Genomic DNA, 54,688 nt, shown 5'->3' on the forward strand with positions numbered 1-54,688 from the left:
GATGACATACGCACCTCCCCGATCCGACCGTAACCACTGAATCCCACGCCCCGGAAGACCACAAAACCGCTGTGGCGGGCCCTCCCACGTGGAGCGTGCCTCTGCACGCTGGGTATCACTCCGACGGGATTTTGGTTCGCTGAGCGCGTGGCATTCAGAATGGTGATGTCGCGCTGAGAAAATAATGATGCTAGCTTCAGGACGGTTCATACGTCATGAGCCGATGCTCTCGAATGCGATGAACTCCGCGTGAGTACCCTGAGACACCGCGAGTGAATCCAGACTTGGGGTGATTTTCCGGTTCAGTTCGAGCGCTGGCTATTTGGGTGCAACGCGCCTGCCTGCCTTGCCCCCGCAACTGTGGGCACCGAGCGCACAACCAGGCCTTTTGGATCGATTATCCGGTCGCGGCTCGGCACGCCGATCGCCGGTGCACAGTCGTCACCCTGGACGGTCGGACAATGCCGCGAAGCGCTGCAGACGTGTGCAACATTTGGGCATCGCCGTACCAAATATGACGCTCGTCACAACGATTCGGTTTTCCTGGGGCCGTCGGATATGAATAGGCCCTGCTATCAACATCAACCCTTTGATTCGGCTGGGGGACAAGGCGTTCCATCGGGTCGGGGGTTCGGGAGGAAACCGATATGTTTCGTAAGACTGTCGTGCGCGTAGGCCGCAACGTGCTGACCGCAGCAGTGTTGCCCTTCGCTGTCGTGGCTACCGTCGCCAGCGCGGGCACCTCGTCTGCGACCGACTTTGCCGCAGAGCAGGCCCGTTTGGCCGGAGGCCTGGTGGCCTCGTCCAGCGACCAGGGCGTCAACTACAAGACAACGACGGCGCCGGATCTGAAGACCATCACCACCACGCTGGACAACGGCAAGTTCACCCTGACCGCTGATTCGACCGCGGTGAAGGTGGAATCGGCCACCGGCACGAAGGTCAGCGAGTTCCCGATGTCGCTGAAGACGGTCGCGGGCAACACCATTGCGCTGGCTCCGCAGGTATCCCTGGACGGGAAGACCCTCACCCTCAGCCCGCAGGTGAGCCCTGAGGTCGCCGCTGAGGCGAAGACGGTCGCCGCTGACGTCAAGCCCGTCGCCGCCGCCGATCTCAAGCCCATCGCGACCAACCCGGACGCGCAGAACCACGACCCGGTTGCCAACGGCCTCGCGGCAGGTGCCACGGTCGGCCTCGCCATTGCTGCCGTCCTGTGCATCCCCGCGATTCTGGTCTTCATCGTCGGCTACTTCGCCTGCCTCATCGCGAGCGGAATCAGCTACGTCGTGTTCGCCGCCGTGATCGGCGCCATCCTCGGCGCGGTCGCCCCGCAGATCATCCCGCAGATGCTCCCCTGATGATCACCTGACCGGTCGACGCATCGGTCGAAATACGCCCGCCCCCACTACTTTCGGTGGGGGCGGGCGTATTTCGTCTGCACGGTGGTCAGTGGGGGGTGCGGGCCAGGAGGCGTTGGAGGATGACGACGGTGAGGAGGAAGGCGCCGCTTACTACGGATTGGAAATTGCTGTCCAGGGTGCCTATTCCGTTGATGATGTTCTGAATGACGTTGCGCAGTAGGACGCCGAACAGGGTGCCGAGTACGGTGCCGACGCCACCGGTGAGAAGCGTGCCGCCGATTACCACGGCGGCGATCGCGTCCAGTTCGGTGCCGACGCCGAGAACGGTGACGCCGGATTGCAGGTAGGCGGCGGTCATGGCGCCCGCGAAACCGGCGAGCAGGCCGCTGAGGGTGTAGACGATGATTTTCGTGCGGGCGACGGGGACGCCCATCAGAATCGCCGAGGACTCCGAGCCGCCGGTGGCGAACAATGCTTGACCGAATCCGGTGCGGCGCAACATGACAGCGCCGACGATGAAGAGGATCACGGTGAGGTAGACCGGATAACCGATGCCGAGCAGGGTGCCGCGGCCGATCTCCAGGAACGGCTGACCGCTCTCGATCTTGTAGGTGGTGGCGCCCTCGTCGGTGATGGCCAGCAGCAGCCCTCTGGCGAACAGCAAGGTCGCCAGGGTGACGATGAACGGCGCCATGCCGGTCCGCGCGACCAGGATGCCGTTGAGCGCACCGATGGCACCGCACACGAGCAGCGGTATTGCCAGCGCCGCAACGAAACCCCATTGCGAACCGTACGCGGCGAGCACACCGCCGAGCGCGTACACCGACCCGGCGGACAGGTCGATGCCGCCGGAGATGATCACGAAGGTCATGCCGAGCGCGATCACCGCGAGGAACGAACTCTGCAACGCGAGATCGCGCATGTTGCCGACGGTGCCGAAGCTCGGCACCAGCACGAATGCTGTCACGCTCACCGCGACGAAAACCGCGGCAGCAGGCTGTTTTTGGAGGGCGTCCAGGAACCTGCGCGCACCCTTGGCCGCGCCGGAGCGGGGCGCAGGCGCCCCGCGCTCGATCTCTGCCGGTTCGGTGGTGGTGCTCATCGCGTACCGCGCTCCCGTGTGACATACACGGCCACGACGATGATGGCCGCCTGGACCATCTGCGCGGCCGAATCCGGCAGATCGTGTTTGATCAGGGTGGCCCGCACCAGCTGCATGAGCAGCGCACCTGCCACGGTGCCGACGACGCGAACCTTCCCTCCGGTCAACGGCGTCCCGCCGACGACCACCGCGGTGATGGCCGAAAGTTCCATCAGCAGACCGATATCCGCGGGATCGCTGGCCCGCAGCCTGGCGGTGGCCAGCACGCCTGCCAGCGCCGCGAACACCCCGCAGAGGGCGTAGACGGTGATGAGCACGCGCCGAACAGGCAGCCCGGCCAGCGCACTCGCCGGCCGATTGCCGCCGATCGCCACCAGTTGCCGCCCGAAGGTGGTGCGCCGGACCAGCACTCCGGTGAGCACCGCGAGCACTGCCGCGATGAGCACACTGATCGGCAGGCCGAACAGCTCGTCCGAGCCGAGTGCGAGAAACGCCGGGTTCTGGATGTCGACGAGCTGCCCGTCCGCGATCACCAGGGCAAGCCCGCGCCCGCCGACCAGCACGGCCAGCGTCGCCACGATCGGTTGAATGCCGATGCGTGCCACCATGATTCCGTTGAATACCCCGACGAAGAGCCCGACCGCCAGCGCCGCGATCACCGCGATCATCGGCCCATAGCCCAGATAGAGCGGAACGACGGCGGCGGCCAGTGCCATCGCCGCACCGACCGACAGGTCGATGCCCTCGGTCCCGATCACCAGCGCCATCCCGAGCGCAACGATGATCACCGGCGCCGCCTGCAGCAGTTGCGTGCGAAAGTTGGCCAGCGACAAGAAGTTCGATGTGGCAACAACGTTGAACAGCAACAGCCCGCCGATCGCGGCGTACACGCCGTACTCCTGCAGCCATACGGTGGTCCGGCGCCGGGTCACGGTCCGCATCTGGTCAGTCATCGGGCGTCCCTTCGGCGAGTGCGGCGAGTACCTCGCTCTCGGTGACGTGGTCGGCGGCCAGTTCGCCGACCACCGCGCCGTCACGCAGGATGAGCAGACGGTCGGCGCCGTCGATCAATTCGTCCATGTCGGAGGAGATGAGCACGACGGCGAGGCCTGCGTCGGCGAGCTCGTCGATCAGTTCCTGCACTTCGGCTTTGGCGCCGACGTCGATCCCGCGCGTCGGCTCGTCCAGCAGCAACACCTTGGGGTTCAGGCACAGCCAGCGGGCGAGCATCACCTTCTGCTGGTTGCCGCCGGACAGCTCGGATACTTTCTGCTCCGGACTGGACACCTTGATCCGCAATCGGGTGATGAAGGTGCGCACGATCTGGTCCTGCTGTGCCCGGCTCACCATCCCGTACCGAGACAGTCGTGGCAGCGCGGCCAGCACGATGTTCTCCCGAACCGACAGCTCGGGGATGATCCCGTCCGCTCGGCGATCCTCGGCGAGCATGGCGATCCCGGCCGCGATCGCGGCGGCCGTGCTGCCGGACCGGACGGTCTTGCCGCCGACGACGACGGTGCCGCGATCCAACGGCAGCGCACCGAAGATCGCCCGCGCGGTCTCGCTGCGCCCAGAGCCCAACAGCCCGGCCAGGCCGACGATTTCGCCTGCCCGTGCGGTGACCGAGACGCCCGCGATCCGATGCTTGCTGACGAGATCGTCGGCGCGCAACACCTGCTCGGCCGCGGCGTGCTGATCCTCGCTGAAGCTGGTGGCGCCGTGCGCCTTGACCTCTCCGACATCGCGGCCGAGCATCATGGCGATCAGCGGGAGCCTGCCGAGTTCGGCGAGCGGGCCGCTGTGCACCAGCTTGCCGTCGCGTAACACGCTGACGCGGTCGCAGATTCGATAGAGCTCGTCGAGCCGGTGGCTGACGTAGATGACGGCGATGCCGCGCTCGTGCAGCCGCTCGATCACCGCGAACAGCGTTTCGACCTCGCGCGGTTCCAACGACGAGGTCGGCTCGTCCATGATCACCACCTGGGCCTCGATCGAGACGGCCCGCGCCAGCGCAACCATCTGCTGCGCGCCGACGCCGAGGCTGTGCAGCGGCCTGCGCACATCGGCCTCGACCCCGTAACCGGCGAGCAGCTCGGCGGCCCGCCGACACATCACCCGTTTGTCGATGAGCCCCCACCGATTTCGCGGCTCACGACCGAGGAAGACGTTGTGCGCGATGCTCATCATCGGGATGAGATCGACCTCTTGGTAGATGGTGGAGATCCCCGCCTGTTGGGCGCGCAACGGTGTCGCGAAGACGGCAGGCGCGCCGCGATAGCGCAGCTCGCCGCCGTCGAGCTGATAGACGCCGGTCAAAACCTTGATGAGCGTGGACTTTCCGGCGCCGTTCTCGCCGACCACGGCATGGACCTCGCCGGCGCGCAGGGTGAACGAGACACCGTCGAGCGCCATGGTGCCGCCGAAACTCTTGTGCGCGTCGATGATTTCGAGGACCGGCTCGGTCATCGAGTGATCCTGCTCGACACCGCGCCTGCTCGATCAATACGCATTGGCGACTTTCGACTGGGCATTGGTCTCGTCGTATTCGTCGTCGGAGATGATCACGGTGGCGGGAATCGGCTGGCCGTCCTGGAACTGCTGCAAGGTGCCGAAGGCCAACGAGCCGAAGCGCGGATTCGATTCGATGACCGCGTTGTACTGCCCGTCGACGATGAGCTTGACCGCGTTGCGGGTGCCGTCCACCGACACGATCTTGATGTCTTTGCCCGGCTGCTTACCAGCACCCTTGATCGCGTTGACCGCGCCGATGCCCATCTCGTCGTTCTCCGCGTAGACCGCGGTGATGTCCGGATGGCTCTGCAGCAGCTGTTCCATCACCGCCTGCCCCTTGGACCGGTCGAAGTCGCCGGTCTGCTCGGCGACCACGCTCAACCCGGGTGCGCCCGCCAGCTTGTCCTTGAAACCCTTTGTGCGGTCGGTGGTCACGTTGTTGCCGGACGACCCGAGCAGGATCGCGACCTTGCCGGTGCCGCCGGTCACCCGGATCATCTGATCGGCCGCGCGAGCGCCCTGCTGTACGAAATCGGATCCGATGAAGGTCAGGTAGTCGGTGCACGGCAGCGAGGTGACCTTGCGGTCGACGGTGACGACCGGAACCTTCTTGGCCTTGGCCGCATCCAAAGCCGGTTGCAGCCCATCGGAATTCAGCGGCGCAACGATCAATGCCTGTGCGCCCTGGTCGAGCATCGACTTGATGTCACTGATCTGCTTGTTGAGATCGCTCTGTGCGTTGGTGACCAGCAGGTTGCCCGACGGGATGCCGAGCTTGGCCGCCTGATCCTTGATCGAACCGGTTTCGGTGATCCGGAACGGGTTGGCCTCCTTCTCCGATTGGGAGAAGCCGATTTTCGCCGTCTTCAGGTCGATCTTCGGATACCCGGTCTGCGCGAGCGAGCAGGTCGACTGACCGCTCGGCTGCACGGCCGCCGCCGATGCCGCGGGCCCTGCCCCGCTCGGCTTCGCGGTTTCGGTCTCGGACTTCGAACACCCGCAGAGCACGAGCGCGCAGACGGCGGTGAGCGCGACGCCACCGGACAGGGATGGGTTCACAGGCATGGGTAACTCCTTCGACAGGCCGCCTGCGCGGCACGGGCAGCAACGCCGAGTCGATCTCTGCTCCGGCGCACAGGGGGCGCTTGATACTTACTTACAACGTTGGAACAACGTTGTAAGTAGATTGGGAAAATCGTTCGAATTTGGTTTCCCCGAACGCAATAGCCCAGAGGAGCAGAACGGTGGCCGCCACACTCAAGGACGTCGCAGCACTGGCGGGTGTCTCCATCAAGACCGTGTCGAACGTGGTCAACGGCTATGACTTCGTCAAACCGGAGAATCGGCGCAGGGTGCTCGCCGCGCTGGAAGCGACCGGTTATCGGCCGCATCGCGGCGCCCGCAATCTGCGGCGCGGCCGCACCGGATTCATCGCGCTGATGCTGCCCGAGCTGAGCATCCCGTACTTCGCCGAACTGTCCGGCCTGGTCATCACCGCCGCGCAGCGCCTGGACTGGGACGTCCTGATCGAGCAGACACAGGGCGCGCGAGACCAGGAACGCGCCGCGCTCGCGTCAATGGGCCCATACATGATCGACGGGGCGATCGTGAGCCCGCAGGCGCTCGAGCAAGCGGATTTCGCCGAGCTGTCCCCCGGCGTGCCACTGGTCATGCTCGGCGAGCACGACATCGAGGTGGCCATCGATCACGTGGCGATCGACAACGTGCGCGCGGCCCGCACCGCGGTCGGGCATCTGCTCGAGATCGGCAGGCGGCGCATCGCGGCGATCGGCGACAATCCGCGTCGCGGCACCGCGGCCTTGCGGCGCACCGGTTATCGGGAAGCGCTTGCCGCAGCGGGCCTCCCGGAACGCGGCGAGCTGATCGTGACGGCGTTGGAGTACCACCGGCGCGAAGGCGCACAGGCGATGCGGCAGCTCCTCGCGCTGCCGCAACCGCCGGACGCGGTCTTCTGTTTCAACGACCTGCTCGCCATCGGCGCGATCCGGACCTGCGCCGAGCAGGGGGTCCGGGTTCCCGAGGACGTGGCCATCGTCGGGTTCGACAACACCGAGGAGAGCGCGTTCAGCGTCCCGTCGCTGACCACCATCACCCCCGACAAAGCCGCCATCGCCAGGACCGCCGTCGACCTGCTGCACCGCCGCGGCACCGAAACCTTTGCGGCACAAGATATCGAGATCCCGTTCACGCTGGAGATCCGCGAAAGTACCGTCGGCCGCGGGGTTTGACCACCTTCGTCCGATCCGGCCCTCCCGACGTCTTCTATCTGTAACATGAAGACACACAATACTTTTCGTGATGTGGTCGCGCTGATGCGTGCGTCGTCTCGACGACGCACGCCACGTTGATTGCCTTCCGAAGGATGGTCAAATGTACTCTGCGGCTGCGCTACTCATCTCCGGACTCCTTGCGGCAACGCCGATTTCGGTGGATCAGACCGGCGCGGTCTGGCTGCACGACGACAGTTACGTATCCAAAGGTGTTGCGCATTCCTATGTCGACGTGCAATGTCCACGCGGGCAACGGGGGTGGACCTTGACCGTCCGCCTCACTGCGGTCGCGACCGGCCGGCCCACCGCGACCGGCTCGACGACCACGAACGTCACCTGCGACGGCGAGGACCGATGGCGCCAGCATCCCGTCGACGTCCGCCCCGACGCCGCGCCGTTCTTCGCAGGCCACGACGCGCGAAACGAGGGTGTCGCCGAACTCCGTGACCCCACTGGCACTCTCGCCGGTGCGGTCACGCGGCGGATGCACTTCTATCCATGGGACTAGGTCGGCAGACACTGGTTTTCGGGTCATGCCGGGCGCAGCGGGGACGGGCTAGGCTTCGCGCGACTCAGAGCTCGCTCCCCCGCTGCGGACGGAAGACTCGATGCGACACAGCACATCGTTGATTCGGATACCGATCATCGGAACGCTGATTGCCTGCGCGTTGGTGGCATCTGGTGCAACAGCCACCGCACAAGACAATCTCGGCGCCCAACTGGGATACACCACCACGCTCTGCTACGACCCGCTCACGTTCGCGACCATCACCGGCACCGCATCGAACCGCCCGGACGTCGGCGGCCCCGGCGGCGCCTACGTCAGCTACAACATCCAGCACTACCTGTTCGTCTACCCGCCGTGCGCCGTCACCGTCACCGCACACTGGCGCAACCTCGACACCGGCGCGGCCGGGTCGGTCGACATTCCGCTCAGCGGCGGGTGGGGCTTCGCGCTCCCGCTCAATCCGGGAGCATCCGGAAAGGCGGACATCGTCACCGGCCGTGGGCGGATCAGCATCAGCACCACGACCGACCGACCGCATCAGCCCACACCCACCGTCGAATTCACCGTCCGCTAGGAGGTGACAGCGGCCGCGGCGTCCACGATGCCGCGGCCGTAGAGCGGGGTGTAGACCCCGCGGCCCAGCAGTGGTGTCCGCGCGGTCGAGAGGATCGCGTTGTAGATGCTCGCCCGGTTCCGCCCCTGAGCAGCCAGCAGTGCCGCGACTCCGGCGACGTAGGGGCTCGACATCGATGACCCGGCGAGCGTGCCGTAATCCTGCTGGCCGCAGGTGCCCGCACCCGTCGGAAGCAGGGACCACACGTCGTCGTCGCAGTTGACCAGTGCCGCGCCGCCAGGAGCCGCGACCACCTTCAGGTCCGGCTTGAGGCCGAGTTCGGAGTACCAGGTCTTCAGCTGGTTGCGGTCGGTGGCGACCACGCAGATCACGTCGCGCGTGAATGCCGGATCCCGGCACAGCGGAGTCGCGGTGTTGCCTGCCGCGGCGATGACCGCGACGCCGTGGTTGAGCGCGTACCCGATCGCGTCCGAGAGGCGTGTTTCGAGCCCGAGCAGCGCCAGCAGCTGCTCATGGGGCAGACCGGCGAAGCTCATGTTGATGACGTTGGCGCCGTGGTCGGTAGCCCACCGGACACCGTCGGCCATGTCCTCGTAGAAGCCGATCGTCTCCAGCACCTTCACCGGCATGATCTTCGCGTCGGGTGCGGTGCCTGCGATGCCGATCCCGTTGTTGGTCGCCGCGGCCGCGATCCCCGCGACGTGTGTCCCGTGCACGTCGGCCGCGTCGCCGATGCCGTCGGTGCCCTTCCAGTCGCCGTCGCCGCACGGGCGTTGCCCTGCGGGGCAGTTGACGAAGGTGGCGCCGGGGACGAGCTTGCCCTGTAGGTCAGGGTGATGCAGGTCTACGCCGCTGTCGACCACCGCGATCACGACCCCGGCGCCGGTGCTCGACGCCCATGCCTGCGGGGCATTGATCTGCGTGAGGCCCCACTGCTTACCGAACAACGGGTCGTTGGGGGCCGCGTTCGACGGGGCCGCCAGGGCGACCACCGTGGCGGCAACTGTGCTGACGGCGAGCAACGCCGTCACATAGGTTCGCGTGCGCATGATTCGCATCGATTACTCCAAGATTTTCGGCAGCATCGCCCTGACTGGGCGTTGTGCCAGATTTATCCGGTAGCGACCAATTATGTTACTGGACAATTGCTCAGTAATTGATATTTGATCAGCGCGAGTCATGAGCAGCAATTTGTACTTTACTCAGCAGATTGCTACGACTATCTAATTGCAGAGACGAGCACATTTCGGCGGCCGTCCGCTACGAATTAATGAAGGCGGGACCGTGCCCGGAACACCTGGGCCGAGGTAGTGCGTCGGGCTCTGCGCGCCGATACTGCGGCACCGGGTCGGCGTGTCGTCATAGGCCTTGGCGGATTCCTTGATCAAGCCGATTACGCGCGCCGAGTCGCGGCGACCAGCGCATCGTGGAGGGCGGCGGCGCCGGGCGGGTGATCCTTCCAGTGCGCGGCGATGTGGCCGTCGGGGCGGACGAGCAATGCGCCGTGCGGGCCGAGATCGTAGGAGTCGAGGCACTCGTGGGGCAGGGGCTCGATATGCAGCGGCCATGCGGCGGTGCGCGGTTCGCGCCACGAGGTCGGCTCCGGGGTGAGGAGGGTGAACCATTCGCCGAGAGCGTCGAGAGTGGAGCGTCCGGCGGTGAGCCACTGGTGCGGCATGCGGTGGCCGGGCTGCGGGGTCGGGCGGTAATCCGTTCCGGCGTCCGGCAATTCGGAATGACCCCGCACCCCATCGCTACGCAATCCAGCCCCGTCGCCGGCGTCGTACGCGACGCCGAGCACCAGGCCGAGCTGGGCGAAATACGCCTCAGTCCAAGGCAGTTCGACCTCGGACTGCACCGAGCCCGCTTGTAGCTGCTCGCGGCGCTTGTGCTGCACCTGGATCATCAGTTGGGTGTTGGCCACCGCTTGGCCGAGCGTTCGGTGCGCGACGGGCTGTCGTTCCGTCGCGTAGCTCGCCAAAAGGCTTGGCGCGGCCCATCCTTGGCACACGCCAGCCAGTTTCCAGCACAGGTTGTGCACATCCCCGATGCCCGCGTTCATGCCGAGACCACCAACAATCGGCATACCGTGCGCCGCGTCGCCTGCCAGCACGATCCTGCCGTCGACGAAGTGATCGGCGACGAACGCGTTCAGCACCCAATGCTGCACCCGGAGCACGTCCAGGAGAACGTCGCCGCCGAGGGCACGTTGGACGACGGTGCGCCAATCTGTCTGTGCGGCATCCTCGGGCGTCGGCCCGAACCAGGCCCAGCCGCCCTCGGGATAGAGCGGAATCACGGTGCCGTAGGCGGTGAAGTAGACCCCGGCAGGTTGGTCGTCGGACCAGCGGCGCAGGTCGGCGTCGAACACGACGGTGGTGGTGTCGCCCAGCGCCCCCGGCCCGGTGGCGCCGATGCCGAGCTGTTGTCGGACAGTGGAATTCGCGCCATCGGCCGCGAGCAGATAGCGGGCCCGAACGTGGGTCCGCGCACCACTCGCGTGGTCGACGAGCACGCCGACGACCTGCTCGTCCTCCGTGCGCACCTCGCAGAGCTCGACGCCGAACCGCACCGGCGCGGACCCCGCGGCGAGCAGCACGGGTTCCAGCCGATCCTGCGAGGTGACCGCGCCGATCACCGGGCTCTCCGATATCGGCGCGTTGATCCCGACCATCCCCGCGCTGACGAAGTCGCTGCCAATGAAGGTGTCGCGGAAGCGAATACGACCATATTCGGGCGGGAACGCGCCTGCCACAATCGTGTCCGCCACCCCGAGTTGGCGAAAGATCTCCATCGACCGCACGTTCACCAGCCGAGACCGCGGAAACGGCGACAATTCGCGCCGCTTCTCCACCAGCAGCACCCGTACACCCCAGCGTTCCAGCAGCGCCCGCGCGGTGAGCCCGACCGGCCCACCACCGACGATCACTACATCCACCTCGGCGTCCGCGACGACCATGTCGAGCTCCTCCTGCTCACCCGAGTCCGGGCACGCCGGGGCTGAGTCCTCGGCTGCCCTCAACTCTCCGGGATGGCCGTCTCACCGGTCTTTCAGCAGCGTTTCACAGGCCCCGAACGAGCCCGTTGGCCCAGCCTGCGGTGAAGCAAGCTGGACCAACGGGTCCTTACTGCGCTATCCGGTCGCCTCCGCGTAGCGCAGGGTTATCGCCGGCCCCCTTGTCCGAAGGGCCAATTCGCCCATTCCTCGGACTGGGGTGCCTCGAGGCCGCGGTCCTTGTTGTCACCGATGCCACCCGGGTACAGGTATTCGTCGGCGGGGCGCTTCTTTCCGTTGAGCCAGGCGTCGAAGAACCCGTCCAGCTTCTTGGAAGTACGCGACTGGACGAACTGACGGAACTCGGGGATGGACGCGTTGCCATTCTTGTGGCTCTGCGCGAAATCGCGGACAGCGGCGAAGAATACGGCGTCGCCGACGGTGCGGCGCAGCGCGTGCAGGAACAGCGGGCCGCGCGAGTACACCGTGGTGAACTCCTTGCCTACCCCGGGATCGTAGAGCGGTGTTGCCCAAATGCCGCGCTGGTCAGCGGTACTGAGCGCCTTGAGGTAGATCTTGTCGGGGTCCTGCTTGCCGATCCGTTCCGGATACATGATGTCGGCGGTGTAGCTGGCGAAGCACTCGTTGAGGCAGACGTCCTTCCACTGCTTGACCGACACCGAGTCACCCCACCACTGGTGCGCGTTCTCGTGGATCACCGTGTTCAGGTCCACCCACGGCGCGTAGATCGGCCGCGTCTGGGTCTCGAGCGAGAACTGGAGGTCGGTGTCGACGTAGATGCCGCCGCCGGATTCGAACGGGTACTTGCCGTACAGCTGCTCTTCGAAGTCGAGGACCTTGGGAACCTGCTTCTCGAGCGACTGCTTCTGGACGGCGTTCGGCGCGAAGAAGCTCTCCAAAGGTGTTCCGTCGGCACGCTTCTGGCTCAGCTTGGTGAACTTCTCGATCGCGATCGTCGCCAGGTAGCCGACGATCGGGTCCTTGGCCTCCCAGGCGACGGTGTGCTTGCCGTTGGCCGCGGGGGTGTCGGAGACCTGCTTTCCGTTCGACGCGACGCCCCACGCCTTGGGCACGGTGGCGCGCAGGGACATGGTCGCCTTGTCGAGCGGCGTGTCGTTGAGCGGGAACCACGTTGTCGCCGAATGGGGTTCACCCGCGGCGAAGGCACCACCGGACGGCGAATACGTCCAGCCGTTGCCCTTGGTGTCGGCCGCGACGCCGGAGTAGTCGACGGTCACCGCGAACGGCTGCCCCTTGGGCAAGGCGGCCGAGGGCGTGACGACCAGCTCGTGCTCGCCGGTGCGCTGGAAGCGGGCCGTTTGACCGTTGACGGCAACGGATTTGACCGCGGGACCCGCGTAGTCGAGATTGAACGACGACAGATTCTGGGTGGCCCTGGCCGCGACCGTGGTCTTGCCGGTCAGGCGGTGGCTCGGCGGGTCGTAGTCGATGGCGATGTCGTAGTGCAGCGCGTCGTAACCCCCGTTGCCATCCTTGGGGTAGTAGGGGTCGCCGAGCCCGTCCGAGCCAGGATCCGCGGCAGCCGCGCCGTTCGCCGCATCCGGTGGCGGCGCACCCTCGCCGGGCGCCGCGGCGGCGATCGAGCTTCCGCCGACGATGAGCCCGAGCGCAATCAAGAAGGAGGACAAGCGTATCGGCCGCTGCCGCGATTTCGACGTGACACAGAACGGATCACGATGATCTGACGAACTCTGAAATTGCATGATAGACAACCTCTTTTGGTTGAAGATTTCGAAACAACACCCGAGGGTGTCAACAAATTTCATCCGATCGAATCTGAAATCAACAGCAGAGCAAGGTAACTTGATGCGGACCGCGCGGTGCAGCAATCATCCCATCGGCGTCTTTCGCGGTACGGAAATAAGATTAACAGAAGTTAAACGGAAGTTTAACAGTCAGAATCGCCTGCGTATCAAGGGTTTTGCTGGATTATGTAAACAATTGCCGCGAATGCACCGTGGAGCGGTATTTATGGACAGCCACGAAAGGCGCGCCAGAGCTACTGCACCCATGCATTTCCGGCATTTGACCTGGCCTTTTTACGCCGCTCCACACGAGCCGTCACCGAACTGAGATCTTCTCTCAAAAGACCAGGCGGTGAGCGAAAGTTATTGCCGCACAACATCGTTAGTTAACGAAACAAGAACATCTGATACCGCGTAGGTCAATACGCCTCGCTCGTCGACCCTGCGTACTTCCAATCGAATACATGTATCCCAGAAAAAGACAGAAATCATACGGCGCCGCCCTCGCGATACTCGCGATCAGCACAATGGTTTTCGCCGCAAGTCCCGGCGCATTCGCGCAGCCGCAGACGCCAGGATCCGACCTGTCCGCCGTGCCGAAAGAGGTGACGAAAGATCCCCAAGGCACCGTGCGGCAGGTAGTGCCCAAGGAGCCGATTCCCGTCCCCGTAGGCACACCCGCCGAAGCACCGAAGGCGGCCCAGGCCCACGCGGGCGGCGTCGCAAAGTCGTTCAACGGCAATAAAGTCGGCGACCTGGTGGTCGACAGCACCTTCGCAGTCGGCAACGGAACGACGGTGCGCCTGCGCCAGGAAATCGACTCCGTCCCGGTTTTCGCCGCCGCGGTATCGCAGTCGCTGGCCGCGGACGGATCGCTGCTCGCCGCGACCGGATCGCTCTCGCAGCGCTCGCAGGGCAAGTACCCGTCGACGAAACCCTCGGAGGCCGTTGGCAAGACGGCCATCGCGAAGCTTGCGGGCCAGGCCAAGCTCCCGGCCGACAAATTCACCATCGCCCGGGTCACGCCCTACTGGTACGACGCGCAGCTGGCGTCGGTTCCCGACGCCAAGAGCGTGGCGGTCCCGGCGTTCAAGGTCGATGTCCACGGCGACGGCGACAAGAACAAGCCGGGTCGCTGGGTCGTGTTCGTCGACGCCACCGACACCGGCAAGGTGCTCGACAGCTGGGACGACAGCAAGCACGTCAATCGTGTTGTCTGCGATGCCAAGAGCGAGCGGGTCGACATCGAGAGCCCCGACGACCCGACCGTCTGCGGCAGCAGCAGCGGCTTCGCCGCCACGAGGAAGGAAGGCCAAGGCCCGGTCGGAATTGCCGACGTCGACAACATCTTCGACTACTTCGGGACGACCGAAGGGTTCTACGCGAAGTACACCCAGCTGCGGAACCTGACCGATCTCATCGGCTCCGACACCAGGGACGGCAACGGAAAAGCATTGCGCGGCACCGTGCGCATCTGCACGACCGACGAGTGCCCCTACGCCAACGCGTTCTGGACCGGCGATCACATGGCCTTCGGCAGCGGCCTCGCCACCGAGGACATCACCGGCCACGAACTCAGCCACGGCGTCACCGAGCACACCAGCGGGTTGGTCTACCGCAATGAGCCCGGCGCGATCAACGAGTCGATGTCGGACATCTTCGGCGAGCTGGTCTTCCTCACCAACACCTCGAACCCGTGCAACATCCCCGCCAACCGGTGGCAGATCGGTGCCTGCAGCTCGCTCGGCGTGATCCGCGATATGCAGAACCCGAAGGCGCACCGGCAGCCCGACACCTACAAGGGACCGAACTGGTACACCGGCAGCAATCAGTCGGTGCTGGTGCACACCAACAGCGGGGTCGGCAACAAGGCCGCGCAGTTGATGGTGGACGGCGGCAGCCTCAACGGCCAGGCCGTCACCGCGATCGGCCTGCCGAAGACCGCGGCGCTGTACTGGACCACCCAGACGGTGCTGACGGCCAACTCCACCTACGGATCGTTGGCCAGCGCCCTGGTGACAGCGTGCAACACCAACGTCCGCAACGGAGTCGCGGGGACAACGGCCGCCGATTGTGTCCAGGTGGACAACGCGATCAAGGCCGTCAAGCTGCCGCGCTTGAACCAGAGCACCTAGTAGTCCTGAGCCGAAACCGAATGTCTCACCGCGCTTTCCGGGCGCGGTGAGACATTCGGTGCGTCTGAACCAACTCCTACACTGCTCACGCTGCGGGAACTGGCCTGCGGTAATACCCGGCGGATGAACTACTCCACAGGTTCCAGGTACACCGGGAGCTGGCGGTGACCGTTGGAGACGAAACTACCCACCGGCGCCAATTCCGCTGGGTCGACGGCGAATTGCATCTTCGGGAAGCGCTCGAAGATCGCGGGCAGCGCGATCGCCGCCTCCAGCCGGGCCAGCGGTGCGCCGATGCAGTGATGGGCGCCGTGGCCGAAGGACAGGTGGTCCTTGTTGCTGCGGTGCACATCGAAGTCGTCGGCGGTGGCGCCGTGCACCTTCGGGTCACGACCCGCGGCCGCGTACGAGGCAAGAATGGCTTCGCCCTTGGGGATTCGCCAGCCATCCAGCTCGATATCCTCGACGGCGTAGCGCAGCGGCAGGTGCGCGACCGGCGCCTCCACCCGCAGCGTCTCCTCGACCAGGTCGGACCACGGCACCCGGCCCTCGACGACATCGGCGCGCTGCTCCTGGTGCGTCAGCAGCGCGAAGATCGCCTGATCGAGCAGGTTGACGGTGGTCTCGTGCCCGGCGTTGATGACGAGCATCAGGGTGTCGACGAGTTCCTTCTCGGACAACTGCGAGCCGTCTTCGTCGCGGGTGGCGATCAGGACGCTCGTGACGTCGTCGCCTGGCGAGTCTCTCCGATAGGCGACGAGTTCGCTGACCAGCCGATACATGTCGAGGTAGTTGGCCTGGGCTTGTTCCGGCGTGAACGAGGTGTCGAAGAACCCGTCGACACACTTGTGCAGTCCGGGACCGAGATGATCGGGCACGCCCATCATCTCGGTGATCACCTGGATCGGCACCGGATACGCGAATCGTGCACGCAGGTCTACCGATTCACCGCGCGGAGTGGCGGCCAACGCGGTCAGCAGGCCGTCGGTGATCGCCTCGATGCGCGGCCGCAACTCGGTCGTCCGACGGTGGGTGAACGCGGGCGACACCAGCTTGCGCAGCCGCCGGTGCTCCGTGCCGTAGGCGGTGAACATGTTGTCCACCGCCACCCACGGATGTAACGGCCACGCCTCGGTGATCTCGCCGTTGATGAACGAAGACCAATGCTGCCGAGCGTCTTTCGAGACGCGCGGGTCGGCGAGGAGGCCCTTGAGCACCGTGGCGTCGGTCACCGACCAGGCAGGTACGCCGCCGGGCAGCGCGACAAGGGCGACGGGTCCGCGCGCCCGGATCCGTGCGTTCTCGCCCTGGATATCGGCACCGGTCAGGTCGAGGACTATCGGTTCATGCTCCATCAGACGCTCCTTACAGCAAGTTCAACGGCGGAGATTTGGGGAAGACGACCGGCAGCGACGCGATGGCACGGTGGAACGGCCCTGGCCGCCAGGTCAATTCGCCTGCGGGCATGGCGAGCTGCATCTCGGGCAGCGCGTCGAGCAGCTGATCGATGGCGTCCTGCACGATCAGGTACGCGACCGACTTGGCCGGGCAGGCGTGCGGGCCTGCGCTCCACGCCAGGTGCGAGCGGTTGCCAGTGCGGTCACCGCCGCGGATCTCCGGGTCGTTGTTGCAGCCGGCCAGGCTGATGAGCACCGGCTGGTGCGCGGGCAGCCAGTTGTTGTCGATCAGAATCGGCTGGCGCGGATAGGACGTGCAGAAGTTCGCCATGGGCGGGTCGTTGAACAGCACTTCGTCGAGCGCATCCCTGGTCGACAGGCTGCCGCCGAGCACATCGCCGCCGAAGCGATCGTCGGTGACCATCAGCAGCAGGGTGTTGATGATCAGGTTCTGCTGCGGTTCGATGCCCGCGCCGTAGAAGCTGATCAGCTGCGAGAGCATTTCCACGTCGTCGAGGTTCGCCGGGTGGTGCGCCAGGCGCGATGTCACGTCGTCGCCGGGTTCCGCGCGCCGCAACGCGATCAACTCCAGCAGCGCCTCGCTCAGCATCTGCATGCCCTCGGCCGCGTTGACCGTGTCGAACAGCGCGGCCATGCCCGTCGCCACCCGCTGCCCCAATTCGGCTGAGCAGCCCACCATTTGGTTGAGCACCTCGAAGACGAGCGGAAACGCGTACTGGGTGACCAGATCTGCGGATCCGGTGGCGCAGAAGGTGTTGATCAGCGGGATCGCGATCTGCTCGACCGTGGAATGCAGGGCGTGCAGGTCGATTCCATCGATGGCGGCGGTGTAGGCCTGTCTATACCGCGCGTGCGCGGCGCCGCTGTTGCGCAGCGCGTTCGGATACCACTCCATCATCGGCTTGATGGGCGAATCCTCGGGCACACTCTGCTGCCAGGTCCGGGGATCGGCCGGAAAGTGTTCGGGGTCATTGAGAATGCGCAGCGCGGTCTGGTAGCCGACCACCAGGGTGGCAGGCACGCCGGGGGCCAACTCGATCGGCACCAGCGAGCCGTAGCGGCGCCGCATGTCGGCGTACGCGCGATGCGGGTCGGCGGCGAACTCCTCGGTGTGCAGGAGTACCCGGGGACCGTCGGTGTCGACGGGTGATCCGTGTGCCACGGGGCAGACCCCTGACGTGCGGCTTTCGGGCGCGGGCGCGGGGAACTGTGAGGTGGTCAAAGGCATGGCTCCAGAGGTCGTCGGCGCGGGACACGTGCCTCGGTCACGTGCGTCTCGAGAGGTCGGAGGTGTATCAGGTTCCATCCGACCATAGGGGACCTCACGGTAGAGCTGCACGTCGAGGACCGGAACATGCTGCGGGGACCCCGGATACACCGGTGATATGTCACAGATCATGCAGGCCAGCCGATTTCGACGAATGCACTGCGTAACCCCCCGGCCGGACCAACCTGTCACCCCGCTTCGGCGACCCGATCACGGTAGCAGCGTTGCGGCAGAATCTCATTCGATGCGGCAACATGTTGCAGGTCAGCGCTGGCGCGGACGGCCAGGTTGCCGGCCACCGACAAACCGGTTGGGCTGCTGGGGAATACCGCGACCGATCAGCTCCGGACGGTGGCAGCACTCCAGTGCGGATCACGACCGGTGATCCCCACGATCCGGTCGATCAGGCTCTCCCCCGATACCTCGACCGCCGGACCCCACAGCTCAGGGACGGGCGCATTCGGCACGAACACGGCGACGTGCTCGAGGCACGCGCGCAACGTCTCGTCGGGAAGCGCAAAGGATTGACCGGTGGCTCGCGCGAGATCCCAGCCGTGCACGACCAATTCGGTGAGCACGATCTTGCCCCACACCTCGTTCGCCAGGTCCGGACCATCGGGCGCCGCGGTACTGCCCTGCCAGACGGCCGGGTCGTCCCACACCGTGCCGAGCTCGGACAGCCGCTCTGCGATGTTGCGGCGCGGGTCGGGCCCTTCGACGGGCTCGGGGGTGGCGTCCAGCTCCTTGCGTGCGAGCGCGACGAACCCCCGCGCAACCACATCGACATGATCGATGAGCAGCGCGACGCTGTACTCACTGCAAGGGGTCGGGTTGGTCAGCTGATCGTTGGCAGTGCCGACCAGCAGGCCGATCATCGTGTCGCAGGCAGGCTTCAAGTCGATCATGGCGATCCTTCCTCGGGCAGCACTCTGAGCAGTGGCACCTGCCCTTACCGAGGTAGACGCTCCAGGGGAGCGAAACTCATCGCTACCCCGCCGACGGCCGCTAATTGACCTGGTAGAGCCAGGTTTGCGGGTTCACGAGGTCACCGGTGGCAGTCCACCGATAAGTACGGGCCAGACCGGGACCGTCGTATCCCCGCAGGTATTCGACCAAGCTCGCGCGAGTAGTCCGGCCTGCGGCAATGCCCTTCAGGAGGATCGTCGTGAGGTCATAGGCTTCCACCGCACCGGGGCCAGGGGCTTGTCCGGTGCGCGTTCGATAGTCGTTGGCGAACTGGCTGACGACGGGTCCGCACGAGCAGGACACGATCGCGCCGGCGGACGAATTGCCTGCCTGGGCAATGAAGTCGGGGGTGAGGGTGGTTTCCGCCGAGACGAAACGCGCGCCGACTCCGGCACGCCTCAGCTGCTCGAGCACTGCGGCTCCCTCTTCGTAGAAGCCGGAGAAGAACACCGCGTCCGGGTCGGCGGCCGTGACCTTGGCGACCACGGTGGCGAAGTCGCGATCGCCCTTCTCGATATCCACCGCCGCACAGCGCGGATCGGTCACGGAACCCAGTGCGGCGACGACGTTTCCGGCGACGCTCTTGCCGTAGCCGCTCCGGTCCTGCACCACACAAACCTTGCCGAAGGTGCCTGCCAGATACTTCCCCAACGCGGTGCCCTGCACGTCATCGGCGGCCAAACCGCGGAAGAAGGCGCGCCAACCATTGCCGGACAGGGTGGGATCGGTCGCCGACGGCGTGAGGAAGGGCAGCCCTGCGCCATCGAGAACCGTTCCGACAGCCTGGATTTCGGCGGAGAACACCGGCCCGATCAGCGCGACGATCGATGGGTCGTTCGCGATCTGGGTGGCAACGTTCGCGGCAGTCGACGGATCGATGTCGAACTTCTTCAGCGCGACAGGGCAGCCCGGGTTCGCCTTGGTGAACTCGTCGACGGCCAGCTGCACGCCGCCGCCGACCCCGGCTTCCGGACCAGCTGTCGTCGCGATGGTGACGGGTGTGCACGTCGCTTTGCCGTCGCCCGTGGAGGTCGCTGCGGTACTCGATCTGGAGATCTCTTTGCCCTGGGCGTCGAGCTGGACCAGCGGCGCCAAGGCCTTTGGCGCACTCGCCGTTCCTGGCGCGATGGCGCCGGACCAGACGATGGTTCGTGATGCGTCGGTCCGCGGCTTGTCCGGGTCCGATTGCCCGACGACCCAGACGACTCCCGCCACCAGCGCGACGACGACCAGTGCGGCCACCCCGACGCCGAGATAGCGCGCAGTCGGGCGTCGCGCCACCAGCGTCGCTTTCGCGGGCTGGCTCGTGCCAGCCGTCGGCGTGCGCGGCGGCGTCCACGACTGTGGCACCGTCGGTGCGGAAACAGGATGCGCCACAGAGTCTTCCGCCAGACTGCGGGTGATCGCGACGGAATCAGTGTTGGACGCCAACGCTTCCCGTGCCGCGGTGGCGAATTCGGTACAGGACGCGAACCGTTCAGCGGGACGCTTGGCCAGCGCCTTCGCCAGCACTGCATCCAACGCGGCAGGCAGACCTGTCCTGCGGTCACGGGCCGAGGGCGGCGGCTGCTGCAGATGCCCGGCGATCGTGGCGGCCGGGCTGTCCGACTCGAACGGCGCCGTCCCCGTCAACAGCCAGAACAGGCTGCACGCCAACGCATATTGATCGGTTCGATGGTCGACCGTCGTCGCCGACAGCTGCTCGGGCGCCGCGTAGGCCAGCGTCGCGGTGAAGGTGCCGGTCCTGGTCAGTTGCCTGGACTCATCGCGAAGGCGCGCGATCCCGAAGTCCGTCAACAGGACCCGCTCCCCCTGCCCCGCCGTCGCGTGCGCGAGCAAGATGTTCGCCGGCTTCACATCGCGGTGCAGCACCCCGACGGCGTGCGCGTAATCCAGCGCCTTCGCCGTCTCCGCGATGATCTCCACCGCCCGTTCCGGCGCCAGCGACCGCGGCTCGAGCGCACCGGCGTCGACACCGTCGACGTACTGCATCGAGATCCAGCGCACGTCTTCGTCGACGCCCCGGTCGTACACCGCGACGATGTTCGGATGGTCCAACCGCGCGACCAGTTCCGCTTCGCGCTCGAAGCGCGCCTGCATCTCCTTGTCGGCGTGCAGGTTCGTGCTGAGCAACTTCAACGCGATCCGCCGTGGCAGCCGCGGGTGCCGCGCCAGATACACCGACCCCATACCGCCGCGACCCAGCCTGCGCTCGATCACGTATCCGGCGAAAACCTCACCAGCGCGCAGCATCCCGTCCTCTCAGCGGCCCCGACCCGTACCCACCCTCGGCACGACCTGCCGACCCGAGCCGAACTATTGGGTCGTCACCGGCCACGACATGGACCGGCCGCCCACCCGCTCATCGTAGCCAGGGAACGTGTCGGCACCAGGGACATAGCCGGCACACCCAAAACGTGGTCGCGACGACCCCGGTCCTTCGATACGGTGCAACCGACGACCATGGCGCGGCAAGGTCGGCGCGAAGGGCTGGATGAGCGTGCGCGCCGCGCTGACGGTGCTGGCGTCGGGGCGGAGCCTGAGCGCGATGCTGCGCGCCTCGGTGGCGTTCACCGGAGATGTGGACACGGTGGCGACGATCGCGTTCGCCGCGGCGGCACGGTGACCGGAGATCGAACAGGATCTGCCCGCCGCGCTGGTGAATGGGCTGGAGAACGGCGCGTTCGGCCGCGACTACCTGCGAGACCTCGACGCGCAATTGCTCGCTGCGCTGTGAGCAGCGGCGGGAATTCCGTTGACCGGCAGGCGCGCGGTCCAGCAGGCTCGGTCTCGTGCAGGAGAATACGGAGCCGGTCACGCTCGAGTCGTTGACGGAAGACAACCTTCCGTTGCTGCTCAACGCTGCGGTTCGCGACGCCGATCCGCTGGAGGTCATGCCTCCGGTGGACGGCGAGCCAGGCTGGAACGCTGAACGCAGGCAGGCATTTCTCGAATTCCATCGCGGGCGGTCACTGCGGGCGGACCAGCCGGTGGAGTACACCTATGTGATCGCGGTGGGCGGCCGGGTCGTCGGAGCCGCGCGGCTGCAACCGGTCGAGGATGGTGTCGAAGCGGGCGTCTGGATCGGGCGCTCCGATCGTGGGCACGGTGTCGGCCGCGCCGTCGCCGAGCAACTACGCGCGCTCGCGGTCCAGGTCGGTGCCCGCCGCATCGTGGCCGTCACCACGGTCGACAACCCGGCGGCACGCCAACTACTCGACACCGCGGCCTCGACCGTCAGCGGCGATACTGTCACCGCCACCCTCGACCTCGGGTAGCGCCGCATCCGAAAACCCTGTGGCAGAGTGGGATCGATGGCTGGCATCGATTGGCAACACAACACCTTCTACCACCGGTTTCTGCTGCGCCAACTGCCGAACCCGTGCGCACGAGTCCTCGACGTCGGCTGCGGCGCAGGTGCGTTCGCGACCGAACTGGCCGACCACGCGGACCACGTCGACGCCATCGACCGCTCCCCCGTCATGATCGACGCGGCCGAACAGCGGTCCCCGAGCAACGTCACCTACCTCCTCGGCGACATCCTGGACCAGCCGCTGCCCGACGAGACCTACGACGCGATCGTCTCAATCAGCACCCTGCACCATCTGCCGCTCGACGAGGTCCTGCCGATCCTTGCCAAGGCATTGCGCCCCGGCGGCGTCCTCGCCGCCGTCGCCCTGCCCCGCACCGACCTCCCGCGCGAACTGCCTATCGAACTGCTGGCGGCCCTTGGCCACCGAGCCTTCGGCGCGGTGTTCGCGGTTCTTCGCGCGGCAGGCCGCGGCAACTGGCACGCCCGCGAATCGAACGACGCCGACATGCCGGTGGTCCTCGACCCACCGCTGACCACCCACCAGGTTCGTCAACAGGTGACCGCGCTGCTCCCCGGCGCACGGGTGCGCCGCCTGGTCTATTGGCGCTATTCCCTGGTGTGGCACAAGCCGATCGGCTGAACGATCATCCGGCGCTCATTCGAGGTGGATGACCGTGATCCGTTGTTCCGGTATTACTTCAGTACCTGTGCAACCTCGTGCACAGCGGCGCTGAGCAAGTCGGCATAGTTGTCGAGATCAGGGAGTGTCCCGCTGTCGGCGTGCAGGGAGAGGGTCACGGTCTCGCCGAGACCGTGGATCCCATGGGTCAGGCGCATCACCGAGCCGATGGCGGGGAAGCCGCCGGTGAAGCGGACTCGACCGCCACCGAAGGTGAGGTCTGCTCGGCCGCGGTCGACGCTGGAGACGACGGTGTGACCTGCGATGGAGTCCGGAACCGCGTCGAGGGGGTAGTTGGCGACGTCACGGTGGAGCAGCGGCGCGGGGACGACCGCGGTGACTCGATCCTGGGCCGCAAGCAGGGGGTGCCTGGCTCGGCGTTTGCGGTCGGCCAAGGTTGCGGCGATCGTGTCGGCGCGCCGGCGAAGGTCGGGCTCATCGATGCACAGGTCGACGCTGAGGCTGCGGTAGTTGTTGCGGGCCCCGGAGATTGCGGCATCCGGTAGGGCCATGGGGACCTGGGCACCGAGCCGGTCCACTTGATCGCCGCAATGTTCCAGGTAGCGAGTGAGGGCAACCGACACCGCAGTCAGCACGACGACGGTGACGGTGTGGCCGGGTGCGCGCAGAGATGCCGAGTCGCACACGATCATCCGCACCTGATGGGCCAAAGTTTGCGCTGCCTCAGCACCATTCACCCGGCTCGGCGGAAATCCGGGGCCCGGCGGCGGCAGTTGTCCGGCGGCGGTCAGCTTGGTGAGCTGTTGCTGGGCACGGAAGGCCTGGTAGCCGCGAACAGCGGTCCTGGCCAATCGAATCGGCAGCTGCGGCACGGCGAGCGCGGCAGCCACCGGAACCGTTGGCACCACTCGTCGCAGCGCTGTCGCGTTGACCGGCGACACGTCTGCCAGTCGCCGCACCACCGCATCCGCTGGCCGCACCAGCGCAGACAATCTGCGCACACCAGGAATTCGTTCGATCGGCGAGGCGCCCGAGCCGGCGTCGAACCCCGGATCATCAGCGGCGAACAGCGCCCGCGCGATCTCAGCGGCACGACGCCCATCGGCCAGCGCGTGCGACATCTGCAGAACAGCAACCAGCGTGGGTGTCACCTCCGCGTCGAGCGCGGCCGATCGACCCGGCACAGGCACCTCGCCGACACCGCGGAGGACGGTCAATCGCCAAGCTCGGGCCGAGGCGTCCAGCACCGTGCCGACCAGTTCACCGAGGGCCGACTGCACGTGCGCCCAATCCGGTTCCGGCAATACGTGTTCGACGAACTGATCAGCCGCGAAATCGCACGGCACCCAGGACGGGTAGTCGAGATCGCCAGGCACGTCCTGTGCCCGGACCCGCAGATCGGCGATCCGCGCGCTGCGTTCGGCGACGAACGCGCGCAGCTCCTCGGTCGGGCGGCCGGTGTCGGCGAAGCAGTACACGAGGAACAGGTCGTTGCGCGTCCGCCTCGACAGCCAGTACATCGTCGCGTCCTGCGGCGCCATCCGCCTCACGAACCGACAGTATCGAACCCCGCCGCGGCACCCAGGCCCCGGATCACTCCCGGGCCGCCGGGCTACCCGGTCCATCCCGCGGGAGGCTGTATATATACAGAGCAGTGAGCGTCTGAATGATCTTGATCCGCAAGGGCATACGCGAAAAACCATCGATTCCGCGCCCGGCTCCTGCTACCGTCTGTAGTAGAACACATACCACTCTCCAGGGGCGGAGTGTCGGCCATGGCAACACAACTCGGTCGCAAGGTCAGCGCGCAGGCGAATTCCGCCGACGAGCGATATCAGGCCGCGAGATTCCTCAAGCGGTCGATCAACAAGGTGTTCCCGACCCACTGGTCGTTCCTGCTCGGTGAGATCGCGCTCTACAGCTTCATCATCCTGCTGCTCTCCGGCGTGTACCTGACCCTGTTCTTCGATCCATCGATGACCGAGGTCGTGTACAACGGCTCCTACCAGCCGCTGCGTGGCGTCACCATGTCGCGCGCCTACGAGACCGCGCTGAACATCACCTTCGAGGTGCGCGGTGGTCTCTTCGTGCGGCAGGTACACCATTGGGCCGCACTGCTTTTCGCGGCATCGATCATCGTGCACCTGTTCCGGGTCTTCTTCACCGGCGCATTCCGCAAACCACGCGAGGCGAACTGGGTGATCGGCGCGCTGCTGCTCATCCTGGCGATGTTCGAGGGCTACTTCGGCTACTCGCTGCCCGATGATCTGCTCTCCGGCACCGGCCTGCGGGCGGCGTTCTCGTCCATCACCCTCGGCATCCCGATCATCGGCACCTGGATGCACTGGTTGATGTTCGGCGGCGACTACCCGGGCACCATCATCATCCCGCGCCTGTTCATCGCGCACGTGCTGTTGCTCCCCGGCATCATGCTCGCGCTGATCGCCGCGCACATCGCGCTCGTCTGGTACCAGAAGCACACCCAGTTCCCCGGGCCCGGCCGCACCGAGAAGAACGTGATCGGCGCCCGCATCGTCCCGGTGTTCTCGCTGGATCAGGGCGCGTTCTTCGCGTTCACCCTCGGCATCGTCGCGATCATGGGTGGCATCCTCCAGATCAACCCGATCTGGAACATGGGCCCGTACAACCCCTCTCAGGTGTCGGCGGGTTCGCAGCCGGACTTCTACATGATGTGGACCGACGGCATGATGCGCCTCATCCCGCCGTGGGAGCTGTATCTGGGCCGCTATACGGTGCCTGCGCCGGTGTGGGGTGCGCTGATCATGGGCTTGGTCTTCACCATGCTGATCATGTATCCGTGGATCGAGAAGCGGTTGACCGGCGACAACACCGCCAGGCACAACCTGCTGCAGCGGCCGCGTGACGTGCCGGTGCGCACCGCGATCGGCGCGATGGCGATCGCGTTCTACGTGGTGCTCACCCTGTCGTGTGTGAACGACATCCTTGCCTACAAGTTCGACATCTCGCTCAACGCGACCACCTGGATCGGGCGGATCGGCATCCTGGTACTCCCACCGTTCGCCTACTTCGCCGCCTATCGGATCTGCCTCGGCTTGCAGCGCAGCGACCGGGCGGTGCTTGAGCACGGCGTCGAGACGGGCGTGATCCGGCGACTGCCGCACGGCGAGTACATCGAACTGCATCAGCCGCTCGGCCCGGTCGACGACCACGGCCATCCGATCCCGTTGTCGTATCAGGGCGCTCCGGTGCCGAAGAAGATGAGCAAGCTCGGCCTGGCCGGCAAGCCGGGAACCGGCAGCTTCTTCTTCGCCGATCCGTGGCAGGAGTCCGAGCACAATCTCGCCGACGACCATGCCGAAGAGCGCAGGCAGCTCGCGGTGCTGCGCGATTACCAGGAACGGGACAGCGGCAGCGGAAATGGCTCCCATGGCAACGGCTCGAGCCGATAGCTGGACCCGTCCGTTCGCCTACTAAAAGTGAAACGCATGTATTCGGACGCCAGGCCCCCGCGCCCGGTGCCCGAATATTGCGAAGGCCCCGAGTCCATACCGACCCGGGGCCCGTGCTAACTGGTTCGGGCGATCTGATGCTGTCAGGATCGTCCGAACTCCCCCTGCGCCACTCCGGTTAGGAATGCGTCCCAGTGACCCGGCGCAAAGGCCAGCACCGGACCATATCCGTTGTCCTTGGTGTCACGGACCGCAACATTGCCGTCGACTAGAAAGGCGACTTCCACACAGTTCCCATCAGGGCCGCTGTAGGTACTCTTACGCCACACAGCCTCCGTCAAATCAACCTCCACGGCACTAGCTCCTTCGCTGCGTCGAGAACGAGTTTTCTTCTGACATCGTCCTAACTAGCACCGGCACCCGGCAGGAACGCCGAATCCCCTGTGCGCCTAGCGGAAGCGCGCAACTCCACGGTGCGTCGTTATCGCACTGTACGTCGGGGTGAATACACCCCACGAGGTTGCCCCCGCGCGGTAAACACTAGCAGGTCTATCGAAAGTTTGCCCGCCTCCGGCTTATTTGGAAATACGAACTGCCAAGTTTGCGAAGAAGAAATGTTGCGGGAACATTGCCAGCATGCGGAAACCATTCTCATTATGGCAGTACCGCAAACATTTCGGCCGATGTGATTGCTCTGTGATCCGTCCATTTTTCATTCATCGGACACTGTCTCATCGACGCCATCTCGAAGGCCGGGGCATGATGGGAGCATGGTTGACCGCGATCGCGACGACGCAGGTCGCGCCCGAAACTCTCGTCCGCGCGACCGACTCGGGCGGCCGCTGCCGCCGGGCAGTGCCGGAGTTGCCCGAATTCCCGATGATCTAGATCTGCCGCCACAGCAAACGCTCACCTTCGCTCAGCAACTGCTGGACGACGGATTAGCATTCAACGCGCACGAGGTATTAGAGGCCGCGTGGAAGAACGGACCGTTCGCCGAGCGGATGCTGTGGCAAGCGCTTGCTCAGCTCGCTGTCGGTGTCACACACATCCAACGTGGCAATCCGACCGGCGCGCGCACCCTACTCACCCGTGCGGTCACCCGGCTGCGCACGTTCCAGCCGGACGAGGACGGGGTCATGCCCTACGGCATCGACCGCACCGGCTTGATCGCACACGCCGAAACACTGCTCGCCGCGCTCGACGCCGAGACGCCGATCCCCGCCGCCGAGCTGACGCCGCGCCTGCGCGGCTGACCTTTACGATGGCCATCGTGCGCCTGTCATCGCGCCCGAGCCGGGCCCGTACCGAACTGGACGCGGGCCGGTACGCACCGACCCCGTCCGGCGACCTGCACCTGGGGAACCTGCGCACCGCACTGCTCGCCTGGGCGTTCGCTCGCTCTACCGGACGGCGCTTCCTGCTCAGGATGGAAGACCTCGACCCAGCGCGGACCGGCGCCGAGGCGCGCCAGCTCGCGGACCTGGCCGCGATCGGGCTCGATTGGGACGGCCCGGTGGTCCGGCAATCCGAGCGACTGCCGCACTACCAGGCTGCGATCGACCGGCTCACGGCCGCCGGGCACACCTACGAATGTTTCTGCACGCGTAAGGAAATCCAACAGGCGGCCACGGCGCCACACGCCCCGATGGGTGCCTATCCCGGCACCTGCCGCACGCTGACCGAATCAGACCGCGCCGCCTTGCGCGCACAAGGACGCCAGGCCGCACTGCGCTTACGTTCGACGGCAACCGAATTCGTGATCTTCGACTATTTGCACGGGTATTACCGTGGCCAGGTGGACGATTTGGTGTTGCGACGCGGCGACGGCATCCCCGCCTACAACCTCGCGGTGGTGGTCGACGACGCGGCACAGGGCATCGATCAGGTGGTCCGCGCCGACGATCTGCTCCCGTCCACGCCACGCCAGGCCTACCTCGCGACCTTGCTCGACCTACCGGTGCCGCGCTACGCCCACGTTCCGCTCGTGCTCAATGCCGAAGGGCAGCGGCTCGCCAAGCGCGATGGCGCGGTGACCATGGCCGACCAACTGGCGCTCGGCAGCACGCCCGAGCAGATCGTTGCCCTGCTCGCCGACTCGCTCGGCTACACCGCGACCACGGCGGCAGAGCTGCTCGACAGCTTCGACCCGGCACATCTGCCACACGAACCGTGGATACTCGACGGGAATGGGTTGTTGCAACGCAGTCGATGTCCGTAACGTACGCATTCGTCCAACTACTGATCACTCGACGAGGACAAACAACTATGACAAGCGGTGGGTACGACCCCAACCAGTATCCGCAGGGCGGGCAGCCGTATGGGCAGCCGTACCCGCAGGGCGGCCAACAATTCCCGCAAGGCGGCGGCCAGCAGCCGTATCCGCAGGGCGGCCAACAGTTCCCCCAGGGCGGCCAGCAATACGGCCAGCAACCGCCCCAGTACGGTCAGCAGCCGCAATACGGTCAGCAGCCGCCTCAGTACGGCCAGCAGCCCCAGTACGGCCAGCCGCAGGATCCGTACGGCCAGTACCCGCAGCAGCAGCCGGGTGGCTTCAACAACTACGGCGGGCAGCCGGGTGACCTGGCTACCCGGTTCGGCGCCCGTGTTCTCGACGGCCTGATCTGCGGCATCGTCGGCATTCCCGTCTACTTCGTGCTGTCGCTCGCCCTGAAGGGCATCGTGGGCACCATCTTGAGCATGGCGGTGCTGTACGCGCTGTACACCGCCTACTTCGTCCTGATGGAGACCTCGCAGGGGACGACCTTCGGCAAGAAGATCGTCGGCCTCAAGGTGCTCGCGCCCGGCGGCGCGGCGAAGATCGACCCGGTGACGTCGCTCAAGCGCAACATCTTCGTCGCCGTGAACATCGTCTACTGCCTCGGCAACCTGGCCGGGCTCGGTTTGGCGATCTACGTCGCGGTCACCATTTCGCAGGACCCGAACAAGCAGGGCTGGCACGACAAGTTCGCCGGCGGCACCCAGGTCGTCAAGGCCTGACAACTTACAGAACCACTGCCAAGGCAGGGGCGCACCCGAACCGGGTGCGCCCCTGCCTTTTTGTGCGTTCAGCGCACTCCGGATCTGCCACTGACTGCCAAAGTCCTTGCTCTGCTTGCTATCTCGGAGCCCGGGAGCACACGCTTGATGGAATCGAGGTCGTGCCCACCATTCGGTGAGCCGAGGTTCAATTCACCTGCCGGAAGCGGCAGATCCGGGGAATGCGAGCACCACTGTGAAGATCGTCAAACGTGCCATAGCAATTTCTGTACTGATGGCTTCCGCCTTCGGGATGAGTACCGTGCTGCCCGCCGGCGTGGCGGCGGCGGATCCGACCCAAAGCGATTGCGGAAACATCACCTGCACTGTTCGGCTGGATCGCGCGCAAACACGGAACGCCAGAGACAGGAGCTGGCTGGTCGGCGCAGGATCGGGCTTGATCTGTGTGGGTCTCGGCGGCGCAGGCCGAACGGTCTGCGCTGGCGTCATCGCCCTTGTCGCGACCGATATCGCCGTCAACGCGGGTCGGTACTACGAAGACGGAAACTGCATCGGCATCAGACTTCTCCAACATACGAACCTCACCTATGCGGGCACCACTGAGGTAACCCGAGGCACATACAACTGCGCGTGAGTCGATGGCACGAAACAGGGGCGCACCGTTATCGGGTGCGCCCCTGACGTTTTGCCGAGGCCGTGAACCAGGCAGCGACTATGCGCCGGAAACTCCGGCGATGATGACGACGACGAACCACAGGACGGTGAGAACGATCGCGCCAACACCGATCCAGATGCCGGCCAGCGCCATGCCGCGGCCGTCCTGACCAGTCTGCTTGACCTGATTCAAGCCGATGACACCGAGGATGATCCCGACGATCGATCCGATGCCACAGGTGACGAAGCCGGCCAGCGAGGCGATCAGCGCACCGATCGCCATGCCGTTGGTGCCCTGCTGCGGCGCCATCCCATACGGCTGATAGGCGGGCTGATATCCGTAGGGCTGCGGCTGCCCGTAGGGCGCGGCAGACTGTTGATAGCCCTGGTACTGGGGCTGTTGCTGCGGTTGCGGCGGCGGTGTCATCGGCTGGGCGGGCTGCTGTGGATATTGCGGTGCCGACGGATATCCCGATGGCTGTTCAGCATTCGGGTACTGCGGAACAGAACTCTGCGCGCCGGAACCCTGCGCGCCGGAGTCCGGCGACACGCCTTGTCCGCCGTACTGCTTCCACCATTCGTCGGAATCGCCGGGATTCGTCATTGCTACAGGGTATTCCACAACCTGGTTGGATGAAGCGCGTGAGTCAGCTCAATGAAACCGAAGCCCAGGAACCTGGGCGCCCCGCGCCGAAGCATGCGGCATTCGCCCAGGTGGCGCGGGGGTACTACACACCGATCGTGGCGTTGTTCACCGCAACGCTCATCATCTCTAACATCTGTGCCACCAAGGGCGTCCAGTTCTTCACCGATCAGTCCGTCAAGCTCGGACCGATCGAGCTGCTGCCGATCAGCACCGACGGCGCCTGGTTCCTCTTTCCCCTCGCCTACATCATCGGCGACGTGCTGAGCGAGATCTACGGCTTCCGGCTCGCGCGCAGGGCCATCTACTACGGGTTCGGCATCCTGCTGCTCATGGTGGTCTGCTTCAAGATCGCGATCGAGCTGCCCGCCGCGACCTTCTACGAGAACCAGGAAGCGTTCCGCACCGTCATCGGCACAACGCCGCAGCTCGTCGCCGCAGGCCTGGCCGGCTATTTCGTCGGCGAGATGCTCAACTCGGCGACGCTGGTGCTGATCAAGGAACGCACCAAGGAAAAACACCTGTGGGCGCGGCTGATCGGCTCCACCGTGGTCGGCGAGTTCGGCGACACACTGATCTTCTGTTCGATCGCGGCCACCGCCATCGGCATCGACTCCTGGGGCCAGTTCGTGAACTACGTGGTCGTCGGCTTCCTCTGGAAGACGCTCGCGGAGATCATCGTGCTGCCGATCACCTACCGAGTCATCGCCTGGCTCAAGAAGAACGAGCCGAGCTACGCGCCGAGCCAGGTTCCCGCACTACAGAGCTGACCACACACTCCGACGACCGGCGGCACTGTGGAGTTCGGGCCGCCGGTCTACGGCGTCGGGATGCGGCCCTTCCACCGGCCGAGTGTCTCGGCCTTGTGCTCGTCGAAGTAGCCGCCCTCGATGCTCGCCCGGATGCGGTCGACGAGCCGAATCGTGTAGCGCTCGTTGTGGATTGTGCACAGCGTCGCGGCCAGGATCTCCTTGGCCTTGAACAGGTGATGCAGATAGGCCCTGGTGTAGTTGGCGCAGGTATAGCAGTCGCAGGTGTCGTCGATCGGGGTGAAGTCGCGCCGGAATCGGCTGGTGTTGATATTGAATCGGCCCTCCGCGACATAGATGGCCGCGTTGCGGGCGACCCGCGACGGGTTCACGCAATCGAACGTGTCCGCGCCGTTCTCCACCGCGGTGAAGATGTCCTCCGGCTCGCTGATGCCGAGCATGTGCCTCGGCTTTTCCTCGGGCAGCTCGTCACAGCACCAGCCGACGATGGTGCCGAGGTTATGCTTCTCCAGCGCACCGCCGATGCCGTACCCGTCGAAACTCGTTCCCTCGCTGCCACGCAACGACTCCAGCCCGCGACAAGCCTGGCGGCGCAGGTCTTCGTACTGCGCACCCTGGATCACCCCGAACAGCGCCTGATACGGGCGGTGGGTGCGGGCCGCGGTGAGCCGCTCGTGCTCGTCGAGGCAGCGCTGCGCCCATTCGTGCGTGCGCTGCAGCGACTTCTCCTGGTAGCCACGAGTATTGAGCAGGGTGGTGAGCTCGTCGAAGGCGAACATGATGTCGGCGCCGAGCCGATGCTGGATGCCCATCGACACCTCTGGGGTGAATCGGTGCTTGGACCCGTCCAGGTGCGAGCGGAAGGTGACGCCGTCGTCGTCGACGGTGGCCAGCCGCTCCTTACCCTTCGCGATCACGTCGTCGCTGCGGACGTCGACCGCCTCCATCGCAAGCACCTTCTTGAACCCGACCCCCAGCGACATCACCTGAAAGCCGCCACTGTCGGTGAACGTCGGCCCCGGCCAGTTCATGAACTTGCTGAGCCCGCCCGCCTCGTCCACGATGTCGGACCCAGGCTGCAGATACAGGTGATACGCATTGGCCAGCAGCGCCTGCGCCCCGATCTCCCGCATCGTCTCCGGCAACACCGCCTTCACCGTCGCCTTGGTCCCCACCGGAATGAACGCAGGCGTGGCGATCGACCCGTGCGGCGTGCTGATCACACCGGACCGCCCGTGCCGCCCCTCCAGGCGGTTACCAACAGTGAACGAAAAGGTAGCGGGATCAGACACCCGAACATCCTCCCAGGCTGCACCCCCCACCCCACCAGCCCACCCTCCCGCCCGTCCACCATCTACACCGCGTCGGCGGATCCACAGAGGCTCTATACGGTTCACAGGGCCCAGAACCTCTGTGAACCGTACGGAAGGTCTGTGGATCGTCGGCCACTCTCGGCATCCCCGGTGGACGGTAGCGAGAATGAGACTTATTTGACCTTGAAAGCTCTCGAAACGGGACCACAGCCAAGTAACCCGGCTGGGACTGGACGACGCGTGAGCGACTGCGGAGGTCAGCCGGGTACGGCAGACGACGCCACCACGCTACTCCAGTGCAAACCCTTGGCTGCCGTACTCGTCAGGAGACCGTATACCCGAAGGAGCTCTGCCTTCGCCAAGCCCAAAGCGGCACGACCACAACCCAACCCGACCCGTGGGGCGCGGCCTCGGACGAGCGCGGCCTCGGACAGGCGCGGCCTCAGACGGGCGCGGCCTCGGACAGGCGCGGCCTCGGACGGGCGCGGCTTTGGGCGGGCGCGGCTTTGGAGGGCTGGTGCGGGTTTCGTAGAGCGTGTTGCGTTGGGGTGGTGGTTTATCCGCAGGTTGAACGGTCTCCTGGCGAGCAGGACAGTCTCGGGGTTTGCACTGGATAGCGTGGTGGCGTCGTGTGCCGTACCCGGCTGACCTCCGCAGTCGCTCACGCGTTCTCTTGTCCCCGACCGGGTTGCTTGGCTGTGGTCCGGTCCAAAGATCTTTTCGGGGAAGTGATCTCGAGGGAGGTTGACGGGAGTCCAATGGTGGGCGTCTCGGCGTGTACTGCCGCCATATGACTCCCGTCAACGGCGGTGAGCAACCATTTCACTCCCGTCAACGCGGGCGGCAACCACTTCACTCACGCCGATGAAGCCCAGCAACCATTTCACTCACGCCAATGGGCTCGGGCAACCACTTCTCTCACGCCGATCCGAGGCTCGCCACCTCAGAGGGGTTCCCGCACGAAAGTTGGTGCAGCCATGTCCCGTTCACGCGGATAGCGGTTCACGAACGGGACATGACCGAGCCCTTTACGGCGTGTCGCCTCCACCAGGTCCCACTCGCGGAAGCACGCGACCCCGAGTGGGACATCACCGATGGAGCGGCGAGGACTGGCTCCGATCTGGCTCGCTCCGGAGGCAGCGTGGACCTACGCGTCCGCGGCGGCTGCGGCGAATTGGGCGTTGTAGAGGCGGTAGTAGGCGCCGCGCTCCTCTAGCAGTCGGGTGTGGGTGCCGTGTTCGACGATGCGGCCCTGCTCCATGACGACGATCAGGTCGGCGTCGCGGATGGTGGACAGGCGGTGGGCGATGACGAAGCTGGTGCGGTCGCGGCGCAGGGCCGCGGTGGCGTGCTGCACCAGCAGTTCGGTGCGGGTGTCGACCGAGCTGGTCGCCTCGTCCAGGATCAGGATGGACGGCTTCGCCAGGAAGGCCCGCGCGATGGTGATGAGTTGCTTCTCGCCCGCGCTGACACCTGAGCCTTCCTCGTCGATGACGGTGTCGTAGCCCTCGGGCAGCGCGTGCACGAAGCGGTCGACGTAGGCGGCCCGCGCGGCGGCGAGGATGTCGTCCTCGCTCGCGTTCGGGTTGCCGTAGGCGATGTTCTCCCGGATGGTGCCCTTGAACAGCCAGGTGTCCTGCAAGACCATGCCGATGCGGGACCGCAGATGGTCGCGGGTGATCTCGGTGGTGTCGACACCGTCGATGGTGATGGTGCCGGAGTCCAGCTCGTAGAACCGCATCAGCAGGTTCACCAGCGTGGTCTTGCCCGCGCCGGTCGGGCCGACGATGGCGACCACGTGGCCGGGCTCGGCGATCAACGACAGCCGCTCGATCACCGGCGTCTCCGGTTCGTAGCGGAACGAGATGCCCTCGAACTCGACCTCTCCCCGGTCGACCGGTCGGGCCTCGGCCATCACCGGATCCGGGCTCTCCTCCTCGGCGTCGAGGATCTCGAAGATCCGCTCGGCCGAGGCGACGCCGGACTGCAGCAGGTTCGCCATCGCGCCGATCTGCGTGAGCGGCTGGCTGAACTGGCGCGAGTACTGGATGAACGCCTGCACCTCGCCGAGCGAGAGCTGACCCGTCGCGACCCGCAGGCCACCGACCAGCGCCACCAGCACGAAGTTCACGTTCCCGAGGAACATGATCGCGGGCATGATCAGCCCGGAGATGAACTGCGCCTTGAAACTCGACTGGTAGAGCTGTTCGTTGCGCTTGTCGAATTCCTGGCCGACCTCGCGGTTGCGGCCGAACGCCGTGACGATCTCGTGGCCGGTGTAGGCCTCCTCGACCTGGGCGTTCACCATTCCGGTGTATTTCCACTGGTCCACGAAATGCGGCTTGGAGCGCTTGGCGATCTGCGCGGTCACGATGATCGCGGCGGGCACGGTGAGCAGCGCGATCAACGCGAGCAGCCACGAGATCCAGAACATCATCACCAGGATGCCGAGCACGGTGAACAGCGAGACGATCAGCTGGCTCATGGTCTGCTGCAGGCTCTGTGACACGTTGTCGACGTCGTTGGTGACGCGGCTCAGCACGTCGCCGCGCGGCTGGGAATCGAAGTAGCGCAACGGAAGCCGATGCAGCTTGTCCTCGATATCGCTGCGCAGGCGCTTGACCGTCCTGTTGATCACCAGGTTCAGCAGGAAGGCCTGCAGCCAGCCGAGCACGGAGGCGCCGATGTAGAGGGCGAGCACCAGCATCAGCACCCGGCCGACGGCGTCGAAGTCGATGCCGACGCCTGGCACCACGTTCATGGCGCTGAGCATGTCGGCAAAGGTGTTCTGGCCCTTGCCCCGCAGCGCTTCGACCGCCTGCTCTTTGGTGGTGTCTGGCGCGAAGTTCAACTGCTTGCCGACCACACCGTCGAAGACGAGGTTGGTCGCCTTGCCGAGCAGGTATGGACCGAGGGTATTCAACACCACCGAGCCGATGGCGAGGGCGACGACGAGCCAGACGAGTTTCTTCTCCGGCGCGAGCCTGCGCAACAACCGTTTCAGCGACGGCTTGAACGACTTCGGCTTGGTCCCCGGCGCACCGGGGGCCGGCATCCCCGGCCTCATCGGACTTCCTCGGCACTGAGCTGGGACGCCACGATCTCCTGGTACTCCTTGCAATCACGCATCAACTGCTCGTGCGAGCCGATGCCTGCCATCTCGCCGTCCTCGAGCACCACGATCTGGTCGGCGTCGCGAATGGTGGTAATCCGTTGCGCCACAATGATGACCGAGGAATCCTTGGTCACCGTGCGCAGCGCCTGCCGCAGCCTGGCGTCGGTCGCGACGTCGAGCGCGGAGAACGAGTCGTCGAACAGGTAGACCCGCGGCGCCTTCACCAGCGCCCTGGCGATCGCGAGCCGCTGGCGCTGGCCGCCGGAGACCGTGGTGCCGCCCTGCGCCACCGGAGTCTCCAAGCCCTGCGCCATCTCTCGCACGAAGTCGTCGGCCTGCGCGATCTCCAGACATCGCCACAGTTCCTCGTCGGTGGCGTCCGGGTTGCCGTAGCGCAGGTTGCTCGCGACCGTTCCGGAGAACAGGTACGCCTTCTGCGGAACCAGGCCGATCTGCTCGCGCAGTAGTTCGAGGTCGATGTGCCGAATGTCGGTGCCACCGAGGTAGACCGCGCCGTCGGTGACGTCCATCAGCCGGGGCACCAGGTTGAGCAGCGTGGTCTTGCCCGCACCGGTGGAGCCGACGATCGCGGTGGTGGTGCCCGGCTTCACTTGGAACCGAATGCCTTTCAGCACCGGCTTCTCCGCGCCGGGATAGGCGAACTCGGCGAACTGGAAATCGACCTCGGCCGGGTCACCCTTGAACGGCTGCGGCAGCGGCGGCGGCACCACCGACGACTCGGTCTCCAGCACCTCGCCGATCCGGTCGGCGGAGACCGCGGCGCGCGGCGCCATCATGGCCAGGAACGAGGCCATCATCACCGCCATCAGGATCTGCATGATGTAGGACAGCATCGCGGTGAGCGAGCCGATCTGCATGGTGCCCGCGTCGACGGCGTGCCCACCGAACCAGATCACCGCCACCGCAGTGACATTGCTGATCAGCATGACCAGCGGGAACATCAACGCCATCAACCTGCCGACGCGCAGCGCGGTGTCGGTCAGCTCCGAGTTGGCGATGCCGAAGCGCCAGGTCTCCTGGCGTTCCCTGACGAAGGCGCGGACCACCCTGATGCCGGTGATCTGCTCGCGCAGCACCCGGTTGACCTCGTCGATCCTGGTCTGCATGTCCCGGAAGCCCGGCACCATTCTGCTGATGATGAACGCCATCGACAGCCCGAGTGCGGGCACCGCGATCAGCAGCAACCAGGACAGGCCGAGGTCCTCGCGCAGCGCCATGAAGATGCCGCCGATGCACATGATCGGCGCCATCACCAGGATCGTCGCCGACATCACGATGAGCAGCTGAACCTGCTGAATGTCGTTGGTATTGCGGGTGATCAGCGACGGAGCGCCGAACATGCCGACCTCGCGCGCGGAGAAGGTGCCGACCCGATGCAGCAGCGCGCCGCGCATATCGCGACCCGCGCCCATCGCGGCCTGCGCACCGAGGTACACCGAGCAGGCGGAGGCGAGGATCTGCACGCCGGTGACCGCGAGCATCCACAGGCCGGTGTCCCAGATGTAGCCGATGTCGCCCTTGGTGACGCCGTTGTCGATGAGGTCGGCGTTGAGGCTCGGCAGATAGAGCATCGCGATGACCGCGATCAGCTGCAGGACCACGACGCCCGCCAACTGGGTGCGATAGGGGCGCAGCGAGGTACGAAGCAGACGAATCAACATGATGAATCGCAGGCTACTCGCACCGAGTGACGCACGTCATCGAGGTTTTGGACAAGCACCGATACCCTCCCGCCGGGCGCTTTCGCGCCGAACGCGCTGTTCAGCGATGCTCTCTGCGCACCCAGGCGCCCGGGTCCTCGGTCAGCGCGTCGACGAATTGTGGCAGCCGGTCGTTGGCAATATCGTCGATCGACACATTCTCCAGCACCGCACGAATATTCACGCGCAACGCGATCCAGACCTTCTGCAGTGATTCGGCGGCGCCGGGATAGGTCACGTCCTCGGGACGCTCGCCGCGCACCGACGCGAGCGGACCCTCGATCGCCCGGATCACGTCGGCGACGGAGATCTCGGTGGCGGGCCTGGCCAGCCAGTAACCGCCGTCGGGCCCGCGCCTGCTGATCACCAGCTCGCCGCGGCGCAGGTCGCCGAGCACGGTCTCCAGCACCTTGGGCGGGATTCGCTGCGCGGTTGCGATCGCCTCGGCCTTCACGACGGGGGCGATCTGGACGCCGGGCGCTTCGGCGAACGGGGCCTGGTTCAGCTTCGGTGCGCGGGCGATCTCGAGCAGCGTCCGCACCGCGTAGTCGACCTTCGCGGTGATGTGCACAGCGACTCCTGGCATTCCGGTGGGTCCGGTCAGTAGCTGCAATCTACGCGGTTAGCACGCTGGTCGCCGCATCCAACAAGGTGGTTTCCACCAGGGTGTCGTCGGCGCCGGGCACCAGCTCCTTGGAAACCAGTGCGACCCGGATCATTTCGAGGGCCGCGGACGCGCGCAGCTTGGCCGCGTCGCTGGCGTCCGGTCCGGCCAGCCAGTCGCGCAGCACCTGACTGTTGTCGATCAGGTCGGGGTACCGGTCGACCATCGCGTTCACGATGGCCGCCGTATCGCGCATGATCAGGCCGCCCGCGTCCCGGTGTGCGATCAGGCCGCGCAGATAGGTGCGCAGCACCGTGCGAATGCCGTCCGGGTCGTGCGGTATCTCGTCGAGATTTTCGACGACCGCGCGCACGTGATCGAGGATCGGGTCGATGATCGCCAACAGCAGATCGAGCTTCGAGGCGTAGTGATAGTAGAGCGAGGCCTTTGTGATTCCTACCGCATCGGCCACCTCGCGCAGGCTCGATTGTTCGAATCCTTTGGCGCTGAATAACTTCACCGCGGCGTCGCGGATCGCGATTTTCGTGCTCCGACCAGCGGCAACGGTGTCTGAGGCAGACCGAAGAGTCATGGGATGATCCTCTCACCACTCATGCGCTGAGCTAATGATGCCGACAAAATTGAGGTTGTCCCTCCGTTTAAGCCTTCGGTAGTCTACCTACCGCACGGTAGGCAGAAAGCGTCAATGTGTAGGCGGGGGGCAGGGTAACCCCGCGAGTGCTTGTCTCCGGCCTGAATCAGCACGCCCCAAGCATCGCTAGGAGTTCCCTCGTGTCCGTTTATCTCTACCGATGGGGGAAGTTCGCTTTCCGCCGAAAATGGATAGTGCTTCCCGTCTGGCTCGTCCTTTTCCTGCTGCTCGGTGGTCTCGGCGCGCAGCTCAGCAAGCCGATGAGCAACGATTTCAGCATGCCGGACCTGCCGTCCGCACGCGCGAACGACATTCTGGACAAGCATTTTCCCGGTGCTTCCGCAGCGTTCAAGTTCGACGCCGTCACCGGCACCTATGTGATCGGTGCGCCGGCAGGCCAGAAGCTCACCGACCCGGCGAACCGCACCGCGCTCGACGCGTTCCTCGCCAAGCTCAAAGACTTCGACATCGTCGACCACGCCAAACCGCTCGTCAACCCGGTCGAGGCGGCCGAGAAGATGGGCTGCCTGGCCGATCCGGATCCGGCCAAGTGCAGCGGCGCCCCGCTGAACGTGCTCAGCAAGACCGTGCCCGACTCGGTGGCCGTGCTGAACGTGCCGTTCACCATCAAGAAGTTCACCGACGTCACCGACGCGCAGCGCGACGCGGCCTACGCGGTCGCCTCCGACGCGCGCAACGCGGGCCTCACTGTCGAGATGAGCGGCTCGATCGCGATGAAGCAGGAGGCGCCGAGCGGTAAGTCCGAGCTGATCGGCATGGGCGTCGCGCTGATCGTGATGATCGTGGCGTTCGGCGCGATCGTCGCCGCCTTCGTGCCGATCGTCACCGCGATCGTCGGCCTCGGCGCGGCCACCTCGCTGATCATGTTGGGCACCTCGGTGATCGAGGTCCCGAGCTTCACCACGTTCCTGGCATCGATGATCGGCATCGCGTTGTCCATCGACTACGCGCTTTTCATCGTGTCGCGATACAAACATGAACTGGCCGTGCAGGATTCACCGGAAGAAGCGGCAGGCACCGCGCTCGGCACCGCGGGTTCCGCGGTGGTGTTCGCCGGGCTGACCGTCATCATCGCGCTCGGCGGGCTCAGCATCGTCGGCGTCCAGTTCCTGACCTTCATGGGTCTCGGCGGCGCGATCGCCGCCGGGTTCGCGGTGCTCACCGCGATCACGCTGATGCCTGCGCTGCTCGGCGCGTTCGGCCGCTTCCTCTTCAAGCCGAAGCTGCCGCTCGTCGCCAAGCACGATCCCGAGGACGACACTGCGGTCACCCTCGGCATGCGCTTCGGCCGGTTGATCGGCAAGGCACCGTGGGTCGCGCTGGTGCTCAGCGTCGTGGTGCTCGGCGCGCTCGCCGCGCCCGCGGCCGGGCTGAACCTCGGCCTGCCCGGCGACGACAGCCAGCCGAAGACCTCCACCATTCGCAAGGCCTACGAGCTGCGCACCGCCGGCTTCGGCGAGGGCAGCAACGGCGTGCTGAACGTGGCGGCCGACCTGTCCAAGGTCCCGGTCGAGGTGCGGGAGAACGCGGTCAAGGCGCTGCGCGACAAGCTCGCCGCCTACCCGGGCATGGACTACGTGACCGCGCCGCAGTGGAGCGAGGACAAGCAGGGCGTGCTGCTCGACGGCGTGCCGAAGTCGGGTCCGAACAACCAGGCGACCAAGGATCTGGTCAGCGACGCCCGCGACGCGGAAGAACAGCTGCAGGCCGAGTTCGGCATGGAATACGGCATCACCGGCTCCACCGCGATCTACGCCGACGTCGACCACGTGTTGCTCAGCAAGATCGTGCCGTATCTGGCCATCGTCGCCGGTGCCGCGTTCGTGCTGCTGATCCTGGTGTTCCGCTCGATCCTGGTGCCGCTGACCGCGGCGCTCGGGTTCCTGCTCTCCATGGCCGCGACGTTCGGCGCCACGGTGCTGATCTTCCAGCAGGGCAAGTTCGGCCTGATCGAGGATCCGCATCCGCTGGTCAGCTTCCTGCCGATCATGTTGATCGGCTTGGTGTTCGGCCTCGCGATGGACTACCAGGTGTTCCTGGTGACCCGCATGCGCGAGGAGTTCGTCAACGGCAAGTCGCCGAAGGATGCGGTGGTGGCCGGTTATCACCACGGTGCCCGCGTGGTGACCTCGGCCGCGGTCATCATGATCTCGGTGTTCGGTTCGTTCCTGCTGGAAACCGACGTGACGGCGAAGTCGTTCGGCTTCGCGCTGGCGGCGGGCGTGCTGTTCGATGCGTTCATCGTGCGGATGATCCTGATCCCGTCGCTGCTCGTCCTGATGGGCAAGTGGTCGTGGTGGATGCCGCAGTGGCTGGACCGGATCCTGCCCGATATCGACGTCGAAGGCACGAAGCTGCGTGAGCTGCAGCAGCGGTCGGCGCAGCCGCCGCAGGTGCCGGTCGGCGTCAGCTGATCGTCGCGACAAACTCCGGCCCCGCACCCGAATTCCGGGTGCGGGGCCGCGTTGTATCCCGGGTTAGTTCTTGATCTTGTGAGCCGACCGCAGCAGACTCAGAGGCAGTTCGACCTCTCAGCTCGGTAGTTCCCCGCGGGCCACGTCGGCTCGCGCGCGTTTGTCGCTCGATCCGATCCGGCACGACTCGATCACCGCGAGGAGAACCCTGTGTCCGTGTATCTATACCGGTGGGGAAAGTTCGCCTTCCGCCACAAGTGGCTAGTGCTGCCCGTCTGGATCGTCCTTTTCCTGGTGCTCGGTGGGCTCGGAGCCCAGCTGAAGGAGCCGATGAGCGACGACTTCAGCATGCCGAACCTGCCGTCGGAACGCGCGACGCAGATCCTCGACCAGCACTTCCCCGGTATGTCCGCGGGATTCAAATTCGACGCGGTCACCGGAACCTACGTCCTCGGCGCGCCTGCCGGACAGAAGCTCACCGATCCGGTCAACCGGCAGGCCATCGACGCGCTGATCGAGAAGCTGAACCACCTCGACATCGTCGACCACAGCAAGCCGATCAGTAACCCGGTCACCGCGACCGAGGAGATGGGTTGCCTTGTCGGCGACCCGGATCCCGCGAAGTGCAGCGGCGCACCGTTGAACGTGCTCAACAAGACCGACCGGGACACCGTCGCGTTCTTCAGCGTCCCGTTCACCATCAAGGAATTCACCGCGGTCACCGCCGACAACCGCAAGGCCGCCTACGACGTGGCCGACCAGGCCCGCGCCTCCGGGTTGACGGTCGAGATGAGCGGCACCATCGCCATGGAACAGCAAGCGCCGAGCGGTAAGTCGGAGCTGATCGGCATGGCGGTCGCGTTGGTGGTGATGATCGTGGCGTTCGGTGCGATCGTTGCGGCGTTCGTGCCGATCGTCACCGCGATCGTCGGCCTCAGCGCCGCGACCTCGCTGATCTTCCTCGGCACCAGCTTCCTCTCGATACCGAGCTTCACCACCTTCCTGGCATCGATGATCGGCATCGCGCTGTCCATCGACTACGCGCTTTTCATCGTGTCGCGATACAAACACGAACTGGCGGTACAGGATTCACCGGACGAGGCCGCGGGCACCGCGCTCGGCACTGCCGGGTCGGCGGTGGTGTTCGCCGGGCTGACCGTGATCATCGCGCTGGTCGGGTTGAGCATTGTCGGCGTTCGGTTCCTGACCTTCATGGGTCTCGGCGGCGCGGTGGCGGCCGGGTTCGCGGTGCTCACCGCGATCACGCTGATGCCTGCGCTGCTCGGCGCGTTCGGCCGCTTCCTGTTCAAGCCGAAGCTGCCGCTGATCGCCAAGCACGATCCGGAGGACGACAGCTCGGTCACCAACGGCATGCGTTTCGCGCAGCTCATCGGCAAGGCACCGTGGGTCGCGCTGATCCTGAGCGTGATCGTGCTCGGATTGCTCGCGCTGCCCGCCGCGAAGATGAATCTCGGGCTGCCCGGCGAGGACAGCATGCCCAAGACCTCCACTGTCCGTAAGGCTTACGAGCTGCGCACCGCGGGCTTCGGGGAGGGCAGCAACGGCGTGCTGCAGGTCGCCGTCGATCTCAGCGAGGTCCCCGTGACAGCGCGTACGACCGCGCTGAACTCGCTGCGCGACGAGCTCGCCTCCTCGCCGGACATGGATTACGTCACCGAGCCGACGCTCAGCAAGGACGGCCAGGGCGCACTCATCAACGGGGTGCCGAAGTCGGGTCCGAACGATCAGTCCACCAAGGACCTGGTCCGCGACGCCCGCGACGCGGAGGGACGGCTCGAAGACGAGTACGGGATGAAATACGGGATCACCGGCACCACGGCGATCTACGCCGACATCGACCATGTGCTGTTGAGCAAGATCGTGCCGTACATGGCGATCGTGGCGGGCGCGGCCTTCGTGTTGCTGATCCTGGTGTTCCGCTCGATCCTGGTGCCGCTCACCGGCGCGCTCGGGTTCCTGCTTTCGATGGCGGCCACATTCGGCGCGACCGTGCTGATCTTCCAGCAGGGCAAGCTCGGGCTGATCGAGGATCCGCGGGCGATCGTGAGCTTCCTGCCGATCATGTTGATCGGCTTGGTATTCGGGCTCGCGATGGACTATCAGGTCTTCCTGGTGACGCGGATGCGCGAGGAGTTCGTGCACGGCAAACCGCCGAAGGAGGCGATGATCAGCGGTTACCACCACGGGGCCAGGGTGGTCACGTCCGCGGCGATCATCATGATCTCGGTGTTCGGCTCGTTCCTGCTCGAGTCCGACGTGACCGCCAAGATGATGGGTTTCGCACTCGCGGCGGGCGTGCTGTTCGACGCCTTCCTGGTGCGCATGGTGTTGATTCCGTCGTTGCTCGCGCTGATGGGCAAGTGGGCGTGGTGGATGCCGAAGTGGCTGGACAAGATCGTGCCCGATATCGACGTGGAGGGCGCCAAGCTGGTCGCGTTGCGCGGGCAGCAGACACCGCAGGCGAAGCAGTCGGCCGAGGTCAGCTGACCCGAACGCCCCCACCCGCTATCGGGTGGGGGCAGGCATTGATCATGTGGCGCAACCTTTTTGCAATAGGGGATCGACCACGACGACGCTCGAAGTTGAATTCGCTTACCAGACACGCTGTTAACGTTCGCGAGAAAATGCGCACAGTACCGAGTCGGCCATCCGCGTTCAACTGGTGCATATACGGCCGTTCAACCGGAGACAATTCCGCCATTCTTCCGCATGCCGAGTTTGCGCAACCTGATACAGTTCATCGAGTTCAACTGGGTACCGCATCTATTGCAGAGCAAGGCAATTCATGCAGGACCCGCCGCACGCCTGGACAATATTCGCATCCCGCCGACGCAGTGCAGTAACTCTTGACAAGATCTACCGCCAGTCGGCCGATCGGATGCCAAGCCTACTTGACACGGAGCGTCAAGACTTCGCCAGGTGAGAGCGCTCACACTTGATCTTCGATCACGAACAAGCGGTCGGTCTCGTTTCGGCAGGTAACACCGGAATCCATTTCTATGTACAGCTTCTACCATCGAATCAAGATTTTTCTATACGATCGATACATCAAGATCCTCGGCCTGCAACGACCTGACAACGGATCGCATCGTACGAAAAATCTTACCCTGTCGGGGAATTGAAGAATCCGGGCCGCAGCCCCGTTGGAACGCAGCCAATTCCAGCCCGAACTGGCACTGGTTGTTGTTCCAATCAAAACTATGAATTCCACACATAGAAGGTCCGCGAGATGGACCCTATTCACTGTAATGGCCGTTGTAGCAACGGCTTTCGCGTCAGGGCCGATGGCATACGGCGAACCGCCCGCTACCCCACCGGCTTCGGACTTGTCGACCGCGCCGAAGGACGTGACCAAGGACCAGCAGGGCGCTGTGCTCGAGGTGGTGCCCAAGACCCCGGTGCCGGTTCCGGCTGGCGCTCCCCGCGCGGCCGGGACCGCGGCGCAAGCACACGCCAAGGGGGTCGAGAAGGCATTCGGCGATGCTGTCGGCACCCTCGTCGTTGACAACACCTTCGAGGTCGGTGAGGGCTCGACGGTGCGGTTGCGGCAAGAGATCGACGGGGTACCGGTCTTCGGCGCCTCGGTCGCGCAGTCGCTGGCCGCCGATGGTTCGCTCATCGCGGCAAGCGGATCGCTGACCCAGAGCTCGCAAGGCAAGTACGCGTCGAAGACACCGTCGGAGCAGGTCAAGGCCACCGCACTGAAAAAGGTTGCCGAGCAGAGCAAGACGGCCGCCGACAAGCTGAGCGTCACCGAGACGAAGACCTTCTGGTACGACGCCAAGCTGGCGGCCAAGGACGGCGCGAAGAGTGTCGCCGTCCCGGCGTACAAGCTCGAGATCGCCGGCGCTGAGGGCGAGGAGAAGGGCGAGCCCGCGCAGTGGATGGTGTTCGTCGACGCCAACAAGACCGACAAGGTGCTCGACAGCTGGAGCGAGACCAAGCACCTCAACCGTGTCGTGTGCGACAACGCGAACCGGCGGGTCAACCCGAACACGGTCAGCTGTGGCAGCGGGAGCCTGCGCTCCACCAGGTCTGAAGGCCAGGCCGCCACGGGCATCAAGGATGTCGACGACATCTACAACTACCTGGGCAACACCGAAAAGTTCTACGCCCAGTACACCAAGCTCGCCAACCTGACCAACCTCATCGGCTCCGACACCGGAGACGGCAAGGGTAAGGCACTGCGCGCCACCGTCCGTCTCTGCACCACGACGGAATGCCCGTACCAGAACGCCTTCTGGTCCGGCAGCCAAATGGCCTACGGCACCGGCCTCACCACCGAGGACATCACCGGGCACGAGCTCACCCACGGCGTGACCCAGCACACCAATGGTCTGGTCTACCGCAACGAGCCCGGCGCGATCAACGAATCCATGTCGGACATCTTCGGCGAGTTCGTCTTCCTGACCAACGCCAGCAACCCGTGCAACACTGCCGCCAACCGGTGGCGGCTCGGTGCCTGCAGCTCCATCGGCGTGATCCGGGACATGAAGAACCCGAACGCCTTCCAGGATCCCGACACCTACAAGGGCCGTTACTGGTACGCCGGTAGCGGTGACAGCGGTGGCGTCCACACCAACAGCGGTGTCGGCAACAAGACCGCACAGCTCATCACCGACGGTGGCACCCTCAACGGCTCGACCGTCACGGGCATCGGCATCACGAAGGCCGCCGCGCTGTACTGGACCACGCAGACCCTGCTGTCGTCCAACTCCAACTACGCAGCGTTGGCGAGCAAGCTGGCCACCGCGTGCAACAGCAATGTCACCAACAAGGTCGCCGGAACAACAGCGGCTGACTGCGCCCAGGTGAACAACGCGATCGCCGCGACCAAGCTGCCGCGTCTGAACCGCAACACATAATCACCGAAGACAGCAGGTCAGGACCGCCTCGGCGACCTGGCCTACTGTCATGTCACGGCCCGTTTCACGGACTCGGCTGCGGCACCGTGCAGTTGTCGACCTTCGGGTTCGCGCCGACGTAGTTGAGCGGGCCCGCGAGCGCGGTGATGCCGATCGTGCCCCAGCCCGCGCAGTTGGTCGGGCTGTTCTCGAAATAGTGGCGCTGGCCCGCCGCGAGCAGGCCGATGGCCAGCCACAGGAGCACGAGCAGGCTGAACAGCCGGGCACCCGTATGTCGTACCGCTCGTGCGTGGATATCGCGCTGGCGGATCTCGTGGTCGGGCATGTCACCGATGTCCTTTCATGCTCCCCACCTCGGGATACCCGCTCGAGCAGGAGTTACGCGCTCGGTTGTGGCACGTTGCAGTCGGCGACCTTCGGGTTCACGCCCATGTAGTTGAGTGGACCGGCCAGAATGGTCAGCGCGATGTTGCCGAAGCCTGCGCAGTTCACCGGGCCGCTGTCGAAGTAGTTCCGCTGGCCCGCGGCGATCACGCCGATCACCAGCCAGATGACGATAATCAGACTGATTGGTCTCATGTTGCCTCGTTCTTCGGCGTATTTCGAGCACCCCATTATCTGGTCCCGGACGCGACGCGCCGAGCGTGCCGAATCCGCCTGCGTGCCGTGCGACCGGCACAGTTCACGGCGCGTGCTCCGTGCCGGAACAGCGCTGACGGTCTGCGACCCGGCTAGGCGACAGCAAGTCCGGACGCGGCGGACCTCGCGCCGAACAAGCAGGCGCGAGGTCGCCGAATAGGTTGTGCCGGAAGAGTATTCGTGACTACCGGCGCATTGGCTTACGGACTGGGTTGCGGCACATTGCAATCCGCGACCTTCGGGTTCACGCCCATGTAGTTGAGCGGACCCGCGATCACGGTGACCGCGATGGTGCCGAAGCCGGCGCAGTTCACCGGGCCGCTGTCGAAGTAGTCCCGCTGGGCTGCGGCGACCACACCGACCAGCAACCAGATCAAGACGATAATGCTTCCGATTCTCATATTTCTCTCGCTCATCGGTCTCGAGCGGACAGTTCGACGCATTGGGGCTCACGTCCTTCCCGCACTTGGCTATCGGGTCGTATACCCCCGATCCGCCGAAATATCCGATCCGGACCGAACTAGTGCTCGCCGGCTCCTGCCCCCAAGCGTGTCGCGTATTTCATCCCCTGTTCAGCCGGGCCGGGTAGGTCACAGGTGTGCGCAGACAACACAGCTGGACCGTCGACCTGCTCCGGGTCTTCGCCATCAGCGTTGTCGTTGTCATCCACTGGATTTCGGTGCGCGTCACGGTCACCGACGGCGTCGTCCGCGGCGAGCCCGCGCTGCACGGCAAGCCGATCTGGGCACTGTCCTGGCTCATCCAGGTGATGCCGCTGTTCTTTCTGGCGGGCGGGTTCGCGAACACGCTGATCGTCGATCGGTGGCGGGCCACTGGGGCGACCTACGGCGAATACCTCGGTCCACGGATACGGCGGCTCACCGCACCGGTGCTCGCGCTGGTCGCGGTGCTCACGCCGCTGCTCGCGATCATCGGCGGGTTCTCCGAGCGAACGGCGACGGCTGCCGCGCATGTCGTGGCCAGTCCGCTGTGGTTCCTCGCGGTGTATCTGGTCGCGGTGGCGGTCGCGCCGGGTGCGGTCGCGGTGCACGATCGACTGCCGTTGCTGCTGCCGCTGGCCTTGCTCGGCTGCTCGATTGCCGTCGACGCCTTGCGATTCGGCGGCGCCGGGCAAGTAGCGGAATCGAATCTGCTGTTCGTGTGGTTGTTCTGCCACCAGCTCGGCGTGCTGCACGCGCGCAGTGCGCTCGGCCGGATCTCCGATATCGGTGTGCTGATACTCGCCGGGCTCTGCGTTGCGCTGCTGGTGCTCATGGTCGGACCCGGTCCGTACTTTCCCACCACCCTCGGTGTCGCCGACGCGCAGGTGTCCAACCTCGCGCCGCCCACCTCGGCCATCTCGATCCTCGCCGTGCTGCAACTCGCGCTGGTGACCCTCGTCGATCGGCGGGTCATCGGCTGGGAGCCGAGCAGCACCCTGCGCAGCATCGTCGGCGCGATCGTGCCGCTGTTGATGACCATCTACCTCTGGCATGTTCCGGTGATCGCGGTGTTGACCGGGATCGCGACGCTGGCGCCCACGACGCTGCTGCCCAGCGATCCGCAAACCTGGTGGGAGACAAGGCCGTTGTGGATTCTGCTCGGCGCGGTCGTGCTGGCGGCCGTGGTGCGGCTCAGCGCGCGCTGGGACATGTTCTGCGCCCGTTACGCATCGCGCGACGCGACCGTGCCCGCCGTCGCCGGCACCGCGCTTGCCGCGGGAGGCGTGTATTCGATCTGGCAGTTCGGGCTGTTCCCGGCGGGTCCAGCACTGGCGGTGCTCAGCCTGGTGTTCGGGGCGGCGCTGCTCAGTACTGCCCGGCGCACTGCGGACAAAAGTTCGGCGCCCGCCTGACTGTGTGATGTCACGAATGATCTTTGCCGACTTTCTCTTCCGGTCGCAGGGGCCGATCGGCGAGAATGGGGCGATGGCACGGCAGTCGATAGACGAACAGTGGCAGCAGTTCGGCGAGCATGTCACGTCCGCGCCCGGTCGATTGCCGGTCGAGGTACGCAAGCAGATCCGCAAGCGTGCGACCGACGGGGACGGCGATGACGGGATCCCGGCAGAGCTGGTGCCGTTCGTCGACCTGGTCTCGGAGCGTTCGTACCGGATCACCCAGGAATCCGTCACCGCGGTGACGGACGCGGGCCACAGCGACGACGAGATCTTCGAGGCGGCCGTCGTCGCCGCCTACGGTGCCGCCGACCGGCGCCTGCGCGCCGCTCGCCGGGCCTGGGAAGGACGTTGACATGTACATCGGCGCAATCGAATCCGGACATGATCGACCAACCAAGGTCGTACTCGGCACGATGGAGCTGTTCAGCAGGATGCCCGTGCCCGCGGTGCTCAAGGTGCTGTTCTATCGGCACCGCTTCTTCGGCACCCCGCTGTCCGACCTCTTCCAGCAGGTGATGCGCGGGCCCTCGTTCTGGACGGTGGCTGAGCGCGAAATCTTTGCGACACAAGCCTCCAAGGCGAACGAGTGCCCGTTCTGCGCGTCCGCCCACCACGCGATCGCCGGCGCGTACACCGACATCAACGTGGTGAAACTGTCGCTGGCCCAAGGCGCCGATTCACCGGCAAGACCCGAGGCGCAGGCGATGCTCGAATTCCTCGCCAAGATGGTCCGCGACCCCGACGGGCTCACGCCGGGCGACGCCGACAAGGTAAGGCACGCAGGGGTTTCCGCGGAAGCGTTCGAAGAAGCGGTATGGGTGGGCACCACGTTCAACGTCATCAATCGGATGCTGAACACTGTCGGTGCGCAAGCGTTGGAACCCAAGGAGGCGCGGATCGGCGCGCGGTTCATCAAGACCTTCGGGTACAAGGTGCCGCCGCCGGTCCGGTTCTTCTCGCGCGGCGACTAGGGATTCGCCAACGATCAGTCAGGCGAAGTCCGCGACATGGTCGGCCACCCATTGCGCGTAAGTACGGGCGGGTGATCCGGTGACGTCCTGGATTGTCGAGGTCGGCTGTCCGGGAGTATCAACCAGCGCGGCAAAGGCATCGAGCACGACGTCGACGGCCTCCGGTGGCACCCAATCCATGTACTGCTTCGCCTGTTCCGGTGTGAGCTCCGCCCACTCCAATGGGCGGCCCAATGCTGCGCCGATGGTTGCCACCTGGTCGATTCTGCTGAGCGCCGCTGAACCGGTCAGCTCATAGCTCACGCCGACGTGCCCGTCGGTGGTCAGCGCGCGCACCGCGACCGCCGCGATGTCCGCCTCGTGCACCAGGGTCATCGACGCCGCGCCGTAGCCGCCACGCACGATGTTGCCTGCGCGGATCTGCGCTGCCCACTCCAGGGTGTTGGTGGCAAAAGCGTGCGGGCGCAAGAAGGTCCAGTCCAGGCCGGAGGCCTTGATCGGTGCTTCGATGGCGGCATGGGCGACGCCGATCGGGTTGTCCTGTTCGTCGCGGTCGTCACGGACCGCGCCGGACGACAGCAGGACGAGGCGACCGGTGTGCTCGGCGATCACGTCGACCACCGCCTTCGCCACGTCGCCGGACAGCATCGGCCAGGTCAGGTAGACGGCGTCGACACCGTCGAGCGCCGGGATCAGCGTGGCCGGTGCGGTCAAGTCGCCTGGTACTACCTCGACGCCGGTGGGTAACGCGGCCGCCGCGGGCTTACGCGCGAGTGCGCGTACCGCGATCCCGGTCGCCGAGAGTTGCGAAACAACCTGTCCGCCAACGTGACCGGTCGCACCGATCACCAAAACCGTTTTGATAGCCATGAACTCACTCTATGAATGCGACTAACCCTTGGTAAGGGCCTACTTTGAAGTAAGCTCATGACGTGGGGGTAGGTTCTCAGGCGAGCGAGTCGAGCACGGCTCGGCAACGTGACGTATTCGACAAAGACTGCCCGGCTCGGACCGTCCTCGACAAGTTGACCAGCCGTTGGGGCGTGCTCGTCCTGGCCGCCCTGCGCTGCGGCCCGATGCGCTTCCACGTGCTGCGCGATCGGATCGGCGGCATCAGCGAGAAAATGCTGTCGCAGAACCTGCGCACCTTCACCGAATACGGCCTCACCGAACGCACCGTCGAACCGACCATCCCACCGCAGGTCAGCTACGCCTTGACGCCGCTCGGCGCCGAAGCGGCGGAACAGTTGCACGGCCTGCTCGCCTGGGTCGGCGCCAATGCCGAGACGATCGTGCGGTTCCAAGCCCGCACGCAGTGAGGTCGCGTGGGCTCCCGGCTCCCGGCTTCCGGCGCAGGCGATGGCTACCCGGGCTAGGCTTCTCCCGACGGCTGCTCTGCCGTCTTACCGGGTCGCCCGTATACCAGCCCTTCCGAGGAGGTAGCACGATGATCAGGTCTTTCGCTCGAACCGCTGTCGGCGCCGCGGCCTTCGCCGTCATGACCGGCCCGCCCGCCAACGCCCAAGTGCTCGCGGTCGAAGTCTTCGCTGGCCAAGAAGGCCTGCTGACCGGCTGCCCGGCCACCGTTCGCGCCACCGTCAGCGACGACGATGTCGCGCCTGGCACGGTCTTCTTCGTCCTCTCCGGCGGCGTCATCCCCGGCAACGGTGAACGCATTCCCGGCGAAGCGGTCTTCCATCCGGGAGACAAAACCGTCACCGCGACCTGGACGCCGACCCGCATCGGATCCCAGAACCTCGTCGCCATCCAGAGCGTGCCGGGCCAATACACCTCGTCGTTGTACATCACCGTCGACGTCACCGGCGCGGGCCTCGACACCGGGAGCTCCTGCCAACGCCTTCCCTAACGCGCAGTTGCGTTCGGGCGCAGGGTTTTACGACGTCGACTGCCACCGCCACGTGGAGGAGCCGGTCTGTCGGCAGATGACGGCACTTCCGTCGGACGACTTGCCGTACTTCTCTCCGTCGCGGTCGCACACCTCGCCGTCCTCGTTCGTGCCGCTCGCCAAGGGGCCGGGGTCGGTCCACCGGTAGCTCCGGCGGTCACTGCCTGCGCTGCACAACAGTTCTTTGCCGTTCTTCGCAGTGCGGAAGGACCCGGCATCCTCGCTGTCGCAGGGAGATCCGACAGCAGCATGATCCGCCGTGGACGTGCTGCTCGGCGTGCTGGTCGCAGTGGTGTCGAAAGTGTTGCAGGAGAACGCAAGTCCGTTGTCCTTCGGCTCGACCTTGCCGAGGCAGCCGAACGGCACCGCGCCCGCCGAGCTGAGCTGAATCGCCGAACCTGCGGTGTTGTTGACGCAGAACAGGCCGGTTTCGTCCATGCGGCAGTCATAGTCGTCGAAGGTGAGCCTGCTGCCGTAAGGCAGGGACGCCCCGTCGCCGAGAGTGAATTGGCCGGGGTCGCCGCGCACACTCCCGATGCCAAGGGTGGGACCAGGGAATTCGATCCAGCCACCCACCCAGTTGCCCTGTTTGGCCTTTGCCGGACGCGACGGGGGGTTGTCCAGCTCCGCCATGCAGGTGAGGCCCTGCCCGCCCTTGGTGCTTGCGGACGTCATGCATCGGATCTTTTCGGACGGGCTGACGAAGGCGACCGCCGAACCGAGATCGCTGACCGTCCCGCTCTTCGCCGTCGCGGTGTGAAACTTCGCGATATCGGCCGGGGTGCCCGCGCGCACCCAAGCCATCACCGTCGACAACGGCGCGCCCGCCGCGGGCGGGCTCAACGGCGCGGCCTTGGCCGACGTGGTCGATGGCGGTTTCGCCGTCGTAGTCACCGCAGTCGTGCCCTCGTCCGCAGACTTGGTGAAGTAGCCGCCCGCGGCCAAGCCGCCGACAACGATCACCGACCCGACAAGCAGCGCGGCCAGCCCCGTGAGCGCGTATCGGCCGATCCACTGACGCTTGCGAGCAGGCTGCCGCCGCGACCGAAACGGCTCATGGTCGTCCGAGTAGGCGGGAAACACATCGGTGTCCTGCGTGGATAGCTCGTCCTGCCGACGGTAGTCAGGTGACATCGATGCCCCTATGTCCCAAGGTCGGCGGGTACATCAGGTCGACCCGCCCCCGTGCAGCATACGATCAACCCGGCCAAAATGAGCAGCAAGCGAGTACCCACCCACCCAACCCCGGAAACATCCCGCAGGCCCTCGGCACGAGTGGCACATGGCTGTGGCAACGGTCGAGAGCGCCTCTCCATGGTGTGCCACTCGTCGGTGACCGGACCCGAGGTGGCGGTGGGATCTGCCTGCTGTCGGTGGCGCAATGACTTTCGCCGTCGGTAATGGTGGGGATAGCGAATGTGAAAGTCATCGAACGATCATTGAACGATAAAGAGGTCGCCTACCTCGCCGAACACTGCACAACTGCGGTTGCGACCACGGGACGACTCATCGGCAAATATGGCACGCGCCACATTCGATCCCTTTCCTGAGGATTGTCGGATATGAATAGGCTCGCTGTCGATATCAATCCTTCGATTCGACTGCGGGACAAGACGTTCCGTCGGGATCGGAGGTCAGGAGGAAACCGATATGTTTCGTACGGCTGCCCTGCGCGTAGGCCGCAATGTTCTCACCGCGGCGGTGCTGCCCTTCGCGGTAGTGGCCACGGTCGCCAGCGCGGGAACTGCGTCGGCGACTGACTACACCGCGCAGCAGGCACGGTTGGCCGCGGGCCTGGTGGCTTCGGCCAGCGACCAAGGCGTCAACTACAAGACAACTACGGCACCGGATCTCAAGACCATCTCCACCACGCTGGACAACGGCAAGTTCACGTTGACCGCGGATGCCTCGGCGGTGAAGGTCGAATCGGCCACCGGCGCGAAGGTCAGCGAATTCCCGCTGTCGCTGAAGACGGTCGCGGGCAACACGATTGCGCTGACGCCGCAGATCTCCCAGGACAGCAAGACGCTCGTCCTCACCCCGCAGGTGACCCCCGAGGTCGCCGCCGAACTGAAGCCTGTCGCCGCCGGCTTGAAGCCCATCGCGACCAACCCGGACGCACAGAACCACGACCCGCTCGCCAACGGTCTCGCCGGCGGCGCCCTTGTCGGTCTCGGCATCGCCGCCGTCCTGTGCATCCCCGGCCTCCTCGCCTTCATCGTCGGTTACTTCGCATGCGTGGCGATCAGCTCGCTCACCTACGTGGTGCTCGCCGCCGTGATCGGCGCGATCGTCGGCGCCGTCGCCCCCGACGTCATCCCGCAGGTCCTGCCCTGATGATCGGCTGACCGGTGCACGCACCGGTCGAAAGGGCCCGCCCCACCAGAACTGGTGGAGGCGGGCCTTTTTCGCTTATTTCCATTGCCTTCCCGAATACCGTTCGTCTAGCCACATATTCGGTAGATCCCGAACCCCGAACAGAACGATCTGCGCCGTGGTTGGCACTCCTGGTATTCCAGGAGGGCGAACTGCCGGGCGGCCCGGCCCCTGGCGAGCAGTAGTTACCCACCTGGCTGCCAACCATCTAGGGCGGCACAATGGAGGGCAACAGCTGCCAGGGCAAAAAAAGCCCCTCACCTGCGTGAGCAGGTGAGGGGCTTTTGGCGGTGGCGGAGGGATTTGAACCCTTTCCGCCCCGCTGGTCAAGGGTTCAGAATCGTCTCTACCTGCAAAAACACATCGTTGGCATTCACACCGGATCACAGCGATTCGTGCCCAGTTGTGCCCATTCTGTGCCCAACACCCGCGCGGCCCAGGCACCTCGAAATGAGGTGCCTGGGCCGCAGTCGTTCGCGAGGGACGCCTATACGCCCCGTTCGCGATCAGCAGGCGGGGGCTGTGGGGTGCTGGCACGTTCCGGGCCACGCACGCGGATACGCAGCCGCCACAACGCGTTGCGCAGACGGACAGGCCCCCAGAAACGCACTCGGTGCCACAAGCCGGGGTCGGGATACTCGGCGTACCTACCGTTGAACATCGGCATGACTCATCCTCTCGGGCATTCGGCGGCAGTGACTCGGCGGGTGTCGGTCAAGTCCCGGGGCGTGGTGTAACTGAGTGGTCACCGCATGATCCGAAGTATGGTCAGGCGGTGAGTTCTGCTGGTGCTGGGTCCTCCTG

At 65.5% G+C, this 54,688-nt stretch carries 47 protein-coding genes; 23 read left to right on the forward strand and 24 right to left on the reverse strand.

Features of this window, described 5'->3' with window-relative positions; genetic code table 11:
- The first annotated feature begins 647 nt into the window (after positions 1 to 647).
- On the forward strand, positions 648 to 1,358 hold the full coding sequence (locus ACGFNJ_RS38710) for a hypothetical protein (RefSeq protein ID WP_393460403.1): 711 nt from the start codon (positions 648 to 650) through the stop codon (positions 1,356 to 1,358).
- 88 nt (positions 1,359 to 1,446) lie between these two features.
- Here the strand turns inward: ACGFNJ_RS38710 and ACGFNJ_RS38715 are convergent, their stop codons facing one another.
- The 4 genes from ACGFNJ_RS38715 to ACGFNJ_RS38730 are packed head-to-tail and all read right to left on the reverse strand — an operon-like array spanning position 1,447 to position 6,039.
- Positions 1,447 to 2,463 carry an ABC transporter permease gene (locus tag ACGFNJ_RS38715; protein WP_393460406.1) on the reverse strand — a complete coding sequence of 339 codons (1,017 nt, stop codon included), beginning with the start codon at positions 2,461 to 2,463 and terminating at the stop codon, positions 1,447 to 1,449.
- Positions 2,460 to 3,416, reverse strand: coding sequence for an ABC transporter permease (locus tag ACGFNJ_RS38720; protein ID WP_393460409.1), 957 nt, complete (start codon positions 3,414 to 3,416; stop codon positions 2,460 to 2,462). The genes ACGFNJ_RS38715 and ACGFNJ_RS38720 overlap by 4 nt, the downstream gene beginning before the upstream one ends.
- Entirely contained in the window at positions 3,409 to 4,929 is a 1,521-nt protein-coding gene (locus ACGFNJ_RS38725) for a sugar ABC transporter ATP-binding protein (RefSeq protein ID WP_393460412.1), read from the reverse strand. The genes ACGFNJ_RS38720 and ACGFNJ_RS38725 overlap by 8 nt, the downstream gene beginning before the upstream one ends.
- Before the next feature lie 33 nt (positions 4,930 to 4,962).
- Positions 4,963 to 6,039, reverse strand: a complete 1,077-nt coding sequence (locus tag ACGFNJ_RS38730) for an ABC transporter substrate-binding protein (RefSeq protein ID WP_393460415.1) — start codon at positions 6,037 to 6,039, stop codon at positions 4,963 to 4,965.
- Positions 6,040 to 6,218: 179 nt separating this feature from the next.
- On the opposite strand from ACGFNJ_RS38730, the gene ACGFNJ_RS38735 reads away from it, so the two are divergent.
- The 3 genes from ACGFNJ_RS38735 to ACGFNJ_RS38745 all read left to right on the forward strand — a co-directional run bounded on the left by ACGFNJ_RS38735 (position 6,219) and on the right by ACGFNJ_RS38745 (position 8,347).
- Positions 6,219 to 7,223 (forward strand): LacI family DNA-binding transcriptional regulator, encoded by a 1,005-nt coding sequence (locus ACGFNJ_RS38735; RefSeq protein WP_393460418.1) that lies wholly within the window; start codon positions 6,219 to 6,221, stop codon positions 7,221 to 7,223.
- Positions 7,224 to 7,365: 142 nt separating this feature from the next.
- Positions 7,366 to 7,773 (forward strand): hypothetical protein, encoded by a 408-nt coding sequence (locus tag ACGFNJ_RS38740; protein WP_393460421.1) that lies wholly within the window; start codon positions 7,366 to 7,368, stop codon positions 7,771 to 7,773.
- Positions 7,774 to 7,873: 100 nt separating this feature from the next.
- Positions 7,874 to 8,347: a hypothetical protein gene (locus ACGFNJ_RS38745; RefSeq protein WP_393460424.1), complete on the forward strand. Its 474-nt coding sequence runs from the start codon at positions 7,874 to 7,876 to the stop codon at positions 8,345 to 8,347.
- On the opposite strand, the gene ACGFNJ_RS38750 is transcribed toward ACGFNJ_RS38745, so the two are convergent.
- From ACGFNJ_RS38750 to ACGFNJ_RS38760, 3 genes are all read right to left on the reverse strand, one after another.
- Positions 8,344 to 9,405, reverse strand: a complete 1,062-nt coding sequence (locus ACGFNJ_RS38750; protein WP_393460427.1) for a S8 family serine peptidase — start codon at positions 9,403 to 9,405, stop codon at positions 8,344 to 8,346. The genes ACGFNJ_RS38745 and ACGFNJ_RS38750 overlap by 4 nt on opposite strands.
- 335 nt (positions 9,406 to 9,740) lie before the next feature.
- Complete coding sequence (locus ACGFNJ_RS38755; RefSeq protein WP_393460430.1) at positions 9,741 to 11,306, reverse strand: FAD-dependent monooxygenase; 1,566 nt, start codon at positions 11,304 to 11,306, stop codon at positions 9,741 to 9,743.
- A 203-nt stretch (positions 11,307 to 11,509) separates the two neighbouring features.
- On the reverse strand, positions 11,510 to 13,012 hold the full coding sequence (locus tag ACGFNJ_RS38760) for a M1 family metallopeptidase (protein WP_393460433.1): 1,503 nt from the start codon (positions 13,010 to 13,012) through the stop codon (positions 11,510 to 11,512).
- 581 nt (positions 13,013 to 13,593) lie between these two features.
- Here ACGFNJ_RS38760 and ACGFNJ_RS38765 point away from each other — a divergent pair.
- Positions 13,594 to 15,264 carry a M4 family metallopeptidase gene (locus ACGFNJ_RS38765; RefSeq protein ID WP_393460436.1) on the forward strand — a complete coding sequence of 557 codons (1,671 nt, stop codon included), beginning with the start codon at positions 13,594 to 13,596 and terminating at the stop codon, positions 15,262 to 15,264.
- 128 nt (positions 15,265 to 15,392) lie between these two features.
- Here ACGFNJ_RS38765 and ACGFNJ_RS38770 read toward each other — a convergent pair whose 3' ends face one another.
- From ACGFNJ_RS38770 to ACGFNJ_RS38785, 4 genes are all read right to left on the reverse strand, one after another.
- On the reverse strand, positions 15,393 to 16,619 hold the full coding sequence (locus tag ACGFNJ_RS38770) for a cytochrome P450 (RefSeq protein ID WP_393460439.1): 1,227 nt from the start codon (positions 16,617 to 16,619) through the stop codon (positions 15,393 to 15,395).
- A 10-nt stretch (positions 16,620 to 16,629) separates the two neighbouring features.
- Positions 16,630 to 17,910 carry a cytochrome P450 gene (locus ACGFNJ_RS38775; RefSeq protein ID WP_393460442.1) on the reverse strand — a complete coding sequence of 427 codons (1,281 nt, stop codon included), beginning with the start codon at positions 17,908 to 17,910 and terminating at the stop codon, positions 16,630 to 16,632.
- Between the two features lie 377 nt (positions 17,911 to 18,287).
- Positions 18,288 to 18,854: a TIGR03086 family metal-binding protein gene (locus ACGFNJ_RS38780; RefSeq protein WP_393460445.1), complete on the reverse strand. Its 567-nt coding sequence runs from the start codon at positions 18,852 to 18,854 to the stop codon at positions 18,288 to 18,290.
- 100 nt (positions 18,855 to 18,954) lie between these two features.
- Complete coding sequence (locus ACGFNJ_RS38785; RefSeq protein WP_393460448.1) at positions 18,955 to 21,168, reverse strand: ABC transporter substrate-binding protein; 2,214 nt, start codon at positions 21,166 to 21,168, stop codon at positions 18,955 to 18,957.
- A gap of 241 nt (positions 21,169 to 21,409) precedes the next feature.
- Between ACGFNJ_RS38785 and ACGFNJ_RS38790 the strand changes: the two genes are divergently transcribed.
- From ACGFNJ_RS38790 to ACGFNJ_RS38800, 3 genes are all read left to right on the forward strand, one after another.
- Entirely contained in the window at positions 21,410 to 21,541 is a 132-nt protein-coding gene (locus ACGFNJ_RS38790) for a hypothetical protein (protein ID WP_393460451.1), read from the forward strand.
- A gap of 166 nt (positions 21,542 to 21,707) precedes the next feature.
- The gene (locus ACGFNJ_RS38795; protein ID WP_393460454.1) at positions 21,708 to 22,193 is read left to right on the forward strand and encodes a GNAT family N-acetyltransferase; all 486 of its coding nucleotides are present in this window, start codon (positions 21,708 to 21,710) and stop codon (positions 22,191 to 22,193) included.
- Positions 22,194 to 22,229: 36 nt separating this feature from the next.
- Positions 22,230 to 22,868 (forward strand): class I SAM-dependent methyltransferase, encoded by a 639-nt coding sequence (locus ACGFNJ_RS38800; RefSeq protein ID WP_393460457.1) that lies wholly within the window; start codon positions 22,230 to 22,232, stop codon positions 22,866 to 22,868.
- A gap of 53 nt (positions 22,869 to 22,921) precedes the next feature.
- On the opposite strand, the gene ACGFNJ_RS38805 is transcribed toward ACGFNJ_RS38800, so the two are convergent.
- A complete protein-coding gene (locus tag ACGFNJ_RS38805; protein ID WP_393460566.1) occupies positions 22,922 to 24,409 on the reverse strand; it encodes a wax ester/triacylglycerol synthase domain-containing protein in 1,488 nt (495 codons plus the stop codon).
- A gap of 234 nt (positions 24,410 to 24,643) precedes the next feature.
- Here ACGFNJ_RS38805 and ACGFNJ_RS38810 point away from each other — a divergent pair, with 234 nt between their 5' ends.
- Positions 24,644 to 26,299 (forward strand): cytochrome bc complex cytochrome b subunit, encoded by a 1,656-nt coding sequence (locus ACGFNJ_RS38810; RefSeq protein WP_393460460.1) that lies wholly within the window; start codon positions 24,644 to 24,646, stop codon positions 26,297 to 26,299.
- A 143-nt stretch (positions 26,300 to 26,442) separates the two neighbouring features.
- Here ACGFNJ_RS38810 and ACGFNJ_RS38815 read toward each other — a convergent pair whose 3' ends face one another.
- The gene (locus ACGFNJ_RS38815; RefSeq protein ID WP_393460463.1) at positions 26,443 to 26,652 is read right to left on the reverse strand and encodes a DUF397 domain-containing protein; all 210 of its coding nucleotides are present in this window, start codon (positions 26,650 to 26,652) and stop codon (positions 26,443 to 26,445) included.
- Positions 26,653 to 27,069: 417 nt separating this feature from the next.
- Here ACGFNJ_RS38815 and ACGFNJ_RS38820 point away from each other — a divergent pair, with 417 nt between their 5' ends.
- From ACGFNJ_RS38820 to ACGFNJ_RS38835, 4 genes are all read left to right on the forward strand, one after another.
- Positions 27,070 to 27,555 (forward strand): DUF309 domain-containing protein, encoded by a 486-nt coding sequence (locus ACGFNJ_RS38820; RefSeq protein WP_393460466.1) that lies wholly within the window; start codon positions 27,070 to 27,072, stop codon positions 27,553 to 27,555.
- Positions 27,556 to 27,563: 8 nt separating this feature from the next.
- Positions 27,564 to 28,520 carry a tRNA glutamyl-Q(34) synthetase GluQRS gene (gluQRS, locus tag ACGFNJ_RS38825; RefSeq protein ID WP_393460469.1) on the forward strand — a complete coding sequence of 319 codons (957 nt, stop codon included), beginning with the start codon at positions 27,564 to 27,566 and terminating at the stop codon, positions 28,518 to 28,520.
- 47 nt (positions 28,521 to 28,567) lie between these two features.
- The gene (locus tag ACGFNJ_RS38830; RefSeq protein WP_393460472.1) at positions 28,568 to 29,299 is read left to right on the forward strand and encodes an RDD family protein; all 732 of its coding nucleotides are present in this window, start codon (positions 28,568 to 28,570) and stop codon (positions 29,297 to 29,299) included.
- A gap of 235 nt (positions 29,300 to 29,534) precedes the next feature.
- Entirely contained in the window at positions 29,535 to 29,933 is a 399-nt protein-coding gene (locus tag ACGFNJ_RS38835) for a hypothetical protein (RefSeq protein ID WP_393460475.1), read from the forward strand.
- A gap of 78 nt (positions 29,934 to 30,011) precedes the next feature.
- Here ACGFNJ_RS38835 and ACGFNJ_RS38840 read toward each other — a convergent pair whose 3' ends face one another.
- Positions 30,012 to 30,557, reverse strand: coding sequence for a DUF4190 domain-containing protein (locus ACGFNJ_RS38840; RefSeq protein ID WP_393460478.1), 546 nt, complete (start codon positions 30,555 to 30,557; stop codon positions 30,012 to 30,014).
- Positions 30,558 to 30,586: 29 nt separating this feature from the next.
- Between ACGFNJ_RS38840 and ACGFNJ_RS38845 the strand changes: the two genes are divergently transcribed.
- Positions 30,587 to 31,366 carry a queuosine precursor transporter gene (locus ACGFNJ_RS38845; protein ID WP_393460481.1) on the forward strand — a complete coding sequence of 260 codons (780 nt, stop codon included), beginning with the start codon at positions 30,587 to 30,589 and terminating at the stop codon, positions 31,364 to 31,366.
- A 47-nt stretch (positions 31,367 to 31,413) separates the two neighbouring features.
- Here the strand turns inward: ACGFNJ_RS38845 and tgt are convergent, their stop codons facing one another.
- The 5 genes from tgt to ACGFNJ_RS38870 form a co-directional block, all read right to left on the reverse strand.
- The gene (tgt, locus tag ACGFNJ_RS38850; protein ID WP_393460484.1) at positions 31,414 to 32,658 is read right to left on the reverse strand and encodes a tRNA guanosine(34) transglycosylase Tgt; all 1,245 of its coding nucleotides are present in this window, start codon (positions 32,656 to 32,658) and stop codon (positions 31,414 to 31,416) included.
- 1,168 nt (positions 32,659 to 33,826) lie between these two features.
- On the reverse strand, positions 33,827 to 35,746 hold the full coding sequence (locus tag ACGFNJ_RS38855) for an ABC transporter ATP-binding protein (RefSeq protein ID WP_393460487.1): 1,920 nt from the start codon (positions 35,744 to 35,746) through the stop codon (positions 33,827 to 33,829).
- Positions 35,743 to 37,476 (reverse strand): ABC transporter ATP-binding protein, encoded by a 1,734-nt coding sequence (locus tag ACGFNJ_RS38860; protein WP_393460490.1) that lies wholly within the window; start codon positions 37,474 to 37,476, stop codon positions 35,743 to 35,745. Before ACGFNJ_RS38860 ends, ACGFNJ_RS38855 begins: the two co-directional genes overlap by 4 nt.
- A gap of 100 nt (positions 37,477 to 37,576) precedes the next feature.
- The gene (locus ACGFNJ_RS38865) at positions 37,577 to 38,086 is read right to left on the reverse strand and encodes an RrF2 family transcriptional regulator (protein ID WP_393460493.1); all 510 of its coding nucleotides are present in this window, start codon (positions 38,084 to 38,086) and stop codon (positions 37,577 to 37,579) included.
- 43 nt (positions 38,087 to 38,129) lie between these two features.
- Positions 38,130 to 38,711 carry a TetR/AcrR family transcriptional regulator gene (locus ACGFNJ_RS38870; RefSeq protein ID WP_393460496.1) on the reverse strand — a complete coding sequence of 194 codons (582 nt, stop codon included), beginning with the start codon at positions 38,709 to 38,711 and terminating at the stop codon, positions 38,130 to 38,132.
- Between the two features lie 200 nt (positions 38,712 to 38,911).
- Here ACGFNJ_RS38870 and ACGFNJ_RS38875 point away from each other — a divergent pair, with 200 nt between their 5' ends.
- The 3 genes from ACGFNJ_RS38875 to ACGFNJ_RS38885 all read left to right on the forward strand — a co-directional run bounded on the left by ACGFNJ_RS38875 (position 38,912) and on the right by ACGFNJ_RS38885 (position 46,092).
- The gene (locus ACGFNJ_RS38875) at positions 38,912 to 41,206 is read left to right on the forward strand and encodes an MMPL family transporter (RefSeq protein ID WP_393460499.1); all 2,295 of its coding nucleotides are present in this window, start codon (positions 38,912 to 38,914) and stop codon (positions 41,204 to 41,206) included.
- Between the two features lie 210 nt (positions 41,207 to 41,416).
- A complete protein-coding gene (locus ACGFNJ_RS38880) occupies positions 41,417 to 43,714 on the forward strand; it encodes an MMPL family transporter (RefSeq protein WP_393460502.1) in 2,298 nt (765 codons plus the stop codon).
- Positions 43,715 to 44,511: 797 nt separating this feature from the next.
- Positions 44,512 to 46,092, forward strand: coding sequence for a M4 family metallopeptidase (locus tag ACGFNJ_RS38885; RefSeq protein ID WP_393460505.1), 1,581 nt, complete (start codon positions 44,512 to 44,514; stop codon positions 46,090 to 46,092).
- A gap of 64 nt (positions 46,093 to 46,156) precedes the next feature.
- On the opposite strand, the gene ACGFNJ_RS38890 is transcribed toward ACGFNJ_RS38885, so the two are convergent.
- The 3 genes from ACGFNJ_RS38890 to ACGFNJ_RS38900 form a co-directional block, all read right to left on the reverse strand.
- Positions 46,157 to 46,417, reverse strand: coding sequence for a hypothetical protein (locus ACGFNJ_RS38890; RefSeq protein WP_393460508.1), 261 nt, complete (start codon positions 46,415 to 46,417; stop codon positions 46,157 to 46,159).
- Between the two features lie 53 nt (positions 46,418 to 46,470).
- A complete protein-coding gene (locus ACGFNJ_RS38895; RefSeq protein WP_393460511.1) occupies positions 46,471 to 46,671 on the reverse strand; it encodes a hypothetical protein in 201 nt (66 codons plus the stop codon).
- A 260-nt stretch (positions 46,672 to 46,931) separates the two neighbouring features.
- Positions 46,932 to 47,132: a hypothetical protein gene (locus ACGFNJ_RS38900; RefSeq protein WP_069162093.1), complete on the reverse strand. Its 201-nt coding sequence runs from the start codon at positions 47,130 to 47,132 to the stop codon at positions 46,932 to 46,934.
- A gap of 197 nt (positions 47,133 to 47,329) precedes the next feature.
- Between ACGFNJ_RS38900 and ACGFNJ_RS38905 the strand changes: the two genes are divergently transcribed.
- The 3 genes from ACGFNJ_RS38905 to ACGFNJ_RS38915 all read left to right on the forward strand — a co-directional run bounded on the left by ACGFNJ_RS38905 (position 47,330) and on the right by ACGFNJ_RS38915 (position 49,602).
- Complete coding sequence (locus ACGFNJ_RS38905; RefSeq protein ID WP_393460514.1) at positions 47,330 to 48,586, forward strand: acyltransferase family protein; 1,257 nt, start codon at positions 47,330 to 47,332, stop codon at positions 48,584 to 48,586.
- A 73-nt stretch (positions 48,587 to 48,659) separates the two neighbouring features.
- Positions 48,660 to 48,983, forward strand: coding sequence for a hypothetical protein (locus ACGFNJ_RS38910; RefSeq protein ID WP_393460517.1), 324 nt, complete (start codon positions 48,660 to 48,662; stop codon positions 48,981 to 48,983).
- 1 nt (position 48,984) lies between these two features.
- Positions 48,985 to 49,602 (forward strand): carboxymuconolactone decarboxylase family protein, encoded by a 618-nt coding sequence (locus ACGFNJ_RS38915; RefSeq protein WP_393460520.1) that lies wholly within the window; start codon positions 48,985 to 48,987, stop codon positions 49,600 to 49,602.
- A gap of 18 nt (positions 49,603 to 49,620) precedes the next feature.
- On the opposite strand, the gene ACGFNJ_RS38920 is transcribed toward ACGFNJ_RS38915, so the two are convergent.
- On the reverse strand, positions 49,621 to 50,472 hold the full coding sequence (locus ACGFNJ_RS38920) for an SDR family oxidoreductase (RefSeq protein ID WP_393460523.1): 852 nt from the start codon (positions 50,470 to 50,472) through the stop codon (positions 49,621 to 49,623).
- Between the two features lie 62 nt (positions 50,473 to 50,534).
- Between ACGFNJ_RS38920 and ACGFNJ_RS38925 the strand changes: the two genes are divergently transcribed.
- Positions 50,535 to 50,921 carry a winged helix-turn-helix transcriptional regulator gene (locus ACGFNJ_RS38925; protein ID WP_393460526.1) on the forward strand — a complete coding sequence of 129 codons (387 nt, stop codon included), beginning with the start codon at positions 50,535 to 50,537 and terminating at the stop codon, positions 50,919 to 50,921.
- 128 nt (positions 50,922 to 51,049) lie between these two features.
- Entirely contained in the window at positions 51,050 to 51,469 is a 420-nt protein-coding gene (locus ACGFNJ_RS38930; RefSeq protein WP_393460529.1) for a hypothetical protein, read from the forward strand.
- Between the two features lie 27 nt (positions 51,470 to 51,496).
- On the opposite strand, the gene ACGFNJ_RS38935 is transcribed toward ACGFNJ_RS38930, so the two are convergent.
- The gene (locus ACGFNJ_RS38935) at positions 51,497 to 52,642 is read right to left on the reverse strand and encodes a hypothetical protein (RefSeq protein ID WP_393460531.1); all 1,146 of its coding nucleotides are present in this window, start codon (positions 52,640 to 52,642) and stop codon (positions 51,497 to 51,499) included.
- A 516-nt stretch (positions 52,643 to 53,158) separates the two neighbouring features.
- On the opposite strand from ACGFNJ_RS38935, the gene ACGFNJ_RS38940 reads away from it, so the two are divergent.
- Positions 53,159 to 53,845: a hypothetical protein gene (locus ACGFNJ_RS38940; RefSeq protein WP_393460534.1), complete on the forward strand. Its 687-nt coding sequence runs from the start codon at positions 53,159 to 53,161 to the stop codon at positions 53,843 to 53,845.
- Positions 53,846 to 54,688: the final 843 nt, after the last annotated feature.

The sequence above is a fragment of the Nocardia sp. NPDC049149 genome (genome assembly GCF_043197455.1).
GTDB lineage: Bacteria > Actinomycetota > Actinomycetes > Mycobacteriales > Mycobacteriaceae > Nocardia.

Bases quoted from the DNA above. Each gene is read 5' to 3' on its own strand.
- ACGFNJ_RS38710 (WP_393460403.1), top strand. From the start codon at position 648: ATGTTTCGTAAGACTGTCGTGCGCGTAGGCCGCAACGTGCTGACCGCA.
- ACGFNJ_RS38715 (WP_393460406.1), bottom strand. From the start codon at position 2,463: ATGAGCACCACCACCGAACCGGCAGAGATCGAGCGCGGGGCGCCTGCG.
- ACGFNJ_RS38720 (WP_393460409.1), bottom strand. From the start codon at position 3,416: ATGACTGACCAGATGCGGACCGTGACCCGGCGCCGGACCACCGTATGG.
- ACGFNJ_RS38725 (WP_393460412.1), bottom strand. From the start codon at position 4,929: ATGACCGAGCCGGTCCTCGAAATCATCGACGCGCACAAGAGTTTCGGC.
- ACGFNJ_RS38730 (WP_393460415.1), bottom strand. From the start codon at position 6,039: ATGCCTGTGAACCCATCCCTGTCCGGTGGCGTCGCGCTCACCGCCGTC.
- ACGFNJ_RS38740 (WP_393460421.1), top strand. From the start codon at position 7,366: ATGTACTCTGCGGCTGCGCTACTCATCTCCGGACTCCTTGCGGCAACG.
- ACGFNJ_RS38745 (WP_393460424.1), top strand. From the start codon at position 7,874: ATGCGACACAGCACATCGTTGATTCGGATACCGATCATCGGAACGCTG.
- ACGFNJ_RS38750 (WP_393460427.1), bottom strand. From the start codon at position 9,405: ATGCGAATCATGCGCACGCGAACCTATGTGACGGCGTTGCTCGCCGTC.
- ACGFNJ_RS38755 (WP_393460430.1), bottom strand. From the start codon at position 11,306: ATGGTCGTCGCGGACGCCGAGGTGGATGTAGTGATCGTCGGTGGTGGG.
- ACGFNJ_RS38765 (WP_393460436.1), top strand. From the start codon at position 13,594: ATGTATCCCAGAAAAAGACAGAAATCATACGGCGCCGCCCTCGCGATA.
- ACGFNJ_RS38770 (WP_393460439.1), bottom strand. From the start codon at position 16,619: ATGGAGCATGAACCGATAGTCCTCGACCTGACCGGTGCCGATATCCAG.
- ACGFNJ_RS38775 (WP_393460442.1), bottom strand. From the start codon at position 17,910: ATGCCTTTGACCACCTCACAGTTCCCCGCGCCCGCGCCCGAAAGCCGC.
- ACGFNJ_RS38780 (WP_393460445.1), bottom strand. From the start codon at position 18,854: ATGATCGACTTGAAGCCTGCCTGCGACACGATGATCGGCCTGCTGGTC.
- ACGFNJ_RS38785 (WP_393460448.1), bottom strand. From the start codon at position 21,168: ATGCTGCGCGCTGGTGAGGTTTTCGCCGGATACGTGATCGAGCGCAGG.
- ACGFNJ_RS38790 (WP_393460451.1), top strand. From the start codon at position 21,410: ATGAGCGTGCGCGCCGCGCTGACGGTGCTGGCGTCGGGGCGGAGCCTG.
- ACGFNJ_RS38800 (WP_393460457.1), top strand. From the start codon at position 22,230: ATGGCTGGCATCGATTGGCAACACAACACCTTCTACCACCGGTTTCTG.
- ACGFNJ_RS38805 (WP_393460566.1), bottom strand. From the start codon at position 24,409: ATGGCGCCGCAGGACGCGACGATGTACTGGCTGTCGAGGCGGACGCGC.
- ACGFNJ_RS38810 (WP_393460460.1), top strand. From the start codon at position 24,644: ATGGCAACACAACTCGGTCGCAAGGTCAGCGCGCAGGCGAATTCCGCC.
- ACGFNJ_RS38820 (WP_393460466.1), top strand. From the start codon at position 27,070: ATGGTTGACCGCGATCGCGACGACGCAGGTCGCGCCCGAAACTCTCGT.
- gluQRS (WP_393460469.1), top strand. From the start codon at position 27,564: ATGGCCATCGTGCGCCTGTCATCGCGCCCGAGCCGGGCCCGTACCGAA.
- ACGFNJ_RS38830 (WP_393460472.1), top strand. From the start codon at position 28,568: ATGACAAGCGGTGGGTACGACCCCAACCAGTATCCGCAGGGCGGGCAG.
- ACGFNJ_RS38840 (WP_393460478.1), bottom strand. From the start codon at position 30,557: ATGACGAATCCCGGCGATTCCGACGAATGGTGGAAGCAGTACGGCGGA.
- ACGFNJ_RS38845 (WP_393460481.1), top strand. From the start codon at position 30,587: ATGAAGCGCGTGAGTCAGCTCAATGAAACCGAAGCCCAGGAACCTGGG.
- ACGFNJ_RS38855 (WP_393460487.1), bottom strand. From the start codon at position 35,746: ATGAGGCCGGGGATGCCGGCCCCCGGTGCGCCGGGGACCAAGCCGAAG.
- ACGFNJ_RS38860 (WP_393460490.1), bottom strand. From the start codon at position 37,476: ATGTTGATTCGTCTGCTTCGTACCTCGCTGCGCCCCTATCGCACCCAG.
- ACGFNJ_RS38870 (WP_393460496.1), bottom strand. From the start codon at position 38,711: ATGACTCTTCGGTCTGCCTCAGACACCGTTGCCGCTGGTCGGAGCACG.
- ACGFNJ_RS38885 (WP_393460505.1), top strand. From the start codon at position 44,512: ATGGCATACGGCGAACCGCCCGCTACCCCACCGGCTTCGGACTTGTCG.
- ACGFNJ_RS38890 (WP_393460508.1), bottom strand. From the start codon at position 46,417: ATGCCCGACCACGAGATCCGCCAGCGCGATATCCACGCACGAGCGGTA.
- ACGFNJ_RS38895 (WP_393460511.1), bottom strand. From the start codon at position 46,671: ATGAGACCAATCAGTCTGATTATCGTCATCTGGCTGGTGATCGGCGTG.
- ACGFNJ_RS38900 (WP_069162093.1), bottom strand. From the start codon at position 47,132: ATGAGAATCGGAAGCATTATCGTCTTGATCTGGTTGCTGGTCGGTGTG.
- ACGFNJ_RS38910 (WP_393460517.1), top strand. From the start codon at position 48,660: ATGGCACGGCAGTCGATAGACGAACAGTGGCAGCAGTTCGGCGAGCAT.
- ACGFNJ_RS38915 (WP_393460520.1), top strand. From the start codon at position 48,985: ATGTACATCGGCGCAATCGAATCCGGACATGATCGACCAACCAAGGTC.
- ACGFNJ_RS38920 (WP_393460523.1), bottom strand. From the start codon at position 50,472: ATGGCTATCAAAACGGTTTTGGTGATCGGTGCGACCGGTCACGTTGGC.
- ACGFNJ_RS38930 (WP_393460529.1), top strand. From the start codon at position 51,050: ATGATCAGGTCTTTCGCTCGAACCGCTGTCGGCGCCGCGGCCTTCGCC.
- ACGFNJ_RS38935 (WP_393460531.1), bottom strand. From the start codon at position 52,642: ATGTCACCTGACTACCGTCGGCAGGACGAGCTATCCACGCAGGACACC.
- ACGFNJ_RS38940 (WP_393460534.1), top strand. From the start codon at position 53,159: ATGTTTCGTACGGCTGCCCTGCGCGTAGGCCGCAATGTTCTCACCGCG.